This is a genomic window from Flexithrix dorotheae DSM 6795 (assembly GCF_000379765.1).
GTDB classification, from domain to species: domain Bacteria; phylum Bacteroidota; class Bacteroidia; order Cytophagales; family Flammeovirgaceae; genus Flexithrix; species Flexithrix dorotheae.
This window is the reverse complement of sequence record NZ_KB903435.1, coordinates 1-57,671: the sequence shown is the minus strand read 5'-3', so window position 1 is coordinate 57,671 and position 57,671 is coordinate 1. Positions and strand designations below refer to the sequence as shown.

The following is a 57,671-nucleotide window of genomic DNA, read 5'->3' as shown; positions in this document are numbered from 1 at the left end:
TCCTCAAAACAGCATTTGGCGGAAGATGAATTGCAAATGGATAATAACACAAGCAACAATTTGAGCTAAGTAATTGTTTAAGGTCTGGAATTAAGAACAATACAACAAGAATTATAATACATTTCAAATAAAACTAAAGGCAAAAAATGCGTCAATTAAAGATTACACAAACTATTACCAACAGAAAGGAAAGTGCATCTTTAGAGAAATATTTTAACGATATTAGTAAAATAGAATTACTGACTGCAGAGGAGGAAGTTGATTTAGCGAAAAGAATTAGAATGGGCGATGATTTAGCTCTTGAGAAACTAACCAGAGCAAACTTAAGATTTGTGGTTTCAGTAGCAAAACAATACCAGAATAAGCATTTGTCTCTAAATGACCTGATTAATGAAGGTAACCTTGGATTGGTAAAAGCTGCTCAAAAATTCGATGAAACCAGAGGATTTAAATTTATCTCCTACGCTGTATGGTGGATTAGACAATCCATAGCGCAGGCCATTGCCGAACACTCAAGAATAGTAAGACTTCCTTTAAACAGGTCAAGTACTTTGAATAAAATAAATAGAGTTTTTTCTGAATTAGAGCAAAGATATGAACGAGAACCAACTCCTGAGGAATTGGCCGAGATCATGGAGGTTGATTTGGGAGAAATAAATAAAACTCTTGCAGCCGGAACCAGACAGGTTTCAGTAGATGCTCCTTTTGGATCTGAAGATACAGGAAGTTTACTAGATGTTTTGGAAGACAAAACAATAAAAAACACTGATGAAGATGTGGCCTATACCAACTCTCTAAAAATTGAGGTAGACAGGGTATTATCTACATTATCACACAGAGAGAAAGCTGTTATTTGTATGGCGTTTGGACTGGGAGGAAATTCAATTCATTCATTAGAACAAATAGGGGAGGAACTTGGCATCACAAGAGAAAGGGTAAGACAAATTAAAGAAAGAGCGATAAAAAGATTGAGATCAAGTTCAAAAAGTCATCTTCTTGCAGAATATTTAGGGTAATATAAGATTTTTGTTAATCACTATTTAAGGCTTTCCACCGATAAGGTTTGAGAGCCTTTTTTCTTTTAAAAAATCGATAATCAGGATATTGAGCAAAATAAGAGAGAATCCATAAAAAGTATCTTCCACTGGAATGGTGATCATTCTTATTCCCAGATTTTCATTATTATTGTACCACACTACCTCCTCTGGAATTGCAAACCCTGTTAATATTCCATTTACAATAAAAAAGGGAATAAGCATCACTAAAAAAGTCCAATAAAAATAACCAAGAGTTTTCTGGTGGTAGATTACTGAGTAAATCAGAATTACAGCGGTTAAAACAAAAGTACTTGAAGTATATAATTTATCAGTATTCAGTATTCCCAGCAAAAAAAAGATTATGATTAAGGAATAGGAAATGATATTAATGCTTTTTTTAGTGTATAATTTATCCGGGAAAAAATATATCAATGAATAATGGGTAAATACACATGCATACGGGATGCAAAAGAAAAATAGCCACTCTTCTAAAGGTAAGCCAAAAATGATCAGGTTGGAGTGATAAGCGGGGTTGAATCCCCAAACTCCAATTTTTGTAAAATAAACGTCCCAGGAAATAAAAATGATCCCCGATATTAATATTGCCGGAAAGAGGTATTTCCAATATTTGAAAAAGGGCATTCTTTTATCAAAGCTACAAAAAAACGGAATTGAAATTGAAGCCAAATTCAGGATAAGGTATAAGGACATACAGGAAAAGACTTTACTTTTTTTGTTGGACAGCAGTTTTTCTAAAATACTTTAGAGGGACAAACAGCATCCCAAAACATTCTCCGTCTTCTTTGGTGATATGTTTATGATGAATTTTGTGAGCCCTTCTAATAGCTTTAAAATAGATATTATTGGAGTTTCTGAGTAGTTTTATTCTTTGGTGAATAAAAATCTCATGAATAAAAAAATAAGCTAAACCATAGACAACTATCCCCATTGCTACATAAAATAGCTCCTCCATAGCAAAGTACTTCCAGCTGACGAAAAGCAAAATACTTGGGGTAGCAAATATTAAGAAGAAAAAATCATTTTTTTCTAATACCTGCTCAGAGTTTTCTTTTACATGGTGGTCTTTGTGAAGTACCCATAAAAAACCATGCATAATGTATTTATGGGCAAACCAAGCCACAAACTCCATAAAAACGAATGTTCCAATAATGATTAATATTCCCATTTTTCTTTTATTGAAGTTTTGTTTGAAAATGAGTTTTTACTTTTGGATAAATAATTTTAAACCAGGCAGTAAAATGGTTACTATTTTCAGAAATTTCCAAATCTAATTCATCAAAATTTACCAATTTCCAGTTTTCCACTTCCTCTTTATTTATTGATGGTAATTCATCAGTAAATCCAAAGAAAACATGATCATATTCGTTTTCGATTAACCCATTTTCAAAGTGAGCAGTATAAGTGAAATCAAAAACATGTTCTAGATGGGTATGCATTCCCATTTCTTCCATCAATCTTCGATTTGCAGCTTCCAGCGTATTTTCCCCCGGAGCTGGATGACTACAGCATGTATTCGTCCATAATCCTCCTGAATGGTATTTATCTTTTGCCCTTTGTTGCAGTAAAAGTTGACCCTTGCTGTTAAAAATAAAGATTGAAAATGCCCTGTGAAGTATACCTTTTTCATGTACTTCCTTCTTGGACATTTCTCCAATCTCATTGTTCTGTTTATCTACGCAAATTACCGATATCCCCGTCATTATCTGTTTTTATTTTCACAATTCATTAAATGTATAAAACCTTCCTTCAAATTTAAATCATTTTAAAATTGGCAATTTTCATTTTGAAATAAGAAAATACCAATATGCTCAATTTTTGGCTATTAGGAATTCTTATTCGGGTTTCAAGAAGGTGCTGTGAGGGTGTGCGCTTTATCTTGTTGAAAAGGTTTTTATAATAGATATAAGCCATATATACTCCAAATCGAGCCTCTTTGGGCAACTGTACAATTCCTGTATAAGCTTCTCTAAAGTCAGCTTCTATTTCGTCCTGAATAATTGACTTTACCTGTGGCGTAAAGTTTCCCACGTCCAGGTTAGGAAAATAAGTTCTGTTCAGACTTTCGTAATCATTTTTAAGATCCCTTAAAAAATTTACTTTTTGGAAAGCAGAACCCAATTTCATAGCCATTGGTTTCAACTTCTTATATTGGTCCGGATTTCCATTTACAAAAACTTTTAAACACATCAAACCTACCACATCGGCCGAACCATAAATATATTCCACATATTTTTCTTTATCATAGATAACCTTGTCCAGATCCATTTTCATGCTTTTTAAAAATGAATCAATGAGTTCATGATCTATTTTGTATTTGATTACGGTAGCTTGAAAACTATTAAGAATAGGATTAAGACTTATTTGATTTCGGATAGATTTATAGGTGTCTTTTTCAAATTCCTCCAATAGTTGTTCTTTATTGTATCCATGAAAAGTATCTACAATTTCATCAGCAAATCTGACAAATCCATAAATACTATAAATGGCATCTCTAATGGAGGGACCTAACATTTTTACAGCAATTGAAAAGGATGTACTATAGGCCTTTGTTACTTTTTTGCTACATGAAAAAGATACATCATCAAAAATTTGTTTCATATATATGGATATTAAATTGTGGAATATTCAAAAAAGGTAGAAATGATAATCATATACTTAAGCAACCTGAAGCTAAAAAAATAAAATTTCAGTTTAATATAATTATAATTTTAGTATTATCACATATGGATTTTTTTTAGTTGGTCATATTAATTTTCTTTCAATTTCTTTTGCGACTATTTCCCCGGAAATAAGTGATGGTGGTACTCCGGGGCCCGGTACAGTAAGTTGTCCGGTAAAATAGAGATTAGGGACCTTTTTACTTTTTATTTTGGGTCTTAAAAAGGCGGTTTGCATCAAAGTGTTTGCAAGGCCATAAGCATTACCTTTAAAGGAATTATAATCTCCAATAAAATCATTTATTGAGTAAGACTTTTTATAGGAAATGTACTTTTTAATTTCCTGGCCAACCAGATTTTCAAGTCTGTCCATTACCAGATCGTAGTACTTTTCCCTCAAATTTTCATTATCTTCAATTCCTGGTGCAACGGGAATTAAAATAATGGCATTCTCTTTCCCTTCCGGAGCCGCCAGTTTATCTGTTTTGCTTGGAAAGCTTGCATAAAATAATGGATCTTCAGGCCATTTAGGATCATCATAAATATCTACCGCATGTTTTTTGAAATCGGCATCAAAAAATAGAGTATGATGTTCTACATTTTTCACTTTAGTATCTATGCCTAAATAGAATAGAAGAGCCGATGGGGCGAGTGTTCTGTTGTTCCAGTATTTTTCTGAATAGCCCCGGAACTTTGGGGGTAATAGTTTCTCGGTGTGGTGGTAGTCAGCTCCAGAAACGGTTATATCTGCTTCGTGAAGTTTTCCATTTACTACAATACCTTTGGCCAGATTATTTTCAACAACAATTTCTTCCACATTCGAATTGTAGAGAAACTCAACTCCTAATTCTTTGGCCAATTCAACCATGGATTTTACCACCTCAAACATTCCTCCTTCAGGGTACCAAGTGCCGAGCTTTAGGTCAGCATAATTCATGAAGTTGTAGAATGCAGGTGTATTTTCAGGTTTCGCTCCAAGGAATAGAACAGGAAATTCTAGCATTTGAACTAAATAAGGATGCTTCAAATGTCCTTTAATTTGCTGACTGATAGATTTGAGGAATAAATTTAATTTCAATAAGGTTTCCTTTGTTACCAGTTCCAGTGGAGAATTTCCTGGTCTGTAAACTAAATCCTTAATGGCTAAATTGTAATTATACTCTGCTTCATTTAGAAAAGCTTCCAGCTTTTTTGAACTGCCTTTTTCCAAAGAATCGAACAAACTATAAAGGTCAGTTAAACTGGCAGGAATGGTATATTTATCTTCCCGGGAAAAATAAACCATATAACCAGGGTCTAATCTGATTAATTTGTAATATTCTTCCACACTTTTACCAAACGAATTGAAAAACCTCTCGAAAACATCAGGCATCCAATACCAGGTTGGTCCCATATCGAAAGTAAAACCGTCCTCCTTTAATTGTCTGGCTCTGCCACCCGGGGAATCATTTTTCTCAAATATTTTCACCTCAAAGCCGGATTTTGCCAGATGACAGGCTACACTTAGGGAAGAAAATCCTGACCCAATTACATTTATTTTTTTTTTCAACTCTAAAATTTTTTGGGGATCTTACTTAATTTCTAATTTTAGTGATTTTGCTTCAGAAAGTTAAAATTTTGCATATTAAAATTACAGCAGACCACTGTGCTTTTTAATCTTCCAAAATTTACTTTAAAGCTTAAATTCACTTTATTGCATTAACCTGGCTGAATCGAAATTGTTTGTAGGATTAGATTAATTCAAGAATATTTTTCACATTTGGGATTAAGGTGAATTTTGACGATGGTTTTTCTATGGTTGGATCATCTAATTTTTTTCCGGCAATCAAAAAGTTACAACCGACATTTAAAAACAATTTATCCAGGTCATTTAAATATTCTTGTAAATTTTCCTGCATAGGATGAGTAGTGAAAAAAGATATAAAGGTTAATTTCTCACCGTAATCTTTAAAAGCCTCTAAGTCTTCAATGGGTACGCTTTGTCCAATATATATTGATTTGAAACCCTTTTTTATAATCATATAATGAATAAAAAGCAGACCCAATTCGTGGATTTCATTGTCAGGAAGGTATAAAACGTAAATCTTGTCGTTTCTTAATTCATTTCCAAACTGAACCCGTTCAATATTTGCATATATTTTTTGTTTGATCAGGTTACTAATAAAATGCTCGTGAGCTGGACAAATAGTATTTATTTGCCATAATAAGCCAATTTCAAATAGTAATGGGATAAAAATTTCCACAAAAACATTTGAAAATGAATCCTCGGCAATTAACTTATTGTAGGTAGTATCAAAAAGAAGATGGTCAAAAGTCAACATGGACAATTTGAGGTAATTGAGATATTGTTCTTTTGAATTCTTTTTTAAAATGAGTTCTTTGATCAGCTCATTGATTTCTACCTCATTTAATTTTGAAAGCTTGGAAATTTTGAAACCATTATTATAGAGTATAGTGACATTTAATAATTTCCTTAAATTTTCAATATTATAAAATCGAATGTTAGAGTCAGTCCGTTCGGGTGACAATAAATTATATCTTTTCTCCCAAATTCTAATGGTATGGGATTTAATGCCGCTTAAATTTTCAAGATCTTTTATGTTGAAAATTGATTTAACGTATTCCAAGGCAATAGAATTTTGTTTAACTTTATACAATTATAATTAAACAAACTGTAATATCCTTATTTTTGTTTTTATCAATGCCGATTAATTTAAATTTATTTTCCTGATATATCAGGAAAATTTGGAAACAATAATTTTTGTAAAGAATAAATTAAAGGTCATTAAGGATTCAATAGGATATGCACTATATTTGTCGGGTCCTCAACAAGTTCTTTTCTGGATGTTTCGGGTTTGTAATCTCGAAACTCTAATTTCCATAAGAATATTCTACCGTACTAATCAAAATTAATTTATTATTGGTAATAGTATTAACCAATACTACAAATTCCATTGATTCGAATTTCAAAGTGCTTCAATGGTACGAATTATTTGCTTTCCAAAAATACTGCTTTAAACAAAAGAATTTCGGGAGAATGCTATGGTCCTCCCATTGATTATACCAGCTGTATATAAACTACCTTGATGAATGGAAAAGTTGTATGATAGTAATTATCAGGAAATAATATTTTCTGCTGATCAGTCATTAATTGAAATTAATTGGAGATTGGAAAGTGAAGACATGTCATTGTATGACTTTAGGAAAGAGATGTTGAAACTGTTTAGGCTACTTCGCAAAATTGCCCCTAAAAAAATCTTATGGAATACCAAAGAGTTAAAATTTATTCTGGCCCCAGAAGTGCAAACCTGGATCAATCATAAATTAGGGTTAATTCCTCAAGTCCAGCATTCAAAAGCGGCACTAATTAATAGCGAGTATATATTTACACTTGTTTCTTTGGAGCAATTGCTTGATGAAATGGAGAATTTATATACAAGCCAAGATTATAAGCCAAAAGTTTTTAAAAGTAAAGACGCTGCAATTTCATGGCTAAGCATGGATTAATTCGGATGAAATATAGGAAATTGCTGATATTTAAGCAATAAAATATTAAATTCAAGCATGATGGTTTTAAAATTATAAAAAATATTAGACTGATAATCAATAAGTTATAATTTTTTTTTCATCATTTTTAATTTTGGTATCTATTTTGGATAATTGTTTAGCAACTCAACTAGCAAAATCCATTAAAGTATGGAAATAACAAAAGAACAAACAAATTTATTTTATGATGAAATTTCAGATTGCATCATAGATAAGTGGAGCGAGGCGAATGAAAATGAATCAGCAAAAATTCAATTAGAAGAATCAATTGAGTTTGCAAAAGAGTTGTCAGGAAGTGAGGATTGCTATAAGTGGTTGGTGGATTTATCAGATCTCAAACCAGGTAAGAATAATTCTGATGGATGGGTTTACATCGACTTAATTCCAAGATTAATAAACTCAGGATATACCAGTATAGCAATAGTGAAGGATGATTATGATTGTTTAAATGATCGGGAATTAATAGATGTAATCAAGATCGGTCAGTTTAAAATTGGACAATTCAGAAATTTTGAAAAAGGAAAAAATTGGTTAATTGGACAATAAGTGTTCTGAAAACTAACATTAGCAGATAGACTCAGCCAGCTATGAATAACAACGTGCCATATTTGATAATTCTTTTGGGCATAGGACAAATGATAATGGCACGTTTTTTTGAAGATTTGAAGGTTTTTTTAAACCGCTAAAGATATATAAGATTAGTTTTTTGGTTAGTTAGTAGTTCGGTAGGCTAGGCATCTTTGTGCTTAGCCTACTTTGTTTTACAAGAAATAGTTTTGCATGAAGGCTGAATTTACCTACTTTACAGGATAGATTTATGCACAGTCTGATTTTATAAACAATTTGTTGATTTTGGGTCTTAAGTAAATTAAGGTTATTTTGCCGGTTCAAAATTCTAACAAATAATTTAACCATGAAAAAATTTAATTTAACCCTATTCATTTTTAGCTTCATTCTATTTTTAATATCGTGTGATAAAAAAGCTTCAGATAATGAAGGAGGTGATGAATCCCAATCAGAAACAACCTCCCCGGTTTCTTGTACATATAGCTATTTAAAAGATTCTACAACTGTGGAATGGACCGCCTTTAAACTAACCGAGAAAGTTGGAGTAGGAGGGAAGTTCGATGAATTTAAGGTACTTAGTGCAAAGGAATCTGGTTCTCCAAAAGAATTATTAAATGGCTTAGAATTTAGTATTGAAACTGGAAGTGTAAACACAGAAAATCCAATTAGAGATCAAAAAATAGTAGAAAGCTTTTTTGGTACATTGACCAATACAGGTATGATTACCGGGAAAGTTGCTGCTCTGGAAGGCGATGATAATTCAGGGAAGGCCACAGTAAATTTAACACTTAATGAAATTGAAAAAGTAGTTGAATTGGCTTATGCTGTCAAAGGAGAACAGGTTTATTTAGAAGGGGAAATAAATGTAGGTGATTGGGATGGAATGGCTGCTATCGATGCTTTAAATAAAGTTTGTCTGGCTGGTCATACTGGTACTGATGGGGTGAGTAAGCTTTGGCCTGATGTGGAACTCAATATATCCTCGAAATTAGTAAAAAATTGCCCTAATTAATATTTGAAATGTAAGACTTATTTGACTTGCTTTTTCTGCCTTTTAATGAAAAAGTAAGTCAAATTTTTTTTGAAGTTGTCTAAAGTATAACCTCTCTAATGTGAAAGGTAGCATATTGTTCTATGCTGCTTCGATTTTTTCTCAAATAATCTCCATTATTCTATGGTGTAACCAATCCGCCTCAAAACTGGATCGCCTAAAACAAAATCTATTCATGCTTATTAAGAAATCCTTTGCTTTAGACAACTTCTTTGTATAAAAATTCCCACCAGTTTAAATTATCCCAATAATTCTGGAATAAAGCTCAGTAAAATATCTTATCAATATCACCCTCAATTTGACTCCTGGTTTGGTTGGCTGATAATTTCATTTAGAAAAGCAATTCTTTCTCTTTCAATCATTTTTTTGAAAGGCTAATCCTTGTTCTCTGCATTCCTACTTCCTTGTTGGGTAAATCATAGTATTTCTTTATTTTATTCAGGGCCATAAATCTGAATTACAGAAAACAAAAAGCAGGAATTAATGAGACCTGATGAATTTAAGTACCATCTTATTTGGTTTTATTTCTTAAATTAAAAATGTAGCATCTTATATTTAAAACCTAAATCGAACTTGGTTGAAATTTTAATTTATTCCAATAAATAATGATAAGAAGAAATTTTATAAAGGGAGTTTCATTGGCAGGGCTTGGTAATTTTCTCCCAAAAATAGGGAACGGACAAAATTCAGATTCCAAAGCAAAAGAGGACCGTGAGTTTTGGGTCACTACTACAGAAAGAATTTCCAGACCAGTTTTGGAGGCGTTGAGTCAGGGCAAACTCAAAGCGTTGATGCCGGTAGAGGCAAAGGAAGGGCACCGAACAAATAGGGGAGAAGTTACCTATCTGGAAGCTTTCGGAAGATTATTGGCGGGTGTTGCACCATGGCTGGAGCGTGGTGAAGGAACTGATGCTGAAGGGAAATTAAGAAAAGAATTTATTGATTTAACTTTAAAATCCCTTGGTCACGCAGTTAATCCCAAATCCCCGGATTTTATGAATTTTACAAAAGGAGGACAACCTGTAGTAGATGCAGCATTTTTATGTCATGGATTGTTGAGGGCTCCTCAGCAACTTTTAGGAAAATTGGAGGAAGCGGACAAAATCAATTTAATAAATGCCTTAAAATCCAGTCGGGTAATCACACCTTATTATAATAATTGGCTTTTGTTTAGTGCGATGGTGGAAGCCTGCTTGTTGGAAATTACCGGAGAGTGTGATATGATGAGAGTTGACTATGCGGTAAAAAAGCATCTTGAATGGTATTTGGGAGATGGTGTATATGGTGACGGAGAAGAATTCCATTGGGATTACTATAATAGTTATGTAATTCAACCCATGTTGTTAGATATTCTGTTTATTTTGAATAAACATGAAAAAAGGAATGGAGATAAATATGATTTGGTATTAAAAAGGGCAATCCGATATGCAGCCATTCAGGAAAGATTGATTTCCCCGGAAGGGACTTTTCCTCCCATAGGGAGATCACTACCGTATAGATTTGGTGCTTTTCAGGTATTGGCCCAAATGGCTTTAATGAAAAAACTACCTGAGGGTGTCTCTCCAGCACAAGTCCGATGTGGTTTAACGGCTGTAATAAAAAGGATGATTGAAGCCAATGGAACTTTTGATAATAAAGGATGGCTTACTATAGGCTTTTGCGGACATCAGCCAGATATTGCTGAAACCTATCTCTCCACCGGGAGTATGTACCTGTGTTCGGTAGGTTTGCTGCCATTAGGGTTACAACCAAATGATGAATTTTGGACTTCACCTGCAAAGGATTGGACGGCAAAAAAAATCTGGTCGGGGGAGAATCTACCCAATGACAAAGCCTTGAAATAATTCGGGTTAATGGAGATACCCCAAAAAGGATTTTAACTTTTAAGGGTATCTTCTTTTTACTCAAAAAATTCCACAGGAATAACGGAATAATACTCATCCCCGGGCACTATCCATTGAAGAGATAATGTTTCCTCTCCTTTGCTACTTAGATATTTCAATGAAAAATCATGACTGCCTTGGGTAAGGTCCAGCACAATTTCCTGATCTTCCTCACTATCTGAAATGACTACCCGGTTATTGATACTTAATTCTCCTTTTCCCGATTTTTCCATCTTAAAAAAGTATTTTCCCACCTTCTCTATTTTCAATTTTCCTTTGGCAATCAGGTAAAAAGATTCCGAAATGGGTGAGAATACTGATTTTCCTTTAAAATGGATTTGGGGAACAAAGAGCTCATCCAGTGGCGAAACACTTTCTGCTATTTCAGGAAGACTACTGGAAAAGTTATGATTTTCGGGTGAATAAAATCGAAATGATATCCCTTTTTCAATAGGTTTGTCCTTTAAATCCTGGATTGATAAACCAGGGATTTGTGTGATTTTTAATACTTCTTCCGAATCCAGAGAGAGAATCCATCTTACAATTTTGGAAGCATCGCGGCTTTTTAAAAATGGGTGTTTGCTCATTTGTGCTCCTCCCCAAATGCCACCTCCACCATTTATAATTTTGTCGGAAAGATTCTTGATATTTTCATTATTCGTTTCATATCGTTTTGCTATTTCATTATAAGGCGGGCCAACCGTTTTATCCTGAATATTATGACAATTCAGGCAATCATCATTTCGAATAATGGACAAAGCATTTTTCTGACTCTTTTTTTTTTGCTGATTTACTTGTTGTTCGCCAGAGTTCCCACAACTAAAAAAAACTCCAAACCCGGCAATTATCCCGGTTTGAAAAATAATTTTCTTCCAATTACACATAAAAAAACGCTAATCAATAATTTTTTCTGAGACTAATTACCCCATTGACACCGATTATCCTAGGCAATCAATAGAGACAAATTTCTAGTAAAGCCAATATCATATTATTGACAGATAGCGAATGATAGTTTACTTTGAGTTGAGCGTAAAGATAATGGGAATAATACCTAAAACAATACCTGCTCCTTTGATAATTAATCCCCAGTTTCCTTCAGGAGAAATAATAAAACAAAATAAAAAAATCATCAAGCCTGTGAGGAGGGGAAGAAATAAACTTTTCCAGCGTGATTTTTCCATTTTTTGGTTGGTTGTAGGTACAATACTAATGGCACTGTAACCGGTAATCAATCCCGAATATTGGGGAATTTTGAAATATTGTATACTTAAATTATCTTTTCAACATCTTTATAAGAATTCAAGTTCTGAAAAGCCTTATTTGATTAGAATGGGGGTGGAAGTCAACAAAGATTTTATTTTAAATTTAATTCCTAAGGGATGGAACTCAATAACTGCGGATCAAATTTTCTACTAATTACTAATCACTAATCATTCATCCAAACAGGTTTTAGTTTTGGTTTATGCTGTTTTCCCAAAATATCTCCATATAATTCGGGTCTTCTGGCATTTCGGTAACGGTAGCCACCGGCAAGTTTTAATTTCTCTGGTGTGACAACTGCCAGGCAGATGTCATTATCAAAACTTTTTATTTCAGAAAGGATTTCCCCATAAGGATCGAGAATCATGGAATTACCATTTTTCAAATGTTCTCCATCGTAGCCAATCGGGTTGGAAAAAACATAATAAACCCCATTATCATAAGCTCTGGCAGGAAGCCACCTAAGTAACCATTGCCGGCCTTTAGGACCGTCAAATTCCATTCTTAATGGAACAGGATCTATATCCCTTTTTTGCCAAAGTTCATTGGATACATAGCCTCTTCCTGGCATGGCTGAAGGTGTACATCCGGTTACATGAGGGGCAAAAATAATATCAGCACCCAAAAGTGTGGTAGCCCTTACATTTTCAATTACATTGTTGTCATAGCATATGAGAATACCACATTTCCAACCCAGTAAATCAAAAGTTACATATTCATTTCCCGGGGACATATACTTGCTTATAAAAGGATGGAGTTTCCTGTATTTTGCTTTCAATCCGGTTTCATCCACACATATATAGGTGTTGTAAATTTCATCACCCTCTTTTTCCACAAGTCCTGCAAGTATCGGTATCTTATATTTTTTGGAAAGTTGAATCAGGGTTTGTGTACTTGGTCCTTCTGGTATTGGTTCAGCATAATCCAGGACCTCCTCCTTTGACAAATCCTTAAAAAATGTATAAGCCGTAATACTCATTTCGTGAAAACTAACCAGGTCTGCACCCTTTGCTTTTGCACTTGCTGTTAAGTTTTCAATTACCGAAAGGTTATAAACTTTATCGCCATCTTTTGGCTCGAATTGAGCTGTTGCTATTTTTAAAGGTTTCATCTTTTGAACTAAATTAAAAAGAGGATAGGGGAGTACTCTCCATCCATTCAATCATAAAATAAACTGGGTAAAAACAAGGAAATTTCAGGAATATAGGTTACCAATAACAGAATTAAGAAGCTAACCAAAAGGAAGGGCATGCCAGCCGTACTTACTTTTCCAATAGAAATTTTTCCTATACTTGACGCCACAAACAAACAAACACCAACCGGTGGAGTGGTTAATCCAATTATCAGGTTTAAAACAGCTATTACAGAAAACTGGACCGGATCAACTCCTACGCCAACTGCTACTTTGAGTAGAATTGGGAAAAGAATTAACAAGGCAGCTACAGTTTCCATAAATGTTCCGACCACAATAAGGATTAAATTAATCAGCAATAAAATAAGGATTTTGTTTTGGGTAATATCCAGCAGACCAGCTGCTATTTGCTGGGGAATTCGTTCGGTAATTAATATCCAGCCAAATAAATTGGCAAAGCCAACCAGTACCATTAGCGAAGCGGAAGTTTTTAAGGAATCGATAATGATAACAGGAAGTCTTTTCCAGGTAAGTTTTTTATAAACAAACATGCCTACCAATATGGCATATATTACCGCAATAATGGAGGCTTCTGTGGGTGTAAATATCCCTCCTATTATGCCAAAAAGGATAATTAAAGTCATGAGTAATGCCCAGAAAGTTTCCAGAAAACCCTGAGAAATTTGTTTAAAAGAGCTTTTAGGTAACTTTGGATATTTCTCTTTTACAGAAATGACATAGGCTGTAATCATCAAACCAATACCCAGTAAAAAACCAGGTACAGCACCCGCTACGAATAGTTTTCCAACAGAAAGTCCGGTTAAGGTTCCGGCAATAATCATGGGAACACTTGGTGGAATAATTGGACCAACTGTAGAAGAGGAAGCTGTTACTGCACAGGAAAAACCTGTTTTATATCCTTCTTTATTCATGGCGGGAATCATAATTGAACCTATACTGGCTGTATCGGCTACCGCTGTTCCTGAAATTCCTGCGAATAACATGGAAGAACCAATGTTTGCCATAGCCAGTCCCCCTCTCACATGCCCAACCAGATGATTACAGAAAGCAATAATTTTCTCGGTAAGTCCGCCACTATTCATGATATTACCTGCCAGAATAAATCCCGGGACACTAAGTAACACAAAAACATCAATTCCCGAATACATTTTAAGCGGGACAATCAATAAGGGAATATCGGATACGAGAATATAACCCATACAGGATAAACCCAGTGCAATAGCTATAGGGATTCGAATGATAAGGGCTATTATAAATATGGAAACGAGTAGAAATATCATAATTTTTTAAATGCTTTCAATAATTGTAAAAAGGAAAAGTACGCCATGAATAAACCTAAAATGACCATACTAATAAAGGGAATAGCCATACTTATTCCCAAACTTGGTGAAGTCTCTACACTTCCTAATTGTATAAAGAAAATGGAATAAATCAGAAAAATAGTAAACAGTGCAAAGTTTAAAAGGCTGATGCCTACATTAAGTAAAGTTTTTACTTTGTCTGGAAATTTGTCGTAAAATACATCCAGTGCTACAAAGTAATGATCTTTTAGGGCCAGCCCGGCTCCAAAGCTGATGGCAAATATGAAAAAAACACGGGAAGCTTCCTCTGTCCATGAAGGAGCACTTTCCAGGGCAAAACGGGCAAATATTTGCACACAGACCATTCCAATTAGCCCGGTTGTACTAATCAAAGTCCCGTACTTCAGGAACCTTGATATTCCCTTATTAAGATGATTTACCATAGTTTATTTAAGTTCTTTTATTTTGGTGTAAAGTTTCTGCATGTCTGGGGATAGACTTTGGTAAACTGCCGGGGCTGCTTTTTCCTGAAATGCTGCTTTGTCCACTTCGATGAATTCCATGCCTTTTTCCTCAATTAATTTTTTAAAAGTAGATTCCCTTTCTAAAAAAAGCTGATGTTCGTAATCCTGCATTTCTTTGGCACATTCAAGAAATAGCTTTTGCAATTCGGGGGAAAGTTGTTGGAATTGCTTTTCTCCTACCATAATGTATCCCCAACTCATGAGGTGTTCGGTTTGATTGAGGTATTTTTGCACCTCAAAAAAACTTGAGGTGTAGATCATGGCTAATGGGTTTTCCTGAGCTTCAATAGCCCCTTGTTGCAGGGAAGTAAAAACTTCAGAAAAGGCCATTGGAGTGGGTTTGGCCCCAGAGGCTTCCCATGCGGAAACATAAGAAGGGACATTTGGAACCCTAAGAATGATGCCATTCAAATCATCCGGGTGTCGGATAGGGCGATTGGTAGTAAGGTATCTTGGCCCACGGACAAAATAGGCAACAGGTCGCAAACCGGTTTCTTTCAGTAACTTATCTTCGATATATTCCCCAATATCACCTTCCGTGACCTTGAGCATGTGGTCATCATCTCTAAAAAGGTAGGGCAAATCTGAGAAACATGCCACTTCAGACCAATTCTGGAGCGTGCCTCCCGTAATGGTCATGTCTACAATTCCTGCTTTAATGCTGCGAATAATTTCTACTTCTTTTCCCAATTGCTCACTGGGAAATACCTGCACATCAATCTCACCATTTGATCGTTCTTTTAAAATTTCAGAGAAATGCAGGAACGCTTTATGCCAGGTATGTTCTTCATTGGCCACATGGCCTATTCGAAATATATATTTGGCTTTCTTTTCTTTTTGCTGGCAATTGGATAGAAAAGACAGGCAAACAATTAACAATAATACCTTCCTCACAATTAGTTATTTTTCATTTTCAATTTTGAAATAGCAAGTTAAAACGGACCTTCAATAAAATTTAAAAGCAAATTTATCTACAGTCATGTGCATAAAAAAAATTCGATCAATTTGACATTGATAATCCGTATGTGAATCTAATTATATGCCTCAAAAATGGGTGTTAGTCGTACTAATACTTCGATCACTAAATTATTCCTCAATGATAAACTTTTGTACCCTCCAATTCAATACTTCTGTAACATATAAATCATTGTTTTTGCCTACTGCAATACCATGAGCAGCTCGAAACTGTCCCTGTTCATTTCCAGGGCCTTTATTAAAAGTAGCCAAAACATTTCCCTTGGTATCCAATTTTAATACGCGTTCTGCATCACCATCCGACATATAAATTTCGTCATTTGGTGTAATGGTAAGCCCCCAGGGTTTTCCAACTACATCGCTGTTCCAGCTGGATTTAAAATTTCCTTCCTTCGAAAACACCTGGATTCGGCTGTTGTGACGATCTGCCACAAAAATATCTCCTTTAGAATCAATTACAATATTATGTGGATTATTAAACTGGCCTGATTTTTCTCCAAATTCACCCCAAGCCCTGATAAACTTTCCGTTTTTATCCAACTGGACTATTCTTGAATTCCCATATCCATCGGCAATATACAAATCATCATTACTGCCAAAAGCTATATCTGCTGGTTTAAAAAATAAAACCATATGTCGGGTGCTATCATATTGTCCACTTGTTCCATAATTTCCCAAAACCATTTGTAGTTTTCCTTCAGGATCAAATTTCAGAACAGTGTGGGCATCCAAATCTGTGGTCCAGATATTATCATCCTTATCAATTCTCAGTCCATGTGGCGCCATGAACAATCCCTTACCAATCGATCTTATATAATTTCCCTTGGTATCAAATTCCATTAACTGATAAGTCCCTTTATTAAATACAAAGATGTGTCCCTTTGAATTAGTGGCCACTCCTGTAACTGAAAGGAAATTTCCATCCACAGGGTTTTTAAAAAAATCGGGTACTGATTTTAATTTTAAATCCTGTGCATGGAGGAAGCTTAAGGAAAAAATAAAGACGAAAGGTACCAGAAATTTTTTCATGAGTTTGTTTATTAAAAAATCAGAAACAATTAAGTTCCACTGATTGTCACCAAAAATAAGGTGATGATAATCAAAAAAATTTAATTAGTGAATCCTAAAATTAATAATTTCCAATTAATTGACCCTAAACCACCAGAAATTTATATTGAATATGAGTCAATAGGCATTTCTGAATTTCCATGTAAAGAATTAATTCCTATTGTCAGTCGAAATCTGCTTTTAGAAGCCTGCATGACCTGTAAACTTTCATCTACAGCAATCAATATTTTTCCCATGGAATGGGTCCTATTTACAATTTTAAATTTTTTATAGCTTCAAAGTTTTCCAGGTATTTCTGATAGGCTTCTTCAGAGTTTATCACAAGCATTACCTCAAAGTTTTTTCTTAGCGAACGTTTGGTCAGGTTCTGGGAACCTGTGAGGACGTAATACTTCATTTCTCCTTTTTCCCTAAATTTTATCAGGAAATATCGGGTATGCATCTTTGCTGTTTTTTTCCCGAGTAATTCAATATTATCACTAATTCCCTTGATGAGTTCCTTGGTTTCATCATCGTTTTCCTTGCTGGTGATAATATCGATCTTGGCTCCCTGATCACTAAGTTCATTAAGTTTATCGATTACATCATCCCTTTTTTCATCCCATTTCGAAACTGCAATTTTGATATCAGCTTCGGAAGGATTTTCAATTAAATCCAGCATATTGATCACATGATCTTTTCCATATTTTTTACCATTTTTCCGTTTGGGAAAGAACCCGGCATAAATCGTTTTTGCCGGATTATGCACTGTAAAATAATTAAATTCATTCAGCTTATTAGCCTTCCCCAGTTTTTCCATTATTTTCCAATAAGTGAGATAACCTTCGTAGATAGCGGCATCCTCAAAAATGATCAAATCCTGAAGTCTTTCATCACTTACTTTAGCAAAATTGGAAGAAGTTTGCAAAACCACATTGCTCACAGGGCCATTTTTTCCGTTTACCATGGAGCAGATTATAAACTTGTTATGAATAATTGCCTTTCCTGAAATATTGTTATCAAACTGATAAAAGCGGGTCAGTTTTCTATTAAAATATTCATAAAGATCTTTGTTGTCTTCATGACTCGTTTCTCCATAATCCACAATAATGTGAACTTTTACCCCTCTTTTTTGAGCTTCGAGTAAGGCTTCTTTTATTCTTTTAGAACTTAATTTGAAAACAGATAAATGGATGGACGCTCCTTCCGGGACCGCATTAATGAGTTTTTCAATATGTTTAAAAACAGTTTTATCATTTTCCTCTTCATGAATTTTCTGTGGATCGGTAAAGGTGATTAGTGGAAGTGAAAAATCAAGTGAATGATTTGCTTTCTGGCCATACATTGGAATAGAAATGCAGAACAGGAAAGCAAAAAGGAAAACTTTATAGGTATTGAATTTCATTTTAATCATTACTTTTAAGCATGATGTCCTTTAGAGAAGTTGTTTAAAGTTATTTTTTTGATTGTTAATAGCCTATTTAAAACACCTTACAACTTCAATCTGAAACTTAAAGCTAAAAAATTCATTGGATTGGTACATTCCCTTACTGTTATTTTTTGCCGGATTTGCTGCAGGAATTGTAAATACCCTGGCTGGCAGTGGAACGGTATTTACACTGGCAGCCCTGCTTTTATTAGGTATTCCTTCCAATATTGCCAATTGTACGAATAGGGTAGGGGTGCTATTTCAAAATCTCGTTGGAATGGCCACTTTTATAAAGTATGACCAGTTCTCCCTGAAAGGCAGCAAAAAAAGATTTTTATTCGCAACTCTGTTTGGTGCCTTGGTGGGTGCTATTCTTGCAGTGGAAGTTTCTTCTGGTTTGTTGGATAAAATTATTGGGGTGGTAATGGTATTTTTGTTATTTGTGGTCCTTACAGATCCAAAAAGGCGGTTATTGGCAAAAGGCATAAATCTTTCCTCAGGAAATTTATTCAGAGACAGTATCATTTTTTTCCTGATAGGCCTCTACGGTGGTTTTATACAGGTTGGGATCGGCATTTTCGTTTTAGTCGCCTTGTCTATTTTTTCGGAAATGGATTTGATAAAGGCCAATGCATTCAAGCTTTTTATTATTTTATTATATACCATTCCCACATTGGCTTACATGATTTATCAGGGGAAAGTGATCTGGATTCCTGCAATTTTACTTACCGTTGGGCAGGTGGTTGGTGCTTATTGTGCAGGAAGGTTTGCCAGCAAAAATAAAAATGCGGAAAAATGGGTAAAGTATCTTTTGATAATTATGATAATTGCCACTATTATTAAAACGATATTTTTCTAGCATTTACAAATACAATTAAATATGTCAAAAATTACTAAGCATAAGATTAAATTTTTTGGGAATTATATAATGCTGGGCTTTGTCTTTACCATCGTCTTTATCATTCCTGTAATTGTCATCGAACACCAGGCCTTGCTATTTAATATCATTTTTTCCCTAATTTTTGTGGTGTCGGCTTTTTCCATGTTTAAAAATGCCACGAAAATTAAGTGGCTGGCATTTACAGCAGTGGTTACCGAGTGGATAGCTGTGATTTATAACCTGAATGAGCTGGAAATTTTATCCAAAGCAGTAAATATTTTGTTTTTCTCCTTTATGGTTTTCAATTACATTCTGCAAATTGCGCAGAGTAAAAAAGTGACAGGTACTGTAATAGTAGAATCAATAAATGGGTATTTGATGTTGGGAATGGTATTTTCTATTTTTATAGCTACTGTTTCAGTATTAGATCCAGGGGCATTTAACTTTCCAAAAGGAGAGCCAACCCTGGGCGATTGTTTTTACTTTGGTTTCGTCACTTTATCTACCCTTGGTTATGGGGATATCCTGCCGGTTTCTCCCTTTGCCAGGTCATTTTCTACCCTCACCAGTGTCACAGGTCAGATTTATGTGGCGATAATAATGGCAATGCTTGTAGGAAAATATACCAGTAATCGCGATGTTGATTTGGAAAAATGAAAACTAACCCTTCAAAAAACAATGGTACTTTAGAATGAAAATGTTGTTCTATTTTGAATACTTAAGGTATCCGGGAAGAATTTAAGCACCCGTGCTCCACACCGGGTGCTCCACACCGGGAACTATTATTTCCGAGAAATAGTAATCTCTCTATCAGTCTTTTATGGCAAAATAATAAACGGTTAATTTTGAATTACTACTTTTTATGCATTTATAATTTCGTCACTACAAGTTGCTGAGTTTCTCCAGCCTTAAGGATAACCTTAATAGCATTATCTTTAAGTCCGCCTAATAATTGTTCCGAAGTGTTATTGGATAAATTGGTGATTTGATATTTGGCATTTTCTTCTACTACAAACCATTCGGGAAATTGATTGATTCTTGGCCAGTCCATCGGCATTTTCATATTATTTTTATGTCTTGGGGTATCGAACAAAACTTTCCCCTCCCAATTGATATCTGAAGATATTTGTACATAAAGGGAATCCCCGGATTGTTGGGCAGCAAGGTTAACGCCTTCATTCCAGGGTTGAACCGCTAATCCTTTTGATTTCCACAAACAATACATAATCGTAGTTCTGGCAAAATTACCATCTCCATGCCAGCCTTCAATAATTCCTGATGGCTGTTGTTTGCCCCACATAATCTGGGTTTCACTGTCTATCCAGCTGGCCACACTTTCATCGGGAATCCGATTGTATAAATTGAGGGCACTTTCTATGGCATCGGCATAGCCATCACTACTGCCATGTTCCCAATCAAAATTTTTGTAATTATCCAAATGTGCAAAAACTTTAAGCACAGCATCTTTATAAGCTTCTTTTTTATCAAGCAGATAAATTGTATAAAATCCATTTAGGGTATAGCCCCAGGTATCTGCCACCCCATCCCATAGCACTTCTCCAGTTTGTGGATTAATTGCATTATAAAATAAACCATCTTCATTTCTACCTTTAGCCAGGATATCATCCAGCATAGTATAAAGTGGTTCCTTGTAAATGTCCTTTTTTTCTGGACGGGCAAAGTGCATAGTAGCGTATATTTCACAAAGTCCTGAAATTAACTCACATCCATGATCTCTCAGCCTGAGCCTTTCAAAATTTTTAGTAGGATGATTTTCTCCGAGTAAGTAATAGTCAGCAATTTTTTCTGCCCAGTTTAAATATTTTTCTTTTCCCGTCATCCAGTAGATTCTGGAAAGAATTTGTAGCAATTCTCCATTGATTTCCGGCAAACCATCCCCAAAAGATTCACCATCTGATCCTCTTTGCACCACTTCTGCCTGAATTTGAAATTCATCCAGAATATTAATCATTCTCTCCGACCAGGGGCTGGTTCCCAGCCATTCAGTGAGTGGCAATAAGCCATCTTTCACATATTCAGAGCTTCCAAACAAAATGGCGAAAGTATCCAATTCTTCCTGATCGAACCCATTTTTTTCGAAATTGTAAGTATCGGGAAGTGCGCCAATTCTGGAAGTTATTTCGGTTTCTTTTTCCAAAATGTCCATCATTTTCCCATTAAATAATTCCTGGCTGGTAAAAGCAGATGTCAATACCATGAAGGGATAATTATCTGCCGCTGCATCTTTCGCATTCCAGATATTTTTGTTTTTTTGGAGGTTTCTGGGAATTAGGCCTGTTTCAGGATCAGTTTCTTTGAGCCACGCATGGACAAACTTCAAACTTTTTTGAAAACCCTGATTAGCCAGTTTCGCATCTTTGGAAAGTGATTCTTTCAGTGCAGGTGAAAATGATTTCTTTTCACAGGAAAATAAAAATACGGTAAAAATGATTAGGGGGAAGTAAAGTTTTTTCATTTTCAAATATTAGAGTAGTTTAGTTAATAAGGCTATCTTAAAGACAAAACTAAGCAAAGCGTTAGGTTTTTTCCGCATAATAATTATAGCATATAATAAGCTGTAAAATCAGGAAACATGCTTTTTTTATAAAAATAGGCTTAGGTCTTATTTAAATGTACCAATTATTTGTGGCATATTTCCTTTTCTATTGTGCCAAAATGGATACTGATGATTAGTTTTAGTATTTTAAGCGTACAAAAATGAACATGGATCAGACTTCAACAAAATCTTCAAAAGGAAAATTAGGAATGCTATCATTAGCCTTTTTCATCCTGAGTGTATTGCTATTCAGTTTTGTACTATACAAAGTGAGCACAGAAGGAAATGTGAATTTGTTTGATAACCTGCCAGTGGGCACAGCTTTTTTCGGGAGTATATTGTGTAACGTTTCAGGGCTAATCACAGCCCTATTAAGTTTTATAAAAAAAGAAAAAACAAAACTAAAATTTGCTGGATTTTTCGGAAACTTTGTATTTTTATTTTCCTTCCTGTTTATTCTGTTGAATAGTTTTTAAAATTACTATGAATGAAATTTTAGATTTAGAAGAAGATAAAGATAAAAGGAGAGGAAAAATCTCCGTAAAGCTGTTTTTTATTGCTATTTTTTTAATGTCTTTGCCTTTAATTATAGGTCTCTTAGGAAGACTAAACTTTATAACCATTTCATCAGACATTTATATTTGGAACTGGAAGTTTTTTGCTTTTTCAATATGTTACCTGACTGGAATTGTACTTGGATTTATTGGTTTTGTATATTCCATTCATGCATTCGATAAAAAGGAACCCGGCAAGATTAAATATGTAGGATTAATGGGTAATGGAGCAATTGTTTTATTGTTCTTCGTAATTATAGGAATTACTTTTTTTGATGTATTCGAATCATATATTCAATAAATTAAATGTGTGGTACAATCTGCATCTGGTTTTACCAAGTACCAACTCCTAATAACCCTTTTCTCTCACTTGATTAAAGTTTAATACCCGCAATGGAATTGTTAAAACTTCAAATAAAATTTAGTTTTTAACCTGATTTGAACGAAGGAAATTAAAAACGGTCATTTAAGGGAAATACATATGTAATTGATTTGTTTACTCTTAAAGAAATTATCAATCTAAAATGCAAATACTGCTATATATATTTTATCAGTTATTGGTTTCCTTAATTGGGGCGGTAATGATGGCTTTTAGTTTTCAGCAGTTTTTTGGAATTAATGGTCAAGGATTTGCCCTTGAATTTTCAATAGCCAAATTCCCATTTTTTCAGATAATAGGATCAATGATTGTGGCAAGTATTATTGCTCCTTTTCTAAGAATTTGGATTCGCAATAATGGAAAAATTATAATTGTAGGTTTTACAGGCTTACTATTTGGGTATTACTTTCCCTATTTTGTTTTATACCTGATCAAACCTGATTTTATGGATCATTACATCATTTTACTTTATCCTCTTATTCCTTCATTAGTACTGGGACATTTTGCAGGCAAAGCCTTAAAAAGTGAATGAATAGAAAATATTGAATTTTATGAATGAAATCCACCTGGTTTAAGTTTTTAAACTTAAATTCTTAAAATAAGAACCAGTTTGAAACTGGTTTAGCATCATGGAAGTTACAAACTTCTATTTAATATTTAAGGCTTAAGTAGTCACTTTGCTAATACTTAAGCCAGTTTTAGAGAATAAAAAGTTTTAGATTTATTGGAAAACATTTTAGACGATCAAAACCTGGAAAAACCGCAGGGAAGTAAAGGGAAGGTTTCAAGCTATTTTTTTCTGGCCACCTTGTGTTTATTTGTCGTAGGCCTTTTACCTAACTTTCTTAGCTTAAATAAGATATTCATGCCCAGAATATTAACTGAACTGGGTGTATTTGGAAGTATGATTTGTTCTATTATCGGAGTAGGATTAGGGGTAGTTAGTATCATTAAAAAAGAAAAATCTAAACTCCAATTAGTTGGAATAATTGGGAATGGTATATTTATGCTATTTTACCTTTCCATTTTGGCTTATGTTTTTTGGATGTCCAGGAGTTAAAAATGTGATTAGGTTTTTTCGGATTATAACAGATTGCCTGAATTAATTCTAAAATTCAAAATGTTCTGGGAAGATTTTATTTTTGAAAAACCCTGCATCTTAGTAAAATGCTAAATAGGACGCTGGGTCACCAAAATACAGACCCTATGGTGGATTTCCCTATGCTTTTCTGTAACTATCTTTTAGGCCAAATGTAAAATGTTACAATCAGGATTTTTAATAATAATTTCAGTTTTAGTGCTTCCGGTTGTGGTGGCACAACCAGAATCCATAACAATTGAATGGCGGGAAAATCTGCCCGGAGACTTTTCCTTTGTCAACAATTGGAGTTATCCTGAAGGTGTTTATAAGAACCAGTTTGGGCAATTAAGTTGTGATGGGCTTTGTCCGGAAGGACTTGATCAACTTAAATTAGAAAATGGAAAGATTCCAAAGGAAAATTTAGAGGTTTTCTATCAAATTCTGGATACAACACACTTCACATATTCCATTCAATCTGAAGCCTGGTGTTATGAGTTTTTTGGAACAAATTTTATTCATTTAACTGAATCTCCTGCATCAACAATGATATGGGAAACTGAAAAAAATGCTGCCACCCATTGTTTCCTCAGACTACAAATAGAGGGAGATAAATGTACACCCATTATTGTTTTAAACAGTATTACCGCTACAGAAGAACAGGTTTTCAATTTCAAGAAAGGCTTTATTCGGATTGATAAACATCTCTGGGAAAAGGGAATATTTAAGGCGGTGATTGACTTTACTTTTCATAACCACCTCGATCCTCTAAAAGAAATCTTCTGGAAAGGACAAATTCTTTCTGAATTTCAAAGATAACAAATTTCCATAGTCCATTTTTTCAATTGTTGGGTATTTATTAAAGAACAAACAAAGCCATTTTTTTGATATTCGCCATCAATAACTGATAAACAAATTGGAATGAAAGGACAATTCCTCAATCTTTTGGTAGTAGGCATGACTCTCGGAACGGCATGGGCCATCAGGGGGCAATTCGGACATGAACAAGGGGCTGCCTGGGCCGGAGCAATTGGTGCCATTTGTATTTTGCTCGTAGCAAAAAGGGAAGATTGGTATGATAAATTGTTTAAAGCCACTTTAGCGGCTGCAATAGGGTGGGGGATAGGAGGAATAATGAGCTATGGTAGGGTTGTAGGTTATGGAAGGGGGATTGATTTTGGAAATGTGTACTATGGCTTATTGATGTTGTTTGTGATTGGAGGGTTATATGGTTTTTTGGGAGGAGGTTTATTCGGATTGACACTAACTGACTCTTCCAAAAGTAAGGTCAGTTGGTCCAACTTATTGATCGGCATGACAGTTGGCGGGATTATTTGTTATTTTTTCCTCATTATAGAATGGGAATGGCTGATGACACCTCCAAGATCAGAAGTATGGGCAGTTTGTTTAGGAATGGCTTTTTATCTAGTCTGGTACCTCATTCAGCATAAACACCAAAATGCTTTAAGGGTTGCCGTTTTTTCGGGTTTAGGTGGTGGTTTTGGTTTTGCCTTTGGAAACTTCCTAATGGTGTTGGGAAGTACATCCGGAATCGCTTTCAATTTCTGGAACGTAATGGAATATTCCCTGGGATTTTTCGGTGGAATGGGAATGGCCTACGGTACTTTTACGGCTCAGTGGGAAGAATCTGACACTATTCAACAAAAAAACAGTTACCTGATCCCCTTAATTTTAGTGGTTTTTTTTATTCCATTTGTAGTCTGGGATCAATCCTTTGAGTTGGAACGTTTGCAGAAAAATTATACTGATTTAGTGGAGGGTAATCCTGACTTTGCCGCTAGTCTTGTTCAATTATTGGTGCTTGTAATCATCATTTTCCAGTTTGGAATTGTGTTGGTAAAGTATTTTATTCTTAAACCAGTCAACACTAATTTTTCAAGGATGGAGGTAAAAGGATTTTTCATGAGCCATTTTGCCATTTATTTAATATTAAGTTTATTAATAACGGGTGCATTAATCAGTACTTACAGAATTGAGCAATACCTGTATCTTGTTAATTATCTGATTATCATGATAATACTTCCGAAACTATCTCCAGTTTTTTCCCCACGGGTAATAAAACCATCCAAATGGCTGATTAATTTTTTAGGTCTGCTGATATTCTTTTCCATCCTGGCGTTGATTGCCATTAATATCCACGGGGAAATGCCCGGAATGCAACAAAGATTTGATTTTTAATTTCTCCTAAAAAATTATTCTGATTTTAAAAGTTTGCGGTAAACCTAAATTTCAAATTAGTAAATCCCCAACCTAAGCAGGGTCATCCAGAAAAATGAATATTTTTGGTACCATTCTCTGCAATCCCTAAAAACCTGAAATATTAAATTTAAAATCTTCGAATTCAGGTCTTCCGATTATTTAATTTTTTAATTAGTTTTATTCCATCATTTCGGATTATACGAACCTACTTTCCTTTTTTATTACCAACCTTTTCGTACTTACAACACCCATTTCTATTTGAATTTGGACTGAAGAATTTAAAAGCTTCTACCCGGGTAAGTAAACAATAACTTAATACTTGCACTGACTTCCTTAAATTATTATCTCTCTAAATCATAGTACCTGCTTTGGAGCAAGGGTGCTTAACAAGGGAAATTTTTTCAACATTTTTAAAATAAGCTCATGACAAAAGGATTCAACAAACTTCAAAAAGAAAGAAGGAAATTTATGGTAGGTGCCAGCCTGCTTGGTTTTGGTCTGGCAACAGGCCTTACTTCCTGTGCTTCAACAAAATATAATTCACAGGTCATCGCAAAGCCAGGTCTGGCTAAGCTGAGAATTAGCACAGACCGGGTAATTAAGGAAACTGTCGGACTGAGACCGTTTCGAAAGAATGGTTTCCGGTTAGAAAGCGAAGAATTAGGAAATAAAACTATTGTGCATAACTATGGCCATGGGGGAAGTGGCTGGTCATTATCCTGGGGAACTTCAAACATGGCGGTAGAAAAGGCAATAGCTACAGGAGCTGACTCTTATGCAGTAATGGGTTGCGGAGTAATTGGCCTTACATCTGCCAGATTATTACAACTGGCGGGGAAAAAGGTAACGATTTACACCAAAGATTTACCCCCTAATATCACTTCCAGTAAAGCCACGGGGACCTGGTCACCTTCGTATTCCGTAATTGAGGATGAATACATGACAGAAAGCTTTAAGACTACCTGGAAAAAAGCCTGTCTTTTCTCTTTTAAATCCTACCAGAATCTGTTGGGCTTAAATGATGAGGTAAAGTGGGTGGATGATTATTTTGTAGATACTGGAGCACCAAGAAAGGGAGGCCATAGTAGTGAATTGCATGTTGATGGCCTTTTGCCCAAAAAAGTAGTGCTAACAGGAGATCAACATCCATTTCAATTTGAACATGTAACCTGGAGTACAACCATGGTTTTCAATATTCCCGGTTATTTACAAAAAATGATGAATGATTTTTTCAGATTTGGAGGAAAACTGGAGATCAAATCATTCGAATCTACTGAGGATGTTGATCAACTGGCCGAAAATTGCATCATCAATTGTACAGGATTGGGAGCCAAAGCTATTTTCAAGGATGAGAATTTAATGCCTATTGCCGGGCAATTGTCATTTTTGATTCCGCAGGACAACTTTAATTACAGATTGACTACGCCAGGAGGTTATGCTATCCCTAGAAAAGATGGGATTGTATTGGGTGGAAATACGATAAAAGGCAGTTGGGATACCACTCCTTCCAAAGCACAAACTGAAAAGGTAGTCAATGCGCTTTCTGAAGTGATTAATGGAATGAAAATCGGATAAGCTATTTTTAGCAGGAAAGGAATAACTTTCCTGCTAAAATTAAGTTTTTTTTATTAAATTAATTAAACCAGTTTCCTCCTTCTGCAATCATCTCTTCCTGTAGATGAATCATTTTTGTTTTCATTTTTTCAACAATTTCTGGATGCTTATTGGAAACGTCCTGTTTTTGTTCGGCATCAGCTTCCATGTCGTACAACTCAAAATACTGAGTCTTTTGATTATTCAGGTAATCCATATGTAGCTCTTGAAATCCCCACATTGACCATGCAGGGGCTCCTGGTTCTGGTTTAAGTTTGGCGAATGTTTTTGGATTATAATGGGGTTGGTAGGGGATTTTTTCCTCAAAGCCCAATAAAACCCAGTTTTCCTCGCGCAACATTGAAACAGGTTCATGAAAATATCGATAAAAAAATACTGGTTTTTCCCGTTTGAAAGCTTTTTGAGGGCGGTAAAAAACTTCTGATAAATCTTCTCCGTCAAATACTTTGTTTTCGGGTAAGTTAGTCTGTGTGATTTTGGCTATTGTAGGCAAAATATCGACAAAACTGCCTACTGTGCCAACTGGCATATTTGCTTTGGGAATGCCTGTTCCTTTTACAATAAAGGGGACTCTTAAACCTCCTTCAAAATTAAAACACTTTTCCCCTCTGAATGGGGCATTGGAACCCCACACCTGAGAACCATTATCAGAAGAAAATATAATAATTGTATTTTTATCCAGATTATTGGCTTTAAGATAGTTCATTAATTTTCCTACAGCCAGATCAAGATTTTCAATGGCACCATAATATTGCTGTTTGTAAGCATGTTTTTGGCTTAAACTATCAGGGGCAGCCACTTTTTCATGTGGTTCATTAAACCAGATATTCATATAAAAAGGCTTTTCTTGATGATCAGTAAGCCAGGTAATGGCTTCATCTACTACCAGTTGACAGGAATATCCTTCTAATTCTCCCACACGCTCACCATTTCTATGAAAATTTACCGGATTATGATGGGAAGGTTGGGCATTATTGAAAGTATAAAAAGCATAATCAAAACCCTGATTCTGGGGTAGAGGCTGTTCAGTACCTTCGGAAGTGAGATGCCATTTTCCAAAATGACCGGTCTGGTAGTCCTTTTGTTTCAGCATTTCTGCAATGGTAACTTCTTCATTTCTCAGGTGCATTGGGGAGTTTTCAGGAATCCAATTGTAAATTCCGACTCTTGCGGCATTTCTGCCAGTTATTAATGCTGCCCTTGAAGGAGAACAAACTGCAGCTCCACAGTAAAAGTTTGAAAATTGCAGTCCTTCCCTGGCCAATTGATCAATATTTGGGGTTTGGCAAGTCGGAGGTTTTTCTGCGGGGTTTTGATTCAACCTGCGATAAGTCGAAATATCATTATAACCCAGGTCATCAGCCAGAATAAAAATAATATTTGGAGGGATAGAAGTTTCATGTTTTTGTGGCTGACAGCCCCAAACCAACACCGTGATAAACAGGAAAAGTGATCTCATCATGAAAAGAAGAACTGGTATATTGTATATTTTGAAAACTTTAAAGATACAGTTCTTTTTTAAATTAGAGTAGTTGCCAGGATGGCCCTTTTCGGAAAATTTCCATAGAAAAAATTAAGAAACGAATGTTTTTAAAATGATAGTCTTACTTTTTTGGAAGTATCTGTGAATTCAAGCCCTAAGGTAAGAGAAATTCCAACTGTCTCCATGGGATCATTAATTAAATTTGTAACTCCAAGTTGGTTACAATTAGGAAGTGGAAGTAGGGGAGGGGAAATTGTAAGCAAGATGGTATCACGCAGCGCATGATAGTGGATTTTTAGGTGAAGGATAAAATATTATAAATCAGTAATTTATAAAAATAACATGCGGCATATTATGCAGCATATTTTGGAAAGTACGCAGCATATTTGAATATAATAGGCTTTGAAAGGAAATTAGGGAGGTTTTTATGGAGAATATTGCAGCATTTTTTATCCTCCATATGCGGTAGTTAGTGAGTTTTAGGATTACCCCACATAAGTTTTATGTTTGATTATAAGCTTGGTTATAATTTTGATGCTGCTGAATGGCTAAAAAAGTTAACAGGAACAACAACAAGAGAAGAAAGAGGACATTCTAAAGATAGATACAATAATGATTCGAATAATGATACAACATGGAATATTCCACATCATGGTGGAGCAAAGTATATGGATTCATTAGACATTGAAATAAGATCAACAGGAGAGAAAAGAAAAATAGCAAACCCAGAAAAAGAAAATCTATGAAAACAATATTAATTTCTATTGCAATCATAGCTCTTTACAGTTGCAACAAGACAAAAATAGATTGTGAAGGGAAATTTATCGATTATGGTACTGAAGAATATTTAGTGATAGAAGAAATAGCAAAAAAAATCGATAAACTAAAGGATGGTGGTAATATTAAAGATGCTATCACTACCTCTCTTCAGGCAATAGAAATATACCCATGTGAAAGTGCTTTTTATGCTAACTTAGCCAATTTATATTATAAAAATAGTGAGCTTATTAAAACAGAAAAATATCATAAGATAGCTATTGAAATAGATCCAAATCATCCTCATATATATTTTATTTATTATAACCTTTCAAATGTCTTAACGGATTTAGAAAAACATGATGAAGCTAAATTTTGGAAGGATAAGGGCAAAAGCTTAGACCCTAGATAAAATTTAGTAGGGTAATTTGGCTAAAAGTTGTGATGGAGCAAGATAAGGGATTAAGAGCAAAAAGAATGAAATAAAGAATTTTATTTGGTTTGCTTTGTTGAATTTAAGCCGGAAATTTCACTGTAGTTTACTTTAGGAAATGATACTGCAATATTGGGTTTTGAAGCATTGGGTATTAGCAGTTAAATTGACATTTGTGACACAAAAGTCCTTTCTACTTCTCCTTCCCAATTTCCAAAAACCCTTACGAAAATGGCAAATAATCACTACCCGGATAATCTACGGCAATAATTGATCAATTATAAGTACTGGAATTTTGAAAAATATGTCTTTGTTTTAAGAAAAAGGAAGCGATCTGGGAGTTCTCCCAAAAAAGCTAAAACTTAATTTAATTAGGGTTTATTGTTTATTTTGAATCGTGCTGCATAAATAAATTATTCCATTCGGGGTCACCAAAGGCGCTTCCAGATAAATCATCAATCCTCTAGATTTAGACTTTTTACTTCCCAGCCAGATTACAGCAAGGACTTTTTAGTACCAATTATCCTAAGGACTTTCTCAAAAAGCTAAATACAAGGTACAATAAGTTGTTTACATTATTCAAAAACCAGGCTATTTACCAGATTATGCACATTAGTCAATGAGTAAATTTTTTAGGTTGGTCCTAGTTATCTTAAATTTCTCCAACACTGATACATAGCCCTGGGAACATGAAAGCAGCCTTTCCATTTTCCTCCTTTCAGGGATAATAGTGGTTTTCCTTCTCGGTTAAGATAGCCATACCATTCACCGAATTCTGGATCTGGAAAATGGGCCCAACTGTAATGATGAACTTTTTCAAACCAGTTTACTACCTCAAAACTTTTGGTTAATCTAAAAGCCTTTGAAAGAGCCACTAAGGTTTCAAGATGTACCCACCAAAGCTTTTGGTCCCATTCCAATTGTAATGGAGGTTTTCCTTTAGCATCTAAAAAGTAAAAAATACCACCATATTCTTTATCCCAGCCATAATCAATCAAATGAATTGTAGTAGATACCGCTCTTTCAATCAATGCCTGATTGCCTTGTTGTTCAGCAATATCCATGATAAACCACATTGCCTCAATTCCATGACCGGGATTAATCAGCCTACCCTCAAATGTATCTAAGTGGAGACCTTCAGGGGTTATATTTTCATATATAAGCCCATCTTTTTTATCAAGAAAAGTATTCATCACTAATTCTATACAATCATTGAGAGTTTGATGCACAAGAGAAGACGAAAGAGAGTCTTTCAGTTCCAAAACCAGATTTGACAGGATCATAGGAAGTGCAAAGTTTTTCATTGGTCGGTTACCAGTACTTTTTTCATATTTACCTTTAGGATTATTTTTTCTTTTAAGAATATTATTAAAAATTTTCACTCCTAAATCTAAATATTCTTGATCACCTGAAGCCAAGGCATATTGATTAAATGCCATAGCAGCAAAGCAATCAGAAAAAATATTATAGGATTGAATTAGTGGGATACCTTTTCTGTCTAAAGAAAAGTAAAAATTTCCATTCGAATCTAAAGCATATTTTTTTAGAAACTCAGCTCCTATTCTTGCTGTTTCCAACCATTCTTCTTTTTTTTCAACTCTATTGTAAAGCATGGAAAAGGTCCATACCTGACGCCCTTGGAGCCAGACAAATTTATCGGTATCAAATATTTCACCTTTTTGGTCCAGACAGGTCATATACCCACCGAATTTTCGATCAACGGAATATTTTCCCCAAAAAGGTATGATATCCTGCAATAGGCTGGTTTTGTATAGCTTTGCGTATTTATTTAAAGAGTTCATATATAATTTCTATGAAAGGAGAGGAGAAAACAAAAGTTATTGAGGGCTGGATAACAGTTCTTCAATTTTAATTTTCTGGAAAATTAAATCTGCCTGGCTGCCCTCATAAAGAATTCCAATGGTTTCCTCATCTATTGAGGTCATACAGGAATAACCTCTGCCGTAGCCCTCATCAAGGAGCATGTGATATTGAGCTGGCCAAGAATTTCCCTCATCCTTACTTACTTGAATAGTAATATGATGTCTTCCTTTGGTGGTATGAGGATTTGAAAAAAGGAACAGCTGTTTACCCTTGTAATTATGGGTTATCAAACTGGCCATACAAACAGGTTCAGGAAGTAATTTTCGTGAAGAAGGATGTTCTACCCACGTTTTACCCAAGTCTTTTGTGATGGCAACTGACCTTGCACCAGATGCTGTTCTACCGCGATCATCTCTCATATTCAGCATTAAGCTACCATCTTTTAATTGTACTATTTGAGCTTCAGTAGTATGAGACTTTGCACCTGTTCCCATATGCCATGTCTTCCCATGATTTTTGCTGTAAATTAAACTAGAATGCGGAATTTGCTCAGCGTCTTTAAATTGTGCAGGAAATACTAATGTACCATCTTCAAGAGTAATCCCTTTACCAGGACCTTGTAATAATAAATACCATTCAGTTTTTTTGATCTGTCTGGTTATATTAATAGGTTCTGACCACGTTTTGCCATCATCATCGCTTTTTACCAATACAAATTGACTGGTTTCTTCAGGTGTTAACCCAGGTTTGGAAGCCCACCAATTCCGTTTTCCAGGATGTCCATGAGCCCAAATTCCAGCTACCCAAATGGTTCCTGTATTTCGGTCTACTAAAATAGAGGGATCACCAACTCCATTTTGAATTTGGGGTTTACCATTGTACTCACCCATGTCAATAATTATTTTCATAGGTTCCCATGTTTTTCCTCCATCAGTACTACGTTGCATTCCAACATCGATATCCTCTTGCAAGTCCACGGAACTGTTTCTTCGGATATCATATACAGCTATCAAGGTACCTTTATTGGAAGTGGCTAATCCCGGAATCCGGTAGGTGTCTATATTATCCTCTCCATGTTTCCGCAATGCTATTCCTGTTCGTAGAGCATGTTTATTTTGTGAGTTTTCAGGCAAGATTTTTTCTCCATCAATAATCATATAAGCACAATCAGGATTTAATTTTTCTAAAAGGCTTGCGGACTCATCAAGGTCACAGCTTATCCAAAAAGAATTTGTACCGTGCTTTAATTTCTTTTGCCCATTTACTACATATTGTCCATTTACCAGATTCAATTTACCAAATAATTCATGATTAGAAAATTCAGCTGATGAACCTGTGTAAAACACATTCACATTTTTAACTGGAATCCCAATCTGTTTTAAATTTAAGGACTCTACCTGTAGTGGTTCTGATACCCCTGATGTATGCACTAAAATTTGCATTATTGGGTTATTGTTTTTGCCTTTAAGGACTGGAAAAATTGGTTTTTTAACTACCACAGAATCTAAAACCATTGGAGCATCCGAAAGAAATGTTAAATCATCTATGACAATTCCTGACTCCTCTGTAGCCTGGCAAATAAACTGAATCTTTTCTGCAGGTTCTTCCAGATCAATATAAATATTGGTAAAATGGCCAACAGGGATGGTTTCATGGACAGCCTTAATGGGAGACCACTTTCCCTGATGGAATTTTTTAGATTCAAATTTGAAAGCTCCTTTAGAAGACCATTTTTCGGCTTTTAGTGATATGCCTCTTAATGACCCCAAAAAGGGCTGGAGATCTAGTTCAATAATAGAAACTGGTCCCATTAATTTTAAAGATTTTTCCCCTGTGGCTACAGGTTTGGAAATTACTTTAGCCCAACCTTGGGAAATATTCAGATTTATTTTCCCAGAATTTCCACTGGTAAAATCTCCAACATTGAATTCTTCAAAATCCAGCGATTGTAGTAAGGGATGATCTTTCTTTATTTGGGAAGTACAAGTGCTGAAAAATATCATTCCCAGGCAGATTAAAATCAGGTGTTTTTTCATGGTTATTGATAATAAATTTTCTTCTAGTATTAATTTTCAGTTAATGAGTTTCATATTCTGAATTTTGCAGCGTTTCCCAACGCCCTTTCACTAATTCTACCAATGCAGCTGTAAACATCCATTTTACAAGTTGGGTATGGTTTCCAGTAAATTCTCCAATGGGCAGTTTAATTGCGATTGATTTAAGATACTGGTCTTTTTTTAAAAAAATGTGATGATAAGATGGATCATTTACCAACCGGAACTTTTTTATTATTGTTAATTTTGTTTACATTGATGTAGGTCAGATTACTTTTTCCAGAAGAATTCCGGGGTAAAAGCAGACTGAAAATATATCCCAAAATAAAGGCTGATATCATACCTGTAAAAGCATAAAGAAGTAGGTGAAGGGAAGTATGAACCTTTACATAATATTGTACAAAACCACTCAATACCAATCCGATTAATGCACCGGTTCCGTGAGCTTTTTGGGTAAAAATTCCCAGTAGAAATAATCCTCCAAGACCCCCGGCAAATAGCCCAATCACTTCATTGAATTGATCCCAAAGAGAAAGAATATTAAGGTTAGCCATAAGCAAGGCAGTTCCGGTTCCTAAAACACCAATAATTACAGTTACTTTTCTGGCAAATTCGAGCTCTTTATATTCATTACTACTGGCTTTAAAAAGTTTATAAAAATCATTTGTAATTACTGTAGCAACTGAGTTCATACTGCTATCCAAGCTAGACATTGCAGCTGCAAAAATGGCGGCAATTAAAACTCCGGAAATGCCATCTGGTAATTGAGATACAATATACCAAGGAAAAATGGTATCTGTATTATCCAAAGTTGGGTTCAAGGTTTCCGGATAATTTTTGAAGAATAAAAATAAAGCTGTACCAATTGAAAAAAAGATAAGTGCAGAGGGAAGTACCATCCAGGCTCCGGTTTTAATACCATTAGCAGCACTTTTCTCATCTCTGGTAGTTAAATACCGCTGAATAACCGTTTGATCACTTCCGTACTGAATAATATTAGAAGCAATCCCTCCAATAATTACTACCCATAGAGTAGGTTGGGAAAAATTGAAATCCAAATTAATAGGATTAAATTTGCCATTGGAGCTTATTTGTTGCCAGATTTCAGAAGAATTGCTGCCGATCTGAATAGGAATCCAAATTAAACAAAACAATGCTCCACCTAATAAAACAATAACCTGCATTACATCAGTCCAGATTACAGCTTCAATACCGCCTAGTACTGTATAGATAATACTTAGGACTCCCATTATTAAAATACAAAGGCTTACATCTATCCCAGTTACTACTGATAAAGCCAGAGAAGGTAAAAGCAATACAATACCCAGACGACTAATTTGCATGATTACGTACATGGCAGCCCCAATCTGTCTGGTGGTAGTGTTAAACCGTTGTTCCAGGTATTCATAAGCTGAAGTAAGATTCAGTCTTCTGAAAAAGGGAAGGAAGAAATGTATAATTAATGGAGCAACCATGATGACAGTCATTAACATAAAAAACATACTCCAGTCGGTTGCATAAGCCTTTGCTGGAATGGCCATAAAGGTAATGGCACTAAGTTGCGTTCCGAAGATACTTATTCCTGCAGCCCACCACGGAATTCGTCCCCCAGCCTTAAAAAAATCAGTGGTATTTTTCTGGTTTTTGGAAAAAATAAAACCTATTCCTACTAAAATTAGCAAATAAGCTATTACAACTGTATAATTTATCCATCCGAAGGATTCTGTTTTTTGTGGAGTCCCTTTTAAAAGTACTTTAGTTCTGATACCGGGGGATATTTCCCCACTTGGGATAATTATTTCTCCATCCCAAACTAATGCCTGAGTTGTAACCTGACTGCTATTTGGAAGACTATTAAGTTCCCTCCAGGAATTGGTAATGGTTTGATAAGCATATACTTTTTTACTGAATCCCGGATGCTGGTTTAAAATTATATCCCTTTCTTCAATTAATTTTACTCTTTCATTTTTTTCAGCTTTGGAAATAAGCATTTCATATTTCTGCAATTTATTCAATAAATCTCCATTAGAACCACCTATAACAAACATAGAATTAGATCCAAAAGTAACCCCGGTTGCAGCTGAAAAGGGAATAAGTTCCCCATTTTTATTTTTTAAGTGAGAAAGTGATTCCCAACTATTTTTAGTTGGATTAAAACAAAAACCATCATAGTATACCTCACTTATCCCACTGTTTTGAAGTTGTCTTCCTCCTAAAAGATAAAAACAATCGTTATCTCCATTTGACTGTACTAAACCCAGGGCATGGGATCGGGCTTTACCTGGCCAGGCAGGTTGCTCTATCCAGTTGGCATGGGTTTTATTCAAGTTTAAGGATAAAAACTTAGTTGAAACATTATGGTCCGTCTCTCCGCCTGCAATATATATAGTTTCTCCAATTATACCTCCAGCTGCATTGGCTAAAGGAAATGGTAAGGATGTTTGATCTTGAAGAATAATATTCTTGGAGATAGGATCCCATTGAATTAAAAACGCATTATTTTGTACTCCTTTTTCATTGTTTCCACCAATACACCAAAGTCCGTTTTTTGTTGAAATGGAAACACCATAAGCTAATGAAAAAGGTAATTTGAATTCCTTTTGGGAATACCATTGGTATTTGTCTCCGTTTTTTTCCAATACATAAATATCATCCCACCATTTTTTTGATCCACCTTCCCAGGGTTTACCATCAGGAAAATTGGCTCCCCCAGCAAGAATCAAAGCACCATTATGAACTCCGGCAAACATTCCTGCAAGACCATATTGTTGATTTTGACCTGGAGCAGGAGGGAGGTTGTTAAATTCTTCCCAGGTAAAATAATTATTTTGATTTATAGATTGTACCTTGGGTTTGCAACATGACATTAAAAGGAATAGGTGGAATATGATCGAATAGGATACAATTCTCTTTTTGTTGATAAAAAATAGCTTCATTTTCAAATTTCTGATGGGAACCTGCCTCATTCAAGAACAAGAGGCAATTCAAATTCTCATAAATTACTAAACCCTCGAACAATAGTTAAAAAAACCAATATTCTCAAGGTCTGTTTTAAGTTTTTCTAATTGCTCGGGTGAAGGATTTTTGACCGGAGAACGGAATTCACCACAGTCCATTCCTACCAATTTCATAAAAGCTTTTCCTGTTCCTATCCCACCATATTTTCCTAGCAAACGGATAAAAGAAATAGATTGGTTTTGGAGTTCCTTTGCCCTTCGTAAATCACCTTCTTCAAATGCTTTAATTAACTGATGGTATAAAGGTGCTGCGTAATTATAAGTACTTCCTACTCCCCCTTTTGCTCCCATAGCCATAGCCGCAAGCAAACATTCATCTCTTCCCCATAACAAGTCATACTTTTGATTTTTATATTGTAAACAAAGACTAAAGTCCATTAAATCTTCCTGTGTGTACTTTATTCCGGCCAGATTTGGAATCTTTTCATCAGCGATCTGAAGAAATTCATACATGGAGTAATGGCAGCCAGAAAGCACTGGAATGTGATAAAAATAGAAAGGCATTGTGGGCACAACAGAAGTTACTTCTGCACAGAAATCTACTAATTGTTCTACATTGGCAGGTTTAAAATAATACGGGGCTACTAATGAAATGGCATCGTGCCCACAAGCTTGAGCATGAAGAGCTAATGTTTGAGAATCCAAAACAGAAGTGCCTCCAACCAGAGAAATAAGCTTAAGGTTGGTGGAGGTTTCTCTTCCCCAGGCAGCAAATACTTGTTTTTTTTCTTCTAGCGTGAGGGAAACCCCTTCGCCTGTGGAACCACAAATAAATGCTCCATTGACTCCGTTTTTTTTAAGTGAATTAACCAAAACAGGAATCATTCGCAAATTCAAATTTCCTGTTTCATCAAACGGTGTAAAGGGAGCAGCTATGATGCCTTTTAGTTTCTGTATTGTCATGTGTACATTAAATTTGGTTAAATGAAGTCTGGAAATAAGCCTGGAAAAATATTAAATTCTTCCAGGCTTACTACAATTATCAATATCCTGGGTTTTGAATGATTTTTGAATTTAAGCCAATTGTAGCTTCAGAAATTGGAAACAATAAAAGATGATCATTACCTTTTTGGGCTATTAAGGATGGAATAATATCAAAAGCTTTATCGAATCTAACCAAATCCCACCATCGTTTGCCTTCAAAAGATAGCTCAAATAATCGCTCTTTCAAAATCTTCTCTTCATTTTCTTCCTGACTTCCATTTACAAATTCGTGATTTGCAAAATCATTCCCATAAGCCCTTTGGCGTACCAAATTTATTTCGGTTGACGGGTCCTGACCCAATCCATTTTTCGCTTCTGCTATCATTAGTAAAATATCAGCGTATCGATACAAAATGACATCATCCATAAATTTGGTGGTTCCTGCATCTTCAAATCCTCTGAATTTTCTTACCGCTGAAGTATAAAAGGTGGAATTATTGGCACCATCGTAGGTGTATACTTCTACAAAAGAGGTAACTTTCCGACTGTCATCATCAGAAAACTGGTCCCTAAGTAAAGAAGAAGGTGCCCATCTGTTTAATCCTCCGCCAATTCCTAACAATGCTTTGGTCTCTTCAGTAGTATTGACAGGAATCTGATCTCCACGGATAAACATACTGCTATTGTAATTTCCTCCAGATTCCAAGTCTTCAAAATGAATAGCCATAATAATTTCCTTATTACCTTTGTTATCGTACCGGAATACCTTGTCATAATCCTCAAGCAAGGAAACATCAGAATTACTTACCTGAGAAAGTGCATCAAGTGCAATTTGAAAATCACCAGGACCACCGTTCATTCTATGTGCAGTCCACAAAAAAACCTCTCCTTTTAGAGCATTTACTGCAGGTGCAGACCATTCACTTCTAGCAGATGGAAAATCATTATCTGGAAATAAAGATAAGGATTGTCCTATATCGTTTTTAATTTGGATGAATATGTCTTCTTCAGAAGCTCTTGGTTTAAAAGTGGTGACAGGGTCATAACCTTCAGTAGGTTCTGTAACCAATGGAACACCACCCCAGGTTCTAACCATAACAAAATACACATAAGCACGCATAGCATAGGCTTGAGCAAGGATAATATTCTGTGTATCATCATTTACAAAACTGATTTCAGGTACATATTTGATAATAAGGTTTGCATCGTGAATGACAGTATAAAGACGAAGCCAGTTGGGACCGGCATAATTGGCATCAAGGGTATTTTCAAAAAAACGTTCTCTCCCTTCAGAAGCTTGAAGCCCATAACTCAATTCTTCACTTCTTGCTCCTCCCCAATAATAAAGGTTTTCTGCAGCCTGGTTTCTGAAACGGTCATACATTCCGTAAAGTCCTCCTTTTGCATCCTCTTCTGTTTTCCAAAAGGAATTTACAGTCATACTACTTACAGGAGATAATTCCAATTCATCTGTACAACTAAAGGTGGTGAACAAGAGCCAAAACCAAAAAATAATTATATTTTTATGTGTCATGATTTACAATTTCAAGTTAAAAATTTTGATTAAAAGGAGGCATTCAAACCAAAAGTTATCGTTTTTGGGTATGGATACCGACCATAGTCCGTACCTCCATCCTCAGGGAGCAACCCTTTATACTTAGTAAAATAGTGCAGGTTACTTCCAGTGGCATATATCCTTAAATTTGTGATTCCAATCTTTTTTAGGGAAGGAAGTTTTGGTACCTGATAACTTAGGGTTACTTCTCTTAATGCAAGGTAATCTCCTTTTTCATGGTAATAAGAACTCCCTCTGAAAGAATTGTTTTGAGCCAATTGGTCTGCCCAGTAATATCTTGGAATATCAGTTTCATCCCCTTGTTTTTGCCATGAACGCAAAACATCATTAGTAATACCGATATCACCCTGGAACTGGCCATTGAATGTTGCTCTTGTTAAATTATAAATGGTATGACCAAGTGCATAATCCATTCTCACCAAAAGGCTAAGACCTTTATAACTAAAAGTATTACTAAAACCACCTGTCCATTTAGGATAAATATTCCCTGTATAAACCCTGTCTCTGGTATCTATTGTATCATTTGCATCCAGATCCATCCATTGCACATCCCCACCAAATTTTGATTTGTCCGTGCCAGCCACCAACATATCTACAGGGCCTTCATTAGCTTCCTGATCTGTAGAGTATACTTTTTCATACTGATAGGCATACAATTCACCTAAAGTCTGTCCTTCTTGTAAACCTCCTTTCCAAACATAAGAACCCGTCACCGGATCATACACATTTATACCTCCAATCCTATTATTTGGATTATCATTTTCGGGAAGTTTTAAGATTTTATTTTTATTCTTGGCAGTATTAAAGCTAATCGACCAGCTGAAACCATTCTGTGTCTCTATAATGTTTGCTCCAATTTCTAATTCTATCCCTTTGTTTTCAAGTGAACCAAGGTTAGTTAGAATACTGGTAAATCCTGTGGAGTAAGGCAGATCTAAATTGGTTAATAAATTATCTGTTACTCTTCTATAATAATCAAATATTGCCGTAACCCTGTTATTAAATATGCCGAAATCAACCCCTACATCAAATGTGCGAGATTCTTCCCATTGCAAATCTTTGTTTGCCATTCGGTTATTCTGAATCCCGGCAACTCCATTATACCTTACACCTGCTGTATAGGCACCTTGAGCGTGGAAATCATTTAAATCGCTCAAATTACCATTAATACCATAACTTGTTCTTAACTTGAAACGACTAAACTGCTCAGGTAAGTTATCCCAAAAATTTTCTCTATGGAGATTCCATCCCACTGAGACTCCGGGAAAAACTCCCCATTTATTATTGTCTCCAAGGTTAGAGGCGCCATCATACCTAAGGTTTGCTGAAAGAAGGTATTTCTGATCAAAATCATATAATACTCTACCAAAAAAACCTATGGTTCTGAATTGAGAAGTATAGCTATAAACACTGGTAGGTTCAGCAGATGCATTTAATGTTGGTACGTTATCAGTAGCCGCTCCTCTTCCTGTCGCACTTAGTGAATAGTTCTTTCTATCCTGATACATAGCTCCTGCTTTTAATTGTAAATTATGTCCACTTTTAAAGTCTGGGCTATAAGTAAACACTCCATCAAATTGTTTTTGCCAATAGCTGGAATGACTTGCTGATGCATTTCTGGAGTCTACAAACTGAGTAGCGGTATTATAGTAACCCTCTTGGAAGAAGTTTTCAATTCCTTGAACAGCATATAAAGAAACTAATGGTTCAAAGCTCAGATTTTTAATAATGTCCCAATTTCCTCCTACACTCATGGTTAATCGATTGGTGTTGTTGAAGGCCTGTAGTTTATCTAAATGGTAAGCTGGATTCCCTAAACTCCTGTTTTGACCAGGGGCTAAAGTTCCATCTTCATAGGTATATTTAGCAGTGGGAGGGAGACCTAATGCTCGTTGGAAAAGCTGATTTTCACTGTAGACCTGATTGTTTGAAGAATTTGTGAAATTTATTTTACCAATAACTGATACATTATCTTTTATTCGTAGGTCTGCGTTAAGACGCCCCGTAAATCTTTCATAACCGGTGTAGATAGCAACTCCTTCAGATTTAAGGTAACCTAAACCCAAGTCAAAAGTAGCCTTTTCACCTCCACCAGTTGCAGAAAGATAATGGTTTTGAGTAACCCCGGTTCTAAATAATACATTCTGCCAGTCAGTATCTTTAAAAATAATGGTTTTTGAAGGATCAAGTGGGTCAGGCATGCTTTCCCAGCCTTCCCTGAGTTTATATTCATTCTCCGGAGTGAGGTACTGTGTAGTAAAAGCTGTATTATTAGTTAAGTCATTTCCAATACCAGAACCAGTCGCTAAATCTAATCGGCTTAATCTTTCAGGATGTTTTTCTCCGGTTGCCGCTAAACCTAACCGGTTGAAATAAATATAATCCCTGGCAGATGCAAGATCATATTTTTTTTGTAATTCGGAGTAACCTAAATTGAATTTGTAGGAAATTCGGGTTTTGCCACTTTCTCCTGTTTTTGTTGTTATAATTACTACTCCGTTGGAAGCTCTTGAACCATAGATTGCAGTGGCAGCAGCATCTTTCAAAACCTGAATGGTTTCAATATCATCCGGATTGACATCGTCCATCTGGCTTCTAAAAACACCATCAATAATATATAATGGAGTAGAGCCATTTGGATTATTGATGGAAGTACCACCTCGAAGAATAATTCGTGGTGCTTGCCCTGGCTGACCTGAGGTATTTTGTACCCGAACACCAGAAATAGTTCCCTGCAAAGCGGAAGCTGCATTAGTATAGGGAATATTTTCTAACACTTTGTTATCTAACTTTGAAATTGACGTAGTTAAGGTTTCCCTGGATTGGGTCCCATAACCAATGACAACTACTTCATCCAGTTGTTCTAAATCGGGTTCTAACTGAACATTGATCTCTGATTGGCTATTAACTTCAATTTCTTTCGTCTGAAACCCGATAAAACTGAATTGCAGAATGGCCGTGGAACTTACTTCAAGCTTATAATTTCCTTCAAAATCGGAGGTTGTACCTACAGTGGTACCCTTTATTAAGATGCTAACTCCTGGTAAGGGTTCTCCATCATTATCAATAACTTTCCCTGAAACAAGTTCTAAATCTTGAGCCATGACTACTGATAGTTTAATAAGCATGCATAGCAAAAAGAAAGGGCATTTTAAATTAAGGTAGCTTTCTTTTTTCATAATTTCATATTTTAAAAAATGAGTTTTTAAATGAGAGGAGTAATTTCCAAATTATTAGTTTGTGAGTACCCAGACTAATAGTCCAAATGTATTGTTGAATTTGGAGCAGGAGGGGGGACAAAAATCTAAAAACTGGGATAGAATTATCCGCATGGGATATAAAAATCCATAGGGAGGGTTATAAAAATTTATTTTTATAACCTGCAGTTGTTTATTAGCAAAAACATGGAGTTTTTTTAGCCCCTATTTGAATAAATGGGGTATCCTTGTTTTCACATGCTGCTTATTTTAAATCAATCATCGAATTGTAATGGATTATTCTGGAGATTCTGTTTTTACAGGTATAGTTCGGTAATGGTACATTAAAAGCAGGCTTAAGAATTATTCGATGACTTATCTGAAAATTCTGAAGGGGAAACACCAAATAATTGTTTGAATTTCTTTGTAAAATATTTTGGTTGATTAAAACCTACCATATAACATACTTCGGATATTTTTAATTTTTGTTGGGATAGAATTTGGGCTGCTCTTTTTAACCGAATTATTTGAACGAACTCATTAGGAGTTTGGCCAGTAATTCCTTTTAATTTGGTAAATAAAAGTGAGCGACTTAAGCCTAACTCTTTGCCTAACAAAGCCACATCCAATTCTGAGGAATCAATATATTGTTCCACCACTTTTATGGCTTTGGCAATAAGTTGTTCGTCTAAGGGAGTTAAGGCAATTTCACTGGGTTCTAAATGTAATTGTTTACTGAACTTATCCCTTAGTTTTCTTCTTGATTCTAAGAGGTTTTTTACTTTTAAATCCAGTATTTTTAAATGGAATGGTTTAGTGATGTAATCATCGGCTCCAGCTTCCAACCCTTCCAATTTGAATTGAAAAGAATCCTTGGCTGTCAATAAAATAACTGGAATATGGCTGGTTTTCATTTCTGTTTTCAAATGATGGCAAACTTCAGTTCCATCCATACCTGGCATCATCACATCACTGATAACCAAATCTGGTAATAGATTTTTTGCTATTTTTAACCCTTCTATTCCGTTAGGAGCTGTGGTAACTTTATAAAACCCGTTAAAGCTTTTTTCTAATAAAGCAAGTACTTCAGGATTATCTTCAATGAATAATAAGGTAGGTTTAGTGGTGGTGTCTGTACCCTTATTATCAATAATTTCAATATCTTTTTCAAAATTAGATTGACCTAAATCACTTTGGATATGATGTTCAACACCATCAGTTAAAATTTTCTCATTATCAGCAAAATCTAATGGTCCAAAATGCTCTTTACCATTTTTTAAAATAACTTTAAAAACCGTTTCATTATTCGGAATACTTTTCACTTCTATCCTTCCCTGGTGAAGTTCAACTAAGTTTTTAGCCAATGCCAAACCTATTCCTGAACCAGCAAAGTACTTGCCTTCGGATCTTTCATTTTGAAAATAGCGATCAAATATATGTTCGAGATGTTCATCCAAAATTCCTTTTCCATTATCGGTTACCTCAATATAAGTTTCCTGTAAATCAAAATTAGTCGCTATCCTGATAGAAATTTTGCCATTGTCTTTTGTAAATTTAAAAGCATTTGAAATCAGGTTATACATTACTTTCTCCATCTGTTCACTATCAATCCATACCTTTATATTTTGCTGATCAGTTAAGAAATCAAATGTTATATTTCTTTGGTTAGCAAGGCTATTAAAGGAAGATTTAATTTTCTTTATAAATGTTTCAAGGTTTTCCTCGCCAATTTGTAGTTTCAGGTTTCCTGTTTCTTGTTTTCTAAAATCAAGAATTTGGTTTATGAGTCTAAGCAATCGTTCAACATTTCTGTAAATTGTTTTTAATTGGTTTTGAACAGACTGGTTAAGGTCCTCCCGGACCATTAATTTTTCTAAAGGAACAAGAATCAAGGTAAGTGGTGTTCGTAGTTCATGACTAATATTTGTAAAAAAGGTAAGCTTCATCTGATTGAGCTCTTCAGATTTTTCTTTTTCCAACTTTGTTATTTTTAGATCATGCCGAAGTTTGATTCTGGTGGAAATGATTTGTTTTCCCAAAATGCTGAGTCCGACTAAAATAAAAAAGTAGCTAAAGTATGCCCAGTTCGTTCGCCACCATGGGGGTAAAACCACTAACTTTAAAGATAAAGTTGGACTAATCTGATTTCCTTGAAAATTAGTGGCAGCTAATTGAAAATTATAGTTTCCTGGAGATAAATTAGAATAAGGAGCAAATCGTCTTGTGGAACTTGTATTAATCCAATGATCATCTTCCCCCTCTAATTTGTAGGCATATTGTATTTTTTCAGGAGAAGAAAATTCAAGGGCCGCAAATTCTAGTAGGAAGACATTGTTTTTGTTATTTAAAACAACCTCCTGTATACCCCAAATACTTTTATTTAATATTAGTTGATCATTTAGAAACTGACCTGGTTTAACTGACTTATTTAAAACTCTTAGATTAGTTAGGACTAATCTTGGAGAAGGTTGAGACTTGAGCACAAGTTCAGGATTAAAAACGTTGAAACCATTAGTCCCACCAAAGTAAAGAAGTCCGTTTGTATCTTTAAAAACTGACCCCAAGTTAAATTCATCTGATTGAAGGCCATCGTTTACGGTGAAATTTTTAAAAGATTCCTTTTGAGGATCAAATCGACTCAAACCTTTTACAGTACTTATCCAGATGAAACCATTTTCATCTTCTACCATTGCCTTAATTACATCACTTGGCAGGCCATTTTTTTCACGATATACCTTAAAGGTGTTTTTATCCGGATCAAAAAGATTTAATCCTCCTCCAAAAGTCCCTATCCAATAATTTCCTCTTTTATCATGTAAAAACGATGTGATTACATCATTACTTAAGCTGGTATTATCCCCCGGTTTGTTTCTGAAAATTTGGAAATTATTGGTTTTAAAGTTGAATTTATTGAGACCTCCGCCATAGGTACCAATCCAAATTATACCCGATCGATCTTCAACCACTACTCTCACATCATTGAAACTCAAACTCTTATGATCATTTGGGTTATTTGTAAAATTGATAAATTGATTTTTTGATGGGTTATATTGGCTAACTCCTCCTCCATTCGCAAATCCAATCCAGAGATTTCCTTTACTATCTTCAGTTATCGTCCAAACTTCATCATCTCCAATAGAATCAGGATCCTTTGGATTATGCCTAAAATGAGAAAATGTCTTGTTTTTTCTATTAAATCTATTCAAACCTCCCCCATCGGTGCCAATCCAAATATTCCCGGCTTTGTCTTCAAAAATACACTGCACGTTATTATGACTTAAACTTTGAGTATTTTTTGGATCATGAAGAAAATGGGTAAAAGTTCCATTATTCTTATTGTAAAGGTTAAGTCCTCCACCAAAAGTGCCCACCCATAATTGTCCATCCCTATCCATTAATATAGATTTAACAAGTTTCCCTTGAAGGCTTGAGTAATCTCCAGGGATTTGATAAAAATGTTTAAATTGTTGCACTCTTGGGTCCAGCTTATTAAGTCCTTCCCCTGAATACATACCAACCCATAAAATGCCTGATTTATCCTCAAAAAGGCTAAATACTGAAAGCCCTTTAAGGCTATAAGGCCTGTTAGGCGTATCTTTAAAATTAATAAATTCTTGTTTTTTTTGATCAAAAAGGTTTAATCCGCCACCTAGAGTACCCACCCAAAGGTTTCCTTGCTTATCTTCTAATATGGATGATATATTATTGAAACTAAGTCTTTCCTCTCCGTTTTGTTGAAAGTGTCTAAAAGATTTTTCATTTAAATCAAATTGAAATAAACCAAAATGTTCTGTACCAATCCACAATTTGTTTTGAGAATCTTGTAATATGGTTTTCACCGACTTGATTTCATGACCATTTATTTTTGGCAGATGAAATTTTATAAAAGTCTGATTTTGACGATTAAAATATTGAAGTCCACCATCATAAGTACCTATCCAAAGTGTTTGTTGTTTGTCCTCATAAATCGTCCAGACCTCATTGTCGGAAATTGAAAGTGAATTACCAGACTCATGTTTAAAGTGCTTTATTTTTACCACTTTTTGAGTTTCAGGATCAATAATTAGTTTGTTTAACCCCTCCCCCAGGGTGCCAGCCCAAACATTATCATGATGATCCACACAAACAGAAAATACTTTATTATGACTTATGGACTTATTCTGATGAAGGTTCTGGGTAAATGAAGTAAAACTATCAGTTAAAGGATCATACCTATTAAGCCCACCTCCGCTTGTTCCAATCCATAAATTGCCTTTTGTATCACTATCAATAGCTCTAATTACATTGCTACTTATACTTTCAGGATCTTCCGGGTTATGTCTGTAAACCACAAATGAGTAACCATCGTACCTGCATAAACCATCATCTGTTCCAAACCAGATAAACCCCTGATGGTCTTGATGTATGGCTAGAATTGAATTATGAGGTAATCCATTTTTTCCAGAAAGATGGCTAAACTTAAAGAAGATGTCTGAACCATTTTGGCTAAAAAGTAGGGTATTAGTTAAAAAAAACAAACAGGTTGTAAGGCACCAATTCATGACATTTCCACGTGATTTAAAAACAAAGATAATTGTCTGGATTACTTTTTCCAGTTCTCTAATTATGTTTATAACTTTTTAAAAATTCTGTAGGGGTTTTACCAAAATGTTTTTTAAATCCATTCCTGAAATTTTTTGTAGAGGCATATCCTACCTTAAAAGCAACTTCACTTACATTGAATTCTCCTTCAACAAGCAATTTGGCAGCGTTTTTAAATCGTATAGTCTGAATAAAATCTTGTGGAGATTGGCCTGTCAGGGACTTGATTTTTCTAAAGAATTTACTTCTGCTCATTCCAACCGTTCTAATAATAGCCTCAATATTGAATTCTGTTTCAGTCATATTTTCTTCAGTTATTTTAATTACCTCCTCCAAAAAATCATTATCTAGACCGGTATTGGTGAGGTTACCTGGGGCCAGATCTAATTGATTCTTATACTGTTCTTTAAGTCTTAACCGAGATTCCAGTAAATTTTCAACTCTGGCCATAAGTAGTTTCATGGAAAATGGTTTGAGTATATAATCATCTGCACCAGTTTGGAGACCTTCAATAATTTCATCATCTTCAGTTTTGGCAGTAAGGAGAATGACCGGAATGTGGCTGGTATCAATGTTTGATTTCACTTTTTTGCATAATTCAAGCCCATCCATTCCTGGCATCATGATATCAGAAATGATAAGATCAATATTATTTTTGGCGGCAATTTCCAATCCCTCCTGACCATTTTGACATGTTTTTATGTTAAATCCTGATTGTAGGCTTTCCCGAAGGAAAAAATTCACATCATTGTCATCTTCTACAATGAGTATTGTCTTTGGCATTTTATCATCTAATATGTTCTTTGGTAAAGATTCCACTTCAGCATTAATCAATGGTTTTAAAGGTGTGTATGGTTGGATTGGCTCCTGGCTAAATAATATCCCATCCCGATTTTCTAAATGGGCTTTGCCAATAGGTAGATGAATAATAAAACTACTCCCTTCTTTTTCTTTACTCATCACTAGTAATTCTCCGTGATGTAGTTCAATTAAGCTCTTTGAAAGTGACAAACCAATCCCTGTGGAACTTCCTCTTTGTTTTACCTGATAAAATTCTTCAAAAATCTTTTTCAAATTTTCTTTGGAAATACCCGGACCTGTATCTGATACAGTAATTGAAACACTATTTTGCTGGTTAGAATTATTTCTAAGGAGGTCTAACTCCACAGTAATTCGATCCCCTTTTTTAATGACCTTAAAAGCATTTGATAACAAGTTATGGATTACTTTATCTATTTTCTCTTTGTCTATCCAAAGGCGTTGGCTTTTTAAGGAAGAAGTAAAAGTTAATTCAATAGCTTTTTCCACTGCAAGAAATCTAAAATTATCTACAATTTCTTCAATAAAAGATACAATATCTTCTTCGGAGGCATGTAGTTTCATTTTACCCTGATTAATTTTTCTGAAATCCATTAACTGATTAACTAACTGGAGTAACCTGATAGAATTCCTATGAATAAGTCTGAGGTGCTTTTCAATTTGTTCTTTGTTAAGGTTTGTATCCAAAAGCTTTTCTACTGGTCCAATAATAAGAGTGAGAGGTGTCCTAAATTCATGTGAAATGTTTGTGAAAAATTTGAGCTTTATTTGGCTAATTTCATGTTCTTTTTCTTTGGCCATTCGTTCCAACTTTAAGTCATTTAGTAATTTCACTTTGGTGAGAGCCGCTTTTCTGGCCCCTAAACTCACCAAAAGAAAAATGAAAAAGTATAATCCTACCGCCCACCATGTTCTCCACCAGGGAGGAGAAATAACGATTTTAATTGAAGTCCCCTTATCATTCCAAATTCCATCATTATTGGCTCCTTTTACCTTAAAAGTGTACTCCCCAGGGTTTAAGTTGGTGTATGTGGCCTGATTTTGAGCACCTACGTAATTCCAATCCTGATCAAAACCTTCCAAAATATAAGCATATTGATTTTTTTGAGGGGATAAATAGTTTAAGGCCACAAACTCAAAAGATATGACTGAGTGCTTATGGTTTAATTCAATGAGCTCAGTCTCACTTATATTTTTTTTTAAAGGGGAATTTTCAGCTCCTGGAACTACTTTTTTGTTGGCTATTAAGAAATCTGTAATAATGACGGAAGGGACAATTGGATTTGGATTTATATCATTCGGGTGAAAATAAGTTACCCCATGGGTGCTCCCAAAAAATAAGGTGCCGTCATTTGCTTTAGCAATTGAGTTTTCATTAAATTCCAGTCCTATTATCCCATCTTCATAGCCTAGGTTTTTAATTTCATGGTTATCAATTGAAAATTTGGAAATTCCTCGATTAGTACTTATCCATAAATTATTGTTATCATCACTTAATATCCCCTTGATGGTATTACTTGGTAATCCGTTGGCTGTCGTGAAATGTTTAAAGTTATCATTAATTCTGTCATAATAGTTTAGTCCGTTGTCCGTACCAACCCATAACCCCCCATGAGAGTCTTTGCAAAGTGAATAGACCTGGTTACCACTTAGGCTTGTACTATCACTTGTTGAGTGTTTCCATGACTTTAATTTTTCAGTGGTTAAATTAATTTGGTTTATCCCATTGAAAGTTCCAATCCAAATTGAATTTTCATTTTCTTCCAAGAGTGCGGAGACATGGTTGTGATTTATAGAATTGGGATTCTGAGGGTCATGTTTAAAGTTGATAGCCTTTTGTGTATTTGGATTGAATTTTATCAGTCCCTGCTCTCGTGATCCCATCCAGATATTCCCTGAAATATCTTCGTAAAAGCATTTGATATATAATGCCCCAAGCACGGGGTTTGTCTTCCCAAAATGAATAAATTTATTTGTTTGTTTGTTATAGATATCAAAACCATTCAAATAAGTGCCGATAAACAATTGTCCATTCTTAGATTCATAAAGTCCGTTAATTACCTCATCTGAAATGCTGTTTGGGTGCTTGGGATTATGCCGAAATTGCCGGATAGAATTATTATTTCTGTCAAACAAGTTTACTCCACCATGATCAAAGCCTATCCACATTTTCCCATTATTACTTTCAGATAAAGCTAATACTGATTTGCCGGAAATACTCGGCTTTACCTGATTGGTGAATTGAAGGTTTTGGATCCTACTTTTATATTTATTAATGATATTAATGCCATCATTTACAGTCCCAACCCAAAACACACCGTCTTTATCCTCGGTGATACTGGTAATACTCTGAACACTAAGACCATCTTGATTTCCATTTTTTCTAAAAGGATTAAATTTGCCTGAAAGATTATCAAATAAAATTAACCCATTTCCATCTGTTGCAATCCAAAGTACATCATTACTGTCTTTAAAAAGGCCAAAAATCAGATTGGATTTTGAGTTGGGGTAATTGGTTGGCTCAGTTAATTTTTTAGAAGAAGTATTATAAATTTTTAATCCGGAATTATATGACCCAACCCAATAGTTGAATTTATCCTTTTGAAGGATATCAATAACAGAAAGATTTTTTGAAGAAGGCTCAATCTTTACAGGAAGATACTTGCAGTTTTTTTTGTCAAAAATGCTAACACCTCCTTCCTTTTCTCTTAATACCCAAGCCCCATATCCCAAAATTAACTGATCATCAGGCCCATCGATAATTGCTCTTAATTCAGCTTTTTTTGGATTGGGAAAGCTTTCAAAAGTATCCGTACTATCACGGTAGAGAAACAAACCTCCATCACCTGTACCAACCCACAATTGTTGATGATTATCTTCATAAAGCTCTGAAATAGGGATATTACTAAAATGACTTTTATTTTCATCATTGGCCTTTGGTTTTATGAAACCGTCTTGTGCCGGGTTTAGTCTATTCAGGCCTTTAGTGGTACTTACCCAAAGGTTCCCTGTATGGTCTTCTAGTATTTTGGTGACAATATTTGAGCTTATAGAGCTGGGATTAGTAGGATCGTGGCTATATTCTATAAACCTGATACCATCAAATTTATTCAATCCCTCATTTGTTCCTATCCAAATGAAACCTTGACTATCCTGTAAAATATAGTTTATGTGATTATTAAGAAGCCCATGGGTTGTATTAAGGTATTCTACGGGGTAAAGATCATATTTAGGTTGAGCCAATAAAAACTGATTCCAGGATTGTAGGAAAGCCAACAATAAAAATAAAACATCTTTTTGGGTACATCTCATTAATCTTGAAAGTAGGATTCACGGCCTAATAACTAAACCTGAAAATACTGTTTTAAAAAAACATTTTCAGCAATTCAAATATAAAAATGCAGCAGAATAACCAGAATTGACCTCTTGATTGACCAGTTTTATCCTATCCTGAATAGGTTTAGCCCTCTTTATTACCATTTTTAGCCACTCCAAAAGTCCCCCAAAATGATAACTTAGTTTCCAAAAATCTGGAATAAAATTGAAAGGAGAAAAAAGAAGGAATTACAAAAAATGGCTTTGGCTTGAGGTGATTTTATCCTTTTTGGTGGTTGCCTTTGCTATTTTTTTCATTTACCTGGCCAGCTAGATTAGGCTAAGCCTGGATTGGTTTAATAACAAAGTACAACAATGGTTGTATTCTATTTTCTAATTAACTTAAATATATGATTATGAAAAAAACGTTGACTATTTTATTATTTTTTGCCTTATTTTCCCATGTATGGGCACAGGAAAGGAAGTTATCCGGAAAAGTCACGGATGAAAACGGAGAGGGCTTACCAGGAGTAAATGTACTATTAAAAGGAACTAAAATTGGATCTGTAACCGATATAGAAGGTAATTATCAAATTGTGGTTTCTGGCGAATCAAACACTATTGTATTTTCATTTATTGGCTACCAAACGGGCGAAGTTGAAATTGGGTCATTTTCGGTTTTGAACCATGTGATGAAAGAGGATGTCACTTCTCTTTCTGAAGTGGTAGTAACGGCATTAGGTATTGAAAGAGAAAAAGAAGCTTTAGGGTTTTCGGTGACAGAACTGGAAGGCAAAGGATTTACACAAGCAAGAGAAACAAATGTGGCCAACGGTTTGGCAGGTAAAGTCGCTGGGGTTAATGTAAGTAATATTGCTTCAGGTCCGGCCGGATCATCCAGGGTAATTATTAGAGGAAATACTTCCTTAACCCAAAACAATCAGCCCTTGTATATTGTGGATGGAGTACCTATTGATAATAGTAACTTGGGTGCTGCTGGTCAATGGGGAGGAAGAGATCAAGGAGATGGTATTGGTAGTATCAATCCTGATGATATTGAAACCATGACTGTTTTAAAGGGAAATACAGCTGCTGCCTTATATGGATTTCGAGCTTCAAATGGAGTAATTTTAATTACTACCAAAAGTGGAAAGAGTAAAAAGGGATTAAACCTTGAAATTAATTCAAACTATGTTTTTGACAAGGCTATTAATCGGTTGGATATACAAAAAGAATATGGTCATGGCTCAAAAGGACAAAAACCAAAGACCCTAGAGGAAGCACTTGGAGCAGGAGATATTGCCTGGGGTGGAAAATTAGATGGAAGCAGTGTGATTCAATTTGATGGGGTAGAAAGACCATACGCTTATGCAGGTGATAATTTTGATAAGTTCTATCAAACCGGTCACACTTTTACCAATACAATTGCTTTGTCCGGAGGTAGTGAAGATATGGGATTCAGATTTTCTGCTTCGAAACTAGATAATGAAGGTATTATTCCCGGAAATAAGTATAAAAGAAACAACTTTAGCTTAAATGCAAATGGCAAAGTTGGAAAAAAGTTAACTTTTAATGCCAGTGGATCCTACATTGTTCAGGAAACAAAAAACCCACCAGCTCAGGGAGATTTAGTAAGTAATGTAAACTATACTGTTTGGAGTCTGGCTCCTTCTATCAATGTAGAAGATTTAAAGGGTGACCCTAACAGGCTAGGGGCAAATCCAGATGGTACAGAACTATTACCAGCCACTACAATTTGGTTTGAAAACCCTTACTATAGTGCCTACCAAAAGAAAAATGAAAGTGAAAGAAATCGTGTGTTGGGAAGTTTCTCTCTCCAATATGATTTTACCGAATGGCTTTATGTAAAAGGACGAATAGGAGTTGATCATTGGGACAGAAGAAATATGGATTTGAGACCTTATGGAAGTGCACAAAGTCCATTAGGATATATCAACCAATCACAAACCAAACATAATGAGATCAATAACGATATTATGCTTGGATCCCAACAGGAGTTTAGTAGTGGTTTTGGGTATAATGTATTGATTGGGGCATCCAGTATGCGACAAAATCGATACAGCAATAGTACAAATGGTAGGGACTTTGCCATTGCAGATTTTCCTCATTACTCAAATACAACTAACAGGACTGGAGGAACAAGTTTGTGGGAATTAGGAACTAATTCAGTTTATGGTCTTACCGAGGTTTCTTATAAATCCTACCTGTATTTAACTGCTACTGGTCGTCAGGATTGGTTTTCTACCTTAAATGGTAAAGGAATATTTTATCCCTCCGCAAGTATGAGTGCGGTAATTTCGGAAATGGTAAAAATGCCAACCTCATTCACCTACCTGAAACTACGAACTGCCTGGGCCCAGGTTGGTGGAGCCACTAATCCATATGCATTAAATCAAACCTATTCGCTGGGCCAACCTCATTATGGAGTTGCTCAGGGAGGAGTTGCTCAGAGTGTGGTTGCAAATGCTCAACTTAAACCCTTAACTGCTACTGAATTTGAGATTGGATTTGATGCAAGGTTTCTTGATAACAGGGTGGGCATTGACTTTGCTGTTTACAGTCGAAAAACGGAAGATGACATCCTAGATGCTAGTATTTCAACCACATCTGGATATAATGCAGCAAAAGTCAATGTAGGAAAAGTTACAAATAAGGGAGTTGAACTGCTTTTCACGGCTACTCCTATTCTGAAATCTAAATTTTCATGGGACATCTCTTTGAATATGAGCCATAACAAAAGTGAGGTTGTAAGCCTTCTTGACCCGGAGGTGGCAGATGAGCGTCTTTTCGTGGATCAAAACAGGGCACAAACTGCCAATGTAGAACATATTGAAGGCCTTCCTTATGGACAGGTTACCGGTTGGATTTATTTAAGAGATGCTGCAGGTAATATTGTTCATAACGATGCTGGTTTACCGATGAGGGATGAAGAGGCTGGTCTGGTTCCATTTGGAGCAGGGGTACACCCATTCTTTGGTGGGATAACCAATAGTTTCAATTTTGGTCCAATAAATATGAGTTTTCTTATTGATTACAAGTCGGGAGCAGTGATCTTCAGTGGAACTAATTCCTGGTTATACAGGAGAGGTATACATAAAAATACACTTGTGGGAAGAGAAGAAGGAATAGGAGTTTTGCCAGGTAGTGAAATGTCAACCTATTACAATGAAATCAGAAATAAAATTGCTGAGCAGTTTATCTATGATGCCGATTTTGCAAAGTTAAGAGAATTGACAATTGGATATAATTTACCCAAAAGCATATTAGACAAACTCAAAATAGCAAGTGCCCGATTTTCTATAGTAGGAAGAAATTTATTATTACTCCACTCGAATGTAGAAAATATAGATCCGGAGTCCACTTATAATGAAGGGAATGCCCAAGGAATGGATTATTTCCAGACTCCACAAAGTCGAAGCTATGGGTTCAACCTAAACCTTAAGTTTTAATTAAAAAATGAAAATGTCAAAAAATATGAAATCTATACTTTTTAAGAACAAATTTTTGGTGGTAACCTTGATCATTATTATGCTAACAAGCACTGCCTGTGAAGATGAGTTGACTGAAATTAATGAAAATCCTAATGAGATCACCAATCTTGATTATGGCATCCAATTGACAAATATATTGCTAAGCACCACTGAGGGAGGCTATGAGATGTTTAGAGCCTCTTTAGGGTATTGTTTTGCATCTATACAACAATTGGCGGATTTAGAAAGCCCAGTTTCCGGAGTATTTTTACCAGGTGATAAATATTTGAATGACCCCCTTTTCGCAGCTTCCCTTTTTGATGAAGTATATACACGAGAACATAAAAATCTGGCTGATTTCCTGCATCGAACAAAGGATGATGAGGAAGCGGTAAACTACCATGCCATGGGAAGAATATGGCGGGTAATGTCAGCCCATAGAATTACAGATATATATGGTGATGTTCCTTATTTTAATTCTGGAAAAGGATACATTGACAACAATTGGTTCCCAGCATATGATGCCCAAGAGGAAATTTATGCTGATATGCTAAACGAACTTGAAGGAGCTGTTTTGCAACTAGACCCAAATAAGAAAAACCCGGGGACAAATGATATCATTTACAACGGAGATCTGGATAAATGGAAAAAATTAGCCTATTCCCTGATGCTTCGTTTAGGGATGCGCCTTACGAAAGTAGACAATGGAGCAGCAGAAGTCTGGGTTAAAAAAGCTATTAGCGGTGGGGTAATGACCAGTAATGATGATATTGCCAAAATAATTCATGAAATTGGGGCAAGTCGTAATCCATTCTTTAATGGTTTTGAAACACGAGATCAGGTAAGGTTGAGTGCCACTTTTGTAGACTGGATGATTAACATGAATGATCCACGATTAGATATGATTAGTTATGTAGAATCAGGTGGCCCTCATAAGGGATTGCCTAACGGATATGATTATGAAACTATCCAGGATTACCCAGGTGGAAATGATTTAACTACTTACTCAAATTACAATCCTGAACTTAGAAAATGGGAATCTCCATCTTTTAGACAAACTTATGCTGAAGTAGAACTTTTACTTGCTGAAGCTGCAGTTTATAGTTGGCATGGGGGAGATGCGGCCGAACATTATGAAAAAGGTGTAAGAGCAGCCATCAATCAGTTTGGATTATTTGGAGTAGAATTGCCATCTGATTCTGCAATAGATGATTACCTCAATAATAATCCATTTGATCCTGCAAAAGGACTGGAAATGATTGGTGAACAATATTGGGCGGCAACTATCCTTGTTAGCTGGGAAGGTTACTCTAATTGGAGACGAACTGGATTTCCTGTGCTTACACCTACCAATTATCCTGGAAATGTTACTAATGGTCAAATACTCAGAAGATTAACCTATTCAGGAACAGAATATAGTTTAAATGCAGAAAATGTAAATGCAGCCAATAATCGACAAGGCCCTGATGACTTCATGACAAGAGTCTGGTGGGACAAAGAATAGAATAATCAATGTTTAATAATTCAAAGATAGGTTTAAATCTAAAAAAAACCTGTCTTTGAATTAGCTTTTCCGTTATCCGGGTTAATTTAAAAATATTTGTTGCCTTCACAAAAGCTCATTTCAGTAGGGTTCCTGAATAGGGGGTGGTTTCCTGGTTTCCTTATCAAAGGAAAAGGATATTCTTTATATTTTTAATTATTTAAAAGTTTGTTAGATGCTTGCTTTAAATTTATTAATTTCTAAAAATTTTAGTTGTTTGTGTACCTTTAATAATTTTTACTTGTCAAGAATCACACAAATCCCGACATATAATATCTTCCTCTATCACAATAAAAGGTAACAAATTAAAAGAGCCAAACAGTAATGCCAATACTGCTGCAGTGATTTCTTTTCTTTTCGGTTGCAGCGACCTTCCGAAATCCTGGATTGGTAAAGTTCCTGAGTCTATATTTGAATAGGAGAAAGATGGATTTTTACACCAGCCAATTATACCACAAAAGCCTGTTTTAAAAGCAAACTTGAAATTTAAATGATGAAATCAATCCAGAAATACTATCAGCTTAATCATTTGTGTTTATCCATTTTGTTCGTATTCTTCTTTGCTGCAAAATCCCTGGCCCAGGATTCAACAAATATAAAAGTGATGACCTATAATGTGTTGTACGGTTTTAAAGGAAATGACAACACCTCCAGAGAAATTGCGGCTATTGAATTTATTAAAAATCAGCAGGCTGATGTCATAGCCTTTCAGGAATTAAATGGGTTTACGGAGAAATCCTTACTTGAACTGGCAAAGCAATGGAATCATGAATATGCTGTAATCTTAAAGGAAGATGGGTTTCCGGTAGGTATTACNTCCAAAAGGCCCATCAAGCTTATAAGTAAAATGAAGGGAGGTTTCTGGCATGGAATGCTACATGTTTCTACTTATGGAATAGATTTTTTAATTGTGCATTTGTCTCCC

42 protein-coding genes (1 of these 42 running past the window's edge) are annotated in these 57,671 nt (G+C 35.2%); 19 read left to right on the top strand and 23 right to left on the bottom strand.

The window, feature by feature from the left end:
• Together A3EM_RS0110060 and A3EM_RS0110055 are read left to right on the top strand one after the other, a co-directional pair.
• Positions 1-69 carry the 3' end of a thioredoxin family protein gene (locus tag A3EM_RS0110060; RefSeq protein WP_020528076.1) on the top strand. Its footprint begins 330 nt before the window's first position, so only the last 69 of its 399 coding nucleotides appear in the window; its start codon lies beyond the left edge, outside the window; its stop codon occupies positions 67-69.
• A gap of 77 nt (positions 70-146) precedes the next feature.
• A complete protein-coding gene (locus A3EM_RS0110055) occupies positions 147-1,016 on the top strand; it encodes a sigma-70 family RNA polymerase sigma factor (protein ID WP_020528075.1) in 870 nt (289 codons plus the stop codon).
• 24 nt (positions 1,017-1,040) lie between these two features.
• Here A3EM_RS0110055 and A3EM_RS0110050 read toward each other — a convergent pair whose 3' ends face one another.
• The 6 genes from A3EM_RS0110050 to A3EM_RS0110020 form a co-directional block, all read right to left on the bottom strand.
• Positions 1,041-1,748 carry a lycopene cyclase domain-containing protein gene (locus tag A3EM_RS0110050; RefSeq protein WP_020528074.1) on the bottom strand — a complete coding sequence of 236 codons (708 nt, stop codon included), beginning with the start codon at positions 1,746-1,748 and terminating at the stop codon, positions 1,041-1,043.
• Positions 1,749-1,761: 13 nt separating this feature from the next.
• On the bottom strand, positions 1,762-2,223 hold the full coding sequence (locus A3EM_RS0110045; RefSeq protein WP_020528073.1) for a sterol desaturase family protein: 462 nt from the start codon (positions 2,221-2,223) through the stop codon (positions 1,762-1,764).
• Between the two features lie 7 nt (positions 2,224-2,230).
• Positions 2,231-2,758 (bottom strand): isopentenyl-diphosphate Delta-isomerase, encoded by a 528-nt coding sequence (gene idi, locus A3EM_RS0110040; protein ID WP_020528072.1) that lies wholly within the window; start codon positions 2,756-2,758, stop codon positions 2,231-2,233.
• Between the two features lie 52 nt (positions 2,759-2,810).
• A complete protein-coding gene (locus A3EM_RS0110035; RefSeq protein WP_020528071.1) occupies positions 2,811-3,656 on the bottom strand; it encodes a phytoene/squalene synthase family protein in 846 nt (281 codons plus the stop codon).
• Positions 3,657-3,800: 144 nt separating this feature from the next.
• On the bottom strand, positions 3,801-5,264 hold the full coding sequence (locus A3EM_RS0110025) for a phytoene desaturase family protein (protein ID WP_020528069.1): 1,464 nt from the start codon (positions 5,262-5,264) through the stop codon (positions 3,801-3,803).
• A gap of 181 nt (positions 5,265-5,445) precedes the next feature.
• On the bottom strand, positions 5,446-6,342 hold the full coding sequence (locus A3EM_RS0110020) for a MerR family transcriptional regulator (RefSeq protein WP_169513344.1): 897 nt from the start codon (positions 6,340-6,342) through the stop codon (positions 5,446-5,448).
• 463 nt (positions 6,343-6,805) lie between these two features.
• Here A3EM_RS0110020 and A3EM_RS0110010 point away from each other — a divergent pair, with 463 nt between their 5' ends.
• The 4 genes from A3EM_RS0110010 (at position 6,806) to A3EM_RS0109985 (ending at position 10,723) form a co-directional block, all read left to right on the top strand.
• Entirely contained in the window at positions 6,806-7,222 is a 417-nt protein-coding gene (locus A3EM_RS0110010) for a hypothetical protein (RefSeq protein ID WP_020528066.1), read from the top strand.
• Positions 7,223-7,411: 189 nt separating this feature from the next.
• Positions 7,412-7,807: a hypothetical protein gene (locus A3EM_RS0110005; protein WP_020528065.1), complete on the top strand. Its 396-nt coding sequence runs from the start codon at positions 7,412-7,414 to the stop codon at positions 7,805-7,807.
• Positions 7,808-8,174: 367 nt separating this feature from the next.
• Positions 8,175-8,840, top strand: coding sequence for a YceI family protein (locus tag A3EM_RS42005; protein ID WP_020528063.1), 666 nt, complete (start codon positions 8,175-8,177; stop codon positions 8,838-8,840).
• Positions 8,841-9,484: 644 nt separating this feature from the next.
• The gene (locus A3EM_RS0109985; protein ID WP_020528061.1) at positions 9,485-10,723 is read left to right on the top strand and encodes a DUF2264 domain-containing protein; all 1,239 of its coding nucleotides are present in this window, start codon (positions 9,485-9,487) and stop codon (positions 10,721-10,723) included.
• Positions 10,724-10,779: 56 nt separating this feature from the next.
• Here the strand turns inward: A3EM_RS0109985 and A3EM_RS45680 are convergent, their stop codons facing one another.
• Complete coding sequence (locus A3EM_RS45680; protein WP_020528060.1) at positions 10,780-11,646, bottom strand: PA14 domain-containing protein; 867 nt, start codon at positions 11,644-11,646, stop codon at positions 10,780-10,782.
• Between the two features lie 121 nt (positions 11,647-11,767).
• Here A3EM_RS45680 and A3EM_RS47500 point away from each other — a divergent pair, with 121 nt between their 5' ends.
• Positions 11,768-11,983, top strand: coding sequence for a hypothetical protein (locus A3EM_RS47500; protein ID WP_157637808.1), 216 nt, complete (start codon positions 11,768-11,770; stop codon positions 11,981-11,983).
• A gap of 205 nt (positions 11,984-12,188) precedes the next feature.
• Here the strand turns inward: A3EM_RS47500 and A3EM_RS0109970 are convergent, their stop codons facing one another.
• The 6 genes from A3EM_RS0109970 to A3EM_RS0109940 all read right to left on the bottom strand — a co-directional run bounded on the left by A3EM_RS0109970 (position 12,189) and on the right by A3EM_RS0109940 (position 18,427).
• A complete protein-coding gene (locus A3EM_RS0109970; protein WP_026210212.1) occupies positions 12,189-13,133 on the bottom strand; it encodes a nitrilase family protein in 945 nt (314 codons plus the stop codon).
• A gap of 47 nt (positions 13,134-13,180) precedes the next feature.
• A complete protein-coding gene (locus tag A3EM_RS0109965; RefSeq protein WP_020528057.1) occupies positions 13,181-14,455 on the bottom strand; it encodes a TRAP transporter large permease in 1,275 nt (424 codons plus the stop codon).
• On the bottom strand, positions 14,452-14,919 hold the full coding sequence (locus A3EM_RS0109960; RefSeq protein ID WP_020528056.1) for a TRAP transporter small permease: 468 nt from the start codon (positions 14,917-14,919) through the stop codon (positions 14,452-14,454). Before A3EM_RS0109960 ends, A3EM_RS0109965 begins: the two co-directional genes overlap by 4 nt.
• Before the next feature lie 3 nt (positions 14,920-14,922).
• Positions 14,923-15,894, bottom strand: coding sequence for a TRAP transporter substrate-binding protein (locus A3EM_RS0109955; protein WP_020528055.1), 972 nt, complete (start codon positions 15,892-15,894; stop codon positions 14,923-14,925).
• Positions 15,895-16,086: 192 nt separating this feature from the next.
• Positions 16,087-17,004 carry a peptidyl-alpha-hydroxyglycine alpha-amidating lyase family protein gene (locus A3EM_RS41995; RefSeq protein WP_020528054.1) on the bottom strand — a complete coding sequence of 306 codons (918 nt, stop codon included), beginning with the start codon at positions 17,002-17,004 and terminating at the stop codon, positions 16,087-16,089.
• 289 nt (positions 17,005-17,293) lie between these two features.
• A complete protein-coding gene (locus tag A3EM_RS0109940) occupies positions 17,294-18,427 on the bottom strand; it encodes a phospholipase D-like domain-containing protein (protein WP_169513343.1) in 1,134 nt (377 codons plus the stop codon).
• A gap of 124 nt (positions 18,428-18,551) precedes the next feature.
• Between A3EM_RS0109940 and A3EM_RS0109935 the strand changes: the two genes are divergently transcribed.
• Positions 18,552-19,310: a sulfite exporter TauE/SafE family protein gene (locus A3EM_RS0109935; protein WP_020528051.1), complete on the top strand. Its 759-nt coding sequence runs from the start codon at positions 18,552-18,554 to the stop codon at positions 19,308-19,310.
• A 21-nt stretch (positions 19,311-19,331) separates the two neighbouring features.
• On the top strand, positions 19,332-19,988 hold the full coding sequence (locus tag A3EM_RS0109930; protein WP_020528050.1) for a potassium channel family protein: 657 nt from the start codon (positions 19,332-19,334) through the stop codon (positions 19,986-19,988).
• Between the two features lie 211 nt (positions 19,989-20,199).
• Here the strand turns inward: A3EM_RS0109930 and A3EM_RS0109925 are convergent, their stop codons facing one another.
• Positions 20,200-21,807 (bottom strand): hypothetical protein, encoded by a 1,608-nt coding sequence (locus A3EM_RS0109925; protein WP_020528049.1) that lies wholly within the window; start codon positions 21,805-21,807, stop codon positions 20,200-20,202.
• Between the two features lie 564 nt (positions 21,808-22,371).
• Here A3EM_RS0109925 and A3EM_RS0109915 point away from each other — a divergent pair.
• From A3EM_RS0109915 to A3EM_RS0109890, 6 genes are all read left to right on the top strand, one after another.
• The gene (locus A3EM_RS0109915; RefSeq protein WP_020528047.1) at positions 22,372-22,743 is read left to right on the top strand and encodes a hypothetical protein; all 372 of its coding nucleotides are present in this window, start codon (positions 22,372-22,374) and stop codon (positions 22,741-22,743) included.
• A 223-nt stretch (positions 22,744-22,966) separates the two neighbouring features.
• Positions 22,967-23,353 (top strand): hypothetical protein, encoded by a 387-nt coding sequence (locus A3EM_RS0109910; RefSeq protein ID WP_020528046.1) that lies wholly within the window; start codon positions 22,967-22,969, stop codon positions 23,351-23,353.
• A gap of 192 nt (positions 23,354-23,545) precedes the next feature.
• On the top strand, positions 23,546-23,881 hold the full coding sequence (locus tag A3EM_RS0109905; protein WP_020528045.1) for a hypothetical protein: 336 nt from the start codon (positions 23,546-23,548) through the stop codon (positions 23,879-23,881).
• 198 nt (positions 23,882-24,079) lie between these two features.
• Positions 24,080-24,718 carry a hypothetical protein gene (locus A3EM_RS0109900; RefSeq protein WP_020528044.1) on the top strand — a complete coding sequence of 213 codons (639 nt, stop codon included), beginning with the start codon at positions 24,080-24,082 and terminating at the stop codon, positions 24,716-24,718.
• A 102-nt stretch (positions 24,719-24,820) separates the two neighbouring features.
• Entirely contained in the window at positions 24,821-26,098 is a 1,278-nt protein-coding gene (locus A3EM_RS0109895; RefSeq protein ID WP_020528043.1) for a hypothetical protein, read from the top strand.
• Between the two features lie 444 nt (positions 26,099-26,542).
• Positions 26,543-27,694, top strand: a complete 1,152-nt coding sequence (locus A3EM_RS0109890) for an FAD-dependent oxidoreductase (protein ID WP_020528042.1) — start codon at positions 26,543-26,545, stop codon at positions 27,692-27,694.
• Positions 27,695-27,752: 58 nt separating this feature from the next.
• On the opposite strand, the gene A3EM_RS0109885 is transcribed toward A3EM_RS0109890, so the two are convergent.
• Positions 27,753-29,195 (bottom strand): sulfatase-like hydrolase/transferase, encoded by a 1,443-nt coding sequence (locus tag A3EM_RS0109885; RefSeq protein WP_157637807.1) that lies wholly within the window; start codon positions 29,193-29,195, stop codon positions 27,753-27,755.
• A gap of 524 nt (positions 29,196-29,719) precedes the next feature.
• Between A3EM_RS0109885 and A3EM_RS0109880 the strand changes: the two genes are divergently transcribed.
• Both A3EM_RS0109880 and A3EM_RS0109875 read left to right on the top strand, forming a co-directional pair.
• Positions 29,720-29,962, top strand: coding sequence for a hypothetical protein (locus tag A3EM_RS0109880; RefSeq protein ID WP_020528040.1), 243 nt, complete (start codon positions 29,720-29,722; stop codon positions 29,960-29,962).
• Entirely contained in the window at positions 29,959-30,384 is a 426-nt protein-coding gene (locus A3EM_RS0109875; protein WP_020528039.1) for a tetratricopeptide repeat protein, read from the top strand. The genes A3EM_RS0109880 and A3EM_RS0109875 overlap by 4 nt, the downstream gene beginning before the upstream one ends.
• A gap of 668 nt (positions 30,385-31,052) precedes the next feature.
• Here the strand turns inward: A3EM_RS0109875 and A3EM_RS0109870 are convergent.
• The 8 genes from A3EM_RS0109870 to A3EM_RS0109830 all read right to left on the bottom strand — a co-directional run bounded on the left by A3EM_RS0109870 (position 31,053) and on the right by A3EM_RS0109830 (position 51,709).
• Complete coding sequence (locus tag A3EM_RS0109870) at positions 31,053-32,207, bottom strand: n-acyl-d-glucosamine 2-epimerase (RefSeq protein WP_020528038.1); 1,155 nt, start codon at positions 32,205-32,207, stop codon at positions 31,053-31,055.
• A gap of 36 nt (positions 32,208-32,243) precedes the next feature.
• Positions 32,244-34,265, bottom strand: coding sequence for a sialidase family protein (locus A3EM_RS41990; protein ID WP_020528037.1), 2,022 nt, complete (start codon positions 34,263-34,265; stop codon positions 32,244-32,246).
• Positions 34,266-34,492: 227 nt separating this feature from the next.
• Positions 34,493-37,219 carry a sodium:solute symporter family protein gene (locus A3EM_RS0109855; protein WP_211211954.1) on the bottom strand — a complete coding sequence of 909 codons (2,727 nt, stop codon included), beginning with the start codon at positions 37,217-37,219 and terminating at the stop codon, positions 34,493-34,495.
• Positions 37,220-37,285: 66 nt separating this feature from the next.
• Positions 37,286-38,203, bottom strand: a complete 918-nt coding sequence (locus tag A3EM_RS0109850; protein WP_020528034.1) for a dihydrodipicolinate synthase family protein — start codon at positions 38,201-38,203, stop codon at positions 37,286-37,288.
• A gap of 79 nt (positions 38,204-38,282) precedes the next feature.
• Positions 38,283-39,758 carry a RagB/SusD family nutrient uptake outer membrane protein gene (locus tag A3EM_RS0109845; RefSeq protein ID WP_020528033.1) on the bottom strand — a complete coding sequence of 492 codons (1,476 nt, stop codon included), beginning with the start codon at positions 39,756-39,758 and terminating at the stop codon, positions 38,283-38,285.
• Between the two features lie 29 nt (positions 39,759-39,787).
• Positions 39,788-42,904, bottom strand: a complete 3,117-nt coding sequence (locus A3EM_RS0109840) for a SusC/RagA family TonB-linked outer membrane protein (protein ID WP_020528032.1) — start codon at positions 42,902-42,904, stop codon at positions 39,788-39,790.
• Between the two features lie 449 nt (positions 42,905-43,353).
• Positions 43,354-47,538 carry a hybrid sensor histidine kinase/response regulator transcription factor gene (locus A3EM_RS41985; RefSeq protein WP_020528031.1) on the bottom strand — a complete coding sequence of 1,395 codons (4,185 nt, stop codon included), beginning with the start codon at positions 47,536-47,538 and terminating at the stop codon, positions 43,354-43,356.
• A gap of 58 nt (positions 47,539-47,596) precedes the next feature.
• Positions 47,597-51,709 carry a hybrid sensor histidine kinase/response regulator transcription factor gene (locus A3EM_RS0109830; RefSeq protein ID WP_020528030.1) on the bottom strand — a complete coding sequence of 1,371 codons (4,113 nt, stop codon included), beginning with the start codon at positions 51,707-51,709 and terminating at the stop codon, positions 47,597-47,599.
• A gap of 419 nt (positions 51,710-52,128) precedes the next feature.
• Here A3EM_RS0109830 and A3EM_RS0109820 point away from each other — a divergent pair, with 419 nt between their 5' ends.
• Both A3EM_RS0109820 and A3EM_RS0109815 read left to right on the top strand, forming a co-directional pair.
• The gene (locus A3EM_RS0109820; RefSeq protein WP_020528028.1) at positions 52,129-55,182 is read left to right on the top strand and encodes a SusC/RagA family TonB-linked outer membrane protein; all 3,054 of its coding nucleotides are present in this window, start codon (positions 52,129-52,131) and stop codon (positions 55,180-55,182) included.
• 25 nt (positions 55,183-55,207) lie between these two features.
• Positions 55,208-56,707 carry a SusD/RagB family nutrient-binding outer membrane lipoprotein gene (locus A3EM_RS0109815; protein WP_169513342.1) on the top strand — a complete coding sequence of 500 codons (1,500 nt, stop codon included), beginning with the start codon at positions 55,208-55,210 and terminating at the stop codon, positions 56,705-56,707.
• The last annotated feature ends 964 nt before the right edge of the window (positions 56,708-57,671 follow it).

What these genes read in the sequence shown, in the direction of transcription:
- A3EM_RS0109930 (WP_020528050.1), top strand. Translation starts at nt 19,332, where the DNA reads ATGTCAAAAATTACTAAGCATAAGATTAAATTTTTTGGGAATTATATA.
- A3EM_RS0109880 (WP_020528040.1), top strand. Translation starts at nt 29,720, where the DNA reads ATGTTTGATTATAAGCTTGGTTATAATTTTGATGCTGCTGAATGGCTA.
- A3EM_RS0109830 (WP_020528030.1), bottom strand. Translation starts at nt 51,709, where the DNA reads ATGAGATGTACCCAAAAAGATGTTTTATTTTTATTGTTGGCTTTCCTA.
- A3EM_RS0109970 (WP_026210212.1), bottom strand. Translation starts at nt 13,133, where the DNA reads ATGAAACCTTTAAAAATAGCAACAGCTCAATTCGAGCCAAAAGATGGC.
- A3EM_RS0109895 (WP_020528043.1), top strand. Translation starts at nt 24,821, where the DNA reads ATGAAAGGACAATTCCTCAATCTTTTGGTAGTAGGCATGACTCTCGGA.
- A3EM_RS0109915 (WP_020528047.1), top strand. Translation starts at nt 22,372, where the DNA reads ATGAATGAAATTTTAGATTTAGAAGAAGATAAAGATAAAAGGAGAGGA.
- A3EM_RS0109940 (WP_169513343.1), bottom strand. Translation starts at nt 18,427, where the DNA reads ATGAAATTCAATACCTATAAAGTTTTCCTTTTTGCTTTCCTGTTCTGC.
- A3EM_RS0110035 (WP_020528071.1), bottom strand. Translation starts at nt 3,656, where the DNA reads ATGAAACAAATTTTTGATGATGTATCTTTTTCATGTAGCAAAAAAGTA.
- idi (WP_020528072.1), bottom strand. Translation starts at nt 2,758, where the DNA reads ATGACGGGGATATCGGTAATTTGCGTAGATAAACAGAACAATGAGATT.
- A3EM_RS0109985 (WP_020528061.1), top strand. Translation starts at nt 9,485, where the DNA reads ATGATAAGAAGAAATTTTATAAAGGGAGTTTCATTGGCAGGGCTTGGT.
- A3EM_RS0109960 (WP_020528056.1), bottom strand. Translation starts at nt 14,919, where the DNA reads ATGGTAAATCATCTTAATAAGGGAATATCAAGGTTCCTGAAGTACGGG.
- A3EM_RS0109925 (WP_020528049.1), bottom strand. Translation starts at nt 21,807, where the DNA reads ATGAAAAAACTTTACTTCCCCCTAATCATTTTTACCGTATTTTTATTT.
- A3EM_RS0109840 (WP_020528032.1), bottom strand. Translation starts at nt 42,904, where the DNA reads ATGGCTCAAGATTTAGAACTTGTTTCAGGGAAAGTTATTGATAATGAT.
- A3EM_RS0110050 (WP_020528074.1), bottom strand. Translation starts at nt 1,748, where the DNA reads ATGTCCTTATACCTTATCCTGAATTTGGCTTCAATTTCAATTCCGTTT.
- A3EM_RS0109815 (WP_169513342.1), top strand. Translation starts at nt 55,208, where the DNA reads ATGAAATCTATACTTTTTAAGAACAAATTTTTGGTGGTAACCTTGATC.
- A3EM_RS42005 (WP_020528063.1), top strand. Translation starts at nt 8,175, where the DNA reads ATGAAAAAATTTAATTTAACCCTATTCATTTTTAGCTTCATTCTATTT.
- A3EM_RS0110055 (WP_020528075.1), top strand. Translation starts at nt 147, where the DNA reads ATGCGTCAATTAAAGATTACACAAACTATTACCAACAGAAAGGAAAGT.
- A3EM_RS0109845 (WP_020528033.1), bottom strand. Translation starts at nt 39,758, where the DNA reads ATGACACATAAAAATATAATTATTTTTTGGTTTTGGCTCTTGTTCACC.
- A3EM_RS0110005 (WP_020528065.1), top strand. Translation starts at nt 7,412, where the DNA reads ATGGAAATAACAAAAGAACAAACAAATTTATTTTATGATGAAATTTCA.
- A3EM_RS41995 (WP_020528054.1), bottom strand. Translation starts at nt 17,004, where the DNA reads ATGAAAAAATTTCTGGTACCTTTCGTCTTTATTTTTTCCTTAAGCTTC.
- A3EM_RS0109890 (WP_020528042.1), top strand. Translation starts at nt 26,543, where the DNA reads ATGACAAAAGGATTCAACAAACTTCAAAAAGAAAGAAGGAAATTTATG.
- A3EM_RS45680 (WP_020528060.1), bottom strand. Translation starts at nt 11,646, where the DNA reads ATGTGTAATTGGAAGAAAATTATTTTTCAAACCGGGATAATTGCCGGG.
- A3EM_RS0110010 (WP_020528066.1), top strand. Translation starts at nt 6,806, where the DNA reads ATGGAAAAGTTGTATGATAGTAATTATCAGGAAATAATATTTTCTGCT.
- A3EM_RS0109965 (WP_020528057.1), bottom strand. Translation starts at nt 14,455, where the DNA reads ATGATATTTCTACTCGTTTCCATATTTATAATAGCCCTTATCATTCGA.
- A3EM_RS47500 (WP_157637808.1), top strand. Translation starts at nt 11,768, where the DNA reads ATGATAGTTTACTTTGAGTTGAGCGTAAAGATAATGGGAATAATACCT.
- A3EM_RS0109910 (WP_020528046.1), top strand. Translation starts at nt 22,967, where the DNA reads ATGCAAATACTGCTATATATATTTTATCAGTTATTGGTTTCCTTAATT.
- A3EM_RS0109900 (WP_020528044.1), top strand. Translation starts at nt 24,080, where the DNA reads ATGTTACAATCAGGATTTTTAATAATAATTTCAGTTTTAGTGCTTCCG.
- A3EM_RS0109870 (WP_020528038.1), bottom strand. Translation starts at nt 32,207, where the DNA reads ATGAACTCTTTAAATAAATACGCAAAGCTATACAAAACCAGCCTATTG.
- A3EM_RS0109875 (WP_020528039.1), top strand. Translation starts at nt 29,959, where the DNA reads ATGAAAACAATATTAATTTCTATTGCAATCATAGCTCTTTACAGTTGC.
- A3EM_RS41990 (WP_020528037.1), bottom strand. Translation starts at nt 34,265, where the DNA reads ATGAAAAAACACCTGATTTTAATCTGCCTGGGAATGATATTTTTCAGC.
- A3EM_RS0109820 (WP_020528028.1), top strand. Translation starts at nt 52,129, where the DNA reads ATGAAAAAAACGTTGACTATTTTATTATTTTTTGCCTTATTTTCCCAT.
- A3EM_RS0109855 (WP_211211954.1), bottom strand. Translation starts at nt 37,219, where the DNA reads ATGAAGCTATTTTTTATCAACAAAAAGAGAATTGTATCCTATTCGATC.
- A3EM_RS41985 (WP_020528031.1), bottom strand. Translation starts at nt 47,538, where the DNA reads ATGAATTGGTGCCTTACAACCTGTTTGTTTTTTTTAACTAATACCCTA.
- A3EM_RS0110045 (WP_020528073.1), bottom strand. Translation starts at nt 2,223, where the DNA reads ATGGGAATATTAATCATTATTGGAACATTCGTTTTTATGGAGTTTGTG.
- A3EM_RS0109885 (WP_157637807.1), bottom strand. Translation starts at nt 29,195, where the DNA reads ATGATGAGATCACTTTTCCTGTTTATCACGGTGTTGGTTTGGGGCTGT.
- A3EM_RS0109850 (WP_020528034.1), bottom strand. Translation starts at nt 38,203, where the DNA reads ATGACAATACAGAAACTAAAAGGCATCATAGCTGCTCCCTTTACACCG.